We start from the raw sequence: 57671 nt of genomic DNA on the forward strand, positions 1-57671 counted from the left end.
GCCAGTACCTCGCGCAGCGCGCTGTCGTCATGCTCGGCCAGCGGATCGGGATAGGCGAGCGCGCCGCGCAGCGTGCCCACCGGTAGATAAGGCCGCTGCGGCAGCACCAGCAGCCGCGCCTCCGGCGCCACCGCCACCGTGCCGGAGCCATAGGGCCAGATGCCGGCGATGGCCCGCAGCAGCGTCGACTTGCCCGATCCCGAGGGACCGGTCAGCAGCACGCTCTCGCCACGCCGGATGGCGACATCCGCGACGGTGAGCAGGGCCCGTCCGTCGGGCAGCCGCAGTTCCAGATCGTCGACGGTAAGCATGGCGCCGCCGGTGGCCGGCTGGCGCACATAGGCGTCGGCGGCCGCCTCGGCGCGGGCCTGGGCGATGTGGTCCTCGAAGCCGATCAGACGATCGACCACCGCCTTCCATTCGGCCAGCGTCGAATAGGCGTTGATGAAGAAGGAGAACGAGCCCTGCACCTGCCCGAAGGCGGAGGCGGTCTGCATCAGCTGGCCGAGCTGGATGCCGCCGGCGAAATAGGCCGGCGCCACCACGATGAACGGGAACACGTTCGACAGCTGGCCGTAGCCGGCGGTGAACCATGTCAGCCGCTTCTGGGCGATCATCAGGCCCCAGTAATTGTGCACCACATGCGAGAAGCGCTCCAGCAGCCGGGCTCGCTCCACCTTCTCGCCTTCCATCAGCGCGATCTGCTCGCCATTCTCGCGCACCCGCACCAGGTCGACGCGGTAGTCGGCCTCGAAGCGCTGCTGGTTGAAGTTCAGCAGCACCAGCACCCGGCCGATGAGATGCGTCAGCCAGGTGCCGACCGCGGCATAGGCGAAGGCCGCCCAGACGAGGTAGCCGGGAATGTCCAGCTCATAGCCGAACAGCGGCAGATGGAAGTCGCCGGACAGGCCCCACAGGATCACCGCGAAGGAGGCGAGCGTCATCACCGCATTGAGGATGCCGATGAACAGGCCGATGGTGGTGGCGATATAGGCGCGGATATCCTCGGCGATGCGCTGGTCGGGGTTGTCGGCGGCATCCCCCTTTAGCCGCAGCCGGTAATGGGTCTGGTGGTCGAGCCAACCCGAGAGATATTTCTCGGTCATCCAGGTCCGCCAGCGGATCTCCAGCCATTGCCGCAGATAGACCTGGTAGACGGCGATGACGATCAGCACCGCGGCATAGAGGCCGAACAGCCAGAACTGGTGCACGAAGGCGGGATAATCCTTCTCCTGTATGGCGTTGTAGAAGGCGTTGTTCCACTGGTTCAGGAGCACCGTGCCGTAGACCCAGCCGATCTCCAGCGCGACGACCGCCGCGAGCAGGGCCCCGCCCCGCCATTTGTCCTCACCGCGAAAATAGGGGGTCGACAGCCGCCAGACATCGGCGAGAAGACGGAACATGGCACGCACGGGGGCTTCTCCGGCCGGAGGGAACAGGCAAGGCAGGGGACGCACGCGCGAAAGCCGGCGCGGACATACCCGCTGCAAGACTAGCGGAAGCAATCCCGGCGGGAGGATGGCGAAGAAATTAAACTTTGTTCAGGCCGCATGCCCCAGGGTCATGAACAGAAGGCCTTGCAGGCGGCCCAATACGAGAGAAGCGGCACCCTTGCCGGATGCCGCTCCCGATCGTCTCTGCATCTGCTTCGGCGAAAGCGCCGCAAGCGTCACTGCGCCGGCTTGGCCGCTTTCGGCGCCGGCCGGGACGGCTTGGACTGCTGCGTCGTGCCCTCGGGGGACTTGGTGACCTGATGGTAGGTGTCCCACCAGGACTTGCGCTCGTCCTTGCTGCGGCCGGCGGCGGAAGCGGCGGTCACGCCGGCGATGCCGAGGCTGGCGATCAGGGCGGTGACGACGAAAATCCGGTTCATTGGGGTCTTCTCCTATGTGCGACGTGTCGCGCGAACGACAATGGCGTGCTTTCGGAGAAGATTTATGTCGCTTGCGATCAGGTCGTAAGGGAAGTTCACGGAAGTCTGATCGTGCGAATGCGTAACGCGGCCGCCGGTTGGCCGGCGGCTGGAAAATGCGTGTCAGATGAAGCGCTTGCGGATGTTCTGGCTGATCATGTCGAGCACCGACACGGTGACGATCACGATGATCAGGATCGCCGAAGCCTGCGAATAGAGGAAGCCGCGCATGGTCTCGTTGAACACCATGCCGATGCCGCCGCCGCCGACGATGCCGAGCACGGTCGCCGAGCGCACATTGGATTCGAAGCGGTAGAGCGCGTAGGAGATCCACAGCGGCAGCACCTGCGGCAGCACGCCATAGACCACTTCCTGCAGCCAGGTGCCGCCGGTGCCGCGAATGCCCTCGACGGGCGCGGGGTCGATCGCCTCCACCGCCTCGGAGAACAGCTTGGCGACCACGCCGGTGGTGTGCACGAACAAGGCGAGCACGCCGGCGAAGGGCCCGAGGCCGACGGCGGCGATGAAGATCAGCGCGAAGACGAGCTCGTTGATGGCGCGGCAGCAATCCATCAGCCGGCGCACGGAAAAGGCGACCCAGCGCGGCACCACGTTGTCGGCGCAGAGAATGCCGAAGGGAATGCCGACCACCACCGCCAGCAGCGTGCCCCAGATGGCGATGGCGAGCGTTTCCAGCATCGAGTTGAAATAGACGTCCCAGTCGGTGAAGTCCGGCCGCACGAATTCGGCGCCGAGCGTCGCCATGTTGCCGGCGTCCTGCACCAGCTGGGCCGGGTTCATTTCCGCCTCGTACCAGCAGAACACCAGCACCACCACCGTCAGCGCGGCGATGAGCAGGCGGCTGAGCCGGGTGGCGAGCGGCGTCACCGGGGGCGCCGGCAGCCCGGCGACGACGGAACGATGGGCGGTCTCGGCGGCAGACATGGGGCGTCCCTCTCGATCGAACGCCGCCCCCGGGTGGCCGGGGACGGCGGCGAGCCTTGCACGGAGGCCGGGCGAGCCGGCCTCCGGCGACATCACATGGCCGGCAGCTTCTTCTGCTGGGCGTCGAGATCGGCGAGCTGGGCGTCGATCTTCTTCACCTCGGCGGCCTTCTCGTCAGCCGAGAGCTTGTCGTTGTTCTGGGCCTTCACCTTGGCCTTGAACAACTCGAGCTGGCGGATCGGGATCAGCTGCGCGTCGGAGGAGGCGAGGAACGGGCCCCAGCCGTCGGAGGTCTTGGCCAGCACCGCGCGGGCGCGCTCGATCTCTTCCGGGGTGCCGTTGCGGCCATAGGTCATGAAGAAGGTGTAGATCTTGGCCTTGAGGTCGGCCGGCAGGTCCTTGCGCCACACGATCGGGTCGCCGGCGATCATCGGCGAGCGCCACACTTCCTTGATCTTCGCCGCTTCCGCCGGGCGGGTCTGCTGCAGGCGGGTCATGTTCTCGGTGTTGTTGGTGGCGAAGTCGACCTGCTTGTTGGCGACCGCGAGCAGGTTGCCCTCATGGTTGCCGGTCACGACGCGCTTGTAGCACTTCTGCGGGTCGACATTGTTCAGCGCGAACACGTAATAGCCCGGCACCAGGAAGCCCGAGGTGGAGTTCGGGTCGCCATTGCCGAAATTATAGCCCTTGGAGCAGTCGAGCACGTCCTTCAGGGTGTTGATGTCGCTGCGGTCGGCATTGGTGACGATCAGCGAGTAGTAGCCCGAGGAGCCGTCCGGCTTGGCGGTCTTCACGAAGACTTCGCCATTGGCGCGGTCCACCGCTTCCATGGCCGACTTGTTGCCGTACCACGCCACGTCGACCTTCTTGAAGCGCATGCCCTCGATCACGCCGGCATAGTCGCCGACGAAGAAGGGCTTCACCGGCACGCCGATCGCCTTCTCCATGTCCTTCAGGAGCGGCTCGAAGCTCTTGGCGAGGTTGGCGGAGGATTCGGTGGAGATGAAGCCGAAGTTCAGCTCCTTGACGTCCTGCGCCGCCAGCGGGGCGGTGAGGCCGGCCAGCACGAGGCCGGCGGCAAGAATGCGCTTCATGATAGTCGCTCCTGTCAGGATACGGGTTCTGAAGAGGTGGGCGCGAGCGTCTCGGCGGCCGGCACCGCGAACTGGCTCGGCAGGATCAGCTCCTCGGCGCTGGCGCCGTAGAGCTCGGTAAGGAAGGCCGCGGTGATGCGCGAGGACGGCCCGTCGAACACGACGCGGCCGGCATTCATGGCGATCACCCGGTCGAAATAGGCGGTGGCGTAGTCCACCTGGTGCAGCGAGACGACGAGGGCGATGCCATGGTCGCGGCTCATCGTCACCAGCGTGTCCATGACGCGCTTCGCCGATTTCGGATCGAGCGAGGCGATCGGCTCGTCGGCGAGCACCAGCCGGGCGCCCTGCACCAGCGCGCGGGCGATGGCGACGCGCTGCTGCTGGCCGCCGGAAAGCTCGCGCGCCTTCTTGGCGGCGTGCTGGGCGATGCCGACCTCGGCGAGGGCGGCGAGCGCGGTGCGCTTCTCGTCGTCGTTGAACAGGCCGAACGTGCCGCGCAGCCGTCCCATGCGGCCGAGCGCGCCGACCAGCACGTTGGTCATCACCGAGAGGCGGCCCACCAGGGCGAATTGCTGGAAGACGAGGCCGATCTGCCGGCGGGCGCGGCGCACCTCGGAGGAAAGCCTGCCCTTGTCCTGCACGCCGACGCCGAAGGAACGCACGCCGCCGCTGGCGGCATCGGCCAAAGCGAGGCCGGAGGCGATGCGGATCAGGGTCGACTTGCCGGAGCCGGACGCGCCGATCAGCGCCACCCGCTCGCCCGGCTCGATCCGCAGCGAGACATTGTCCACGGCCCGCATCGAGCCCCACGTCTTGCTCACGCGGTCGATTTCAAGCGCTGCCGCCATGGATGGTCCTCGTCGGCTGTCAGGGTCGACGAGGGGGTAGCGATGGCGGGTGACGTCGGGATGAACCTGACGTTACACTTCCGTGACATTCACGATGATGTGCCGTTGCGTCATCTCATTCGCCGAGCCCTGCCCGATGATCTATTTCGCCACGCTTCTGCTCACGATGGTCATCCTGCCCATCGTCTCCATCGCCTCGGAACTCGCCGGCAACGGCACGCTGATCGGCTTCTTCGCCATCGCCTCGAAATGGTTCGTGTTCTGGGCGGTGGGCGTGCGGCTTTTGCTGGCGGGCCTGATGCAGCTGATCAAGCCGGGCTACACCGCCTCCGCCATCCTCGGGGTGGACGACGTGCGCGCGCATGTGCTGGTGCAGGAGCTCGGCTGCGCCAACCTCGCCATGGGCGCGGCGGGGCTGCTGTCGCTGCTGATTTCCAGCTGGGTGTTCCCGGTGGCCTTCGTCGGCGCCGCCTTTCTCGGCCTCGCCGGGCTCAACCACATGCGCCGGCCGGAGCGGAACCTCCGCGAGAACATGGCGATGGCGAGCGACCTCGTCGCCGCCTTCATCCTGTTCGCGGCCTTCCTCATCGCGCAGTTCTGAGCGGCGTGCGTCCTTCGAGGCTCCGCTGCGCGGAGCACCTCAGGATGAGGCTACTCGCTCTTTTGGCAGGCGGATCAACATGCTGAAGTGCCGGCCGCAAAAAGTGAGAGCCTTGTTCAGGCAGACGGCTCCTCATCCTGAGGTGCGAGCGTCAGCGAGCCTCGAAGGACGCACCCGCTCCCCGCGTCGCGCTACCGCCGCCGGAACCCGACATACCCCCCATCGGCGTCGTAGAGCACGTCATAGCCGTTGAGCAGGTGGAAGCCGGTATTGACGAACACCCGCTCCGGCGACACGCGCAGATGGATCGCCTCAGGCGCCAGCGGCGAGTCCCCGCCCACCGTGAAACGGTAGAGCTCGAAGCCGTCCTGCGCCGTGCCGGCGCGGATCGCCACCTCGGTTCCCGCCGGCAACGTGCCCTCGGCGCCCGCCGCCTGCGCCGGCGGCACGGTCATGAACATCGCCGGGACGCCGGTATCGACCAGCATCGTGCCGCAGGCCGCCGGCGCGGCGCCGTTCAGCGCGAGGCAGGCCGGCGTCGCTTTCCAGTCCGCGCCGTCGTCCCGGCGGTCGAGCTTGAGCGCCCGGAAATCGCCGCGCGTATTGCCGGCGGTCAGCCCGACATGCACGCCTTCGGGCGACAGGATGTAGCCGCGCCGCCGGGGTCCTTCCCCGCCGGCCACCCGCAGCAGCGGGTTCCTGTCCGGCGTGCCCTGGCTCTGCCGGTCGGCCTCGCGGGCGAAGCCTACCCCGACCATGGCGATGTGCTCGGGCATCTGCCGGGGCGTGCAGTCGCGGGCATGATCGAGGCAGCGCAGCTCAGTCACCGCCAGCACCGGCATCGGCTCGGTGGTGACGGAGGCTCCCTCCTTGCCGGACAGCGTCACCGGCACCACCACCCATTGGCCGATCATCTGCCGGCCGGAGGAGGTGTAGGTCAGCTGCCCCGGCCCCTGGCTCGGCAGCCGGTCGAAACCGGGAAGATAGGCCGCGGCCACCACGATGCCGGTGGAGCCGGAATCGAGATCGGCCGACAGCCGCCGCTCGCTGCCGGGGAAGGACAGCCCGATGCGCGGCACCCGGTCGATGCCGCCGCCCGGCTCGGCGTCGAGATAGCGCAGGAACCGGCCTTCGCGGAACGGCGCATAGTCCGGCAGTCCGGCCGCCCAAGCGACCGTCGTCGCCCCCGGCATCGCTGCCGGTATCGATAGCGCCAGCGTCGCGGCCAACGCCCGCAGCACCACCGTCGCGCTTGCGCGCATGCCAGGCTCCTCACATGTTGGGATAGTTCGGCCCGCCGCCGCCTTCCGGCGTCACCCAGGTGATGTTGCGATTGGGATCCTTGATGTCGCAGGTCTTGCAGTGCACGCAGTTCTGCGCGTTGATCACGAAGACCTCCTCGCCGTCCTTCTCCACCCACTCATAGACCCCGGCCGGGCAGTAGCGGTTGGACGGGCCGGCATAGACATCATGCTCGGAGCGCTTCTGCAGCGCCATGTCCTTCACCTTGAGGTGCACCGGCTGGTCCTCCTCGTGGTTGGTGTTGGACAGGAACACCGAGGACAGCCGGTCGAAGGAGACCACGCCGTCCGGCTTGGGATAGGCGATCTTCCGCGAATCCTTCGCCGGCTTCAGCGTGTCCGAGTCCGGCTTGCCGTGCCTGAGCGTGCCGAAGGGCGACCACTTCAGCAGCGTGTTCGCCCACATGTCGAGCCCGCCCAGCGCGATGCCGACATAGGTGCCGAATTTCGACCACAGCGGCTTGACGTTGCGCACCTTCCACAGATCGGCGCCGATTTCCCCCGCCCGCCAGCCGGTCTCGTAGCCTTCCAGCTCGTCCTGCGCCCGCCCCTGCGCCAGCGCGGCGGCGGCCTCCTCGGCGGCGAGCATGCCGGAGAGCACGGCATTGTGGCTGCCCTTGATGCGCGGCACGTTGACGAAGCCGGCGGCGCAGCCGATCAGCGCCCCGCCGGGGAACACGGTGCGCGGCACCGACTGGTAGCCGCCCTCGGTGATCGCCCGCGCGCCATAGGAGAGCCGTTTGCCGCCCTCCAGCTGCTCGCGGATCAGCGGATGCGTCTTGAAGCGCTGGAACTCCTCGAAGGGCGAGAGATACGGGTTCGAATAGTTCAGGTGGACCACGAAGCCCACCACCGCCTGCCCGTCCTCCAGGTGATAGAGGAAGGAGCCGCCGCCGGTGTCGGAGGAGAGCGGCCAGCCGAAGGAGTGCTGCACCAGCCCCGGCTTGTGCCTCGCGGGGTCGAGCTGCCACAGCTCCTTGATGCCGAGGCCGAATTTCGGCGGCTCGCGGCCCTCGTCGAGCTTGTAGCGGGCGATCAGCTGCTTGCTCAGCGATCCGCGCGCGCCCTCGGCGAACAGCGTGTACTTGCCGCGCAGTTCCATGCCGCGGGCGAAATTCGGGCCGGGCTCGCCGTCGCGGCCGATGCCCATGTCGCCGGTGGCGACGCCGGTGACGGCGCCGTTCCCGTCGAACAGCAGTTCGGCGGCGGCGAAGCCGGGATAGATCTCGACGCCCAGCGCCTCGGCCTTGCCGGCCAGCCAGCGGCAGACATTGCCGAGCGAGCCGACATAATTGCCGTGATTGTTCATCAAGGGCGGCATCACCGCATTGGGCAGCCGCAACGAGCCGGCCGGCCCGAGCAGGTAGAAGCGGTCTTCCGTGACCGCCGTCTTCAGCGGCGCGTCGGCGTCCTCGCGCCAATCGGGGAACAGCCGGTCGAGGCCGATCGGATCGATCACCGCACCGGACAGGATATGCGCGCCGACTTCCGAGCCCTTCTCCACCACCACCACGGAGAGGTTCTCGTCGAGCTGCTTCAGCCGGATCGCCGCCGCGAGGCCCGCCGGCCCGGCGCCGACCACCACCACGTCGTAATCCATGCCCTCGCGTTCGGGCAGTTCGGCCGCGTCCATGTCACTCTCCGGCACGTAATCTGTTGTCTGGACTTCTTCCACGCTTGCGCCGGCCTGACAATCACCGCCGCGACGCGATAGAATGCGATATGGACCTTTCCCAAGATCCGCGTGAGATCGATCCGCGCGACGCCCTTGCCGATCTGCTGACCTTCTATGCGGAAGCCGGGGTCGATGCCGCCATCGGCGACGCCCCCGTCGACCGATTCGCCGAGAGCGCCGCCGAGCGCAGCGCCGTCCGCGCCGCGGTTCGCCCGGCGCCGGCTTCCGCACCCGACCGCCCCGTGGCGTCGGCACGCGACGCAGCGCGTCCGGCGGCGCGCCCGGCGGTTCTGCCTCCTCCCGGCACCCTCGCGCCGCCGCCGCCGGATCAGGCCGCCGCCGATGCCCGCGAGGCCGCCGCCTCGGCACCGGATCTGGAGGCGCTGCGCGCGTTGCTGGAGCGCTTCGACGGCTGCCCGCTGAAAGTCACCGCCACCCGCCTCGTCTTCGCCGACGGCAACCCGCAGGCCAAGCTGATGCTGGTCGGCGAGGCGCCGGGCCGCGACGAGGACATCGAGGGCAAGCCCTTCGTCGGCCGTTCCGGCAAGCTGCTCGACCGCATGCTCGCCGCCATCGGCATCGACCGGACCAAGGCCTATATCGCCAATGTCGTGCCCTGGCGCCCGCCGGGCAACCGCACGCCGACGCCGCAGGAAACCGCCATCTGCCTGCCCTTCATCCGCCGGCAGATCGAGCTCGCCGACCCGGACATCCTCGTCTGCCTCGGCGGTCCTTCGGCACAGACGCTGCTCGGCATCAAGGACGGCATCACCAAGGCGCGCGGCCGCTGGATGGACTACGACACCGGCACGCGGCGCATACAGGCGCTCGCCACCTTCCACCCGGCCTATCTGCTGCGTACGCCGCTCGGCAAGCGCATGGTCTGGCGCGACATGCTGGCCATAGAGCGCAAGCTCGCCGAGACAAGGCCGGAAGCCGGCTGAGGGAGCTGTCAGGGTCTTTCCGGCCGTCGCGGCCCCGTACGTCTCATCCCGCAACCTGGCCAACAAGGGGAAGCCCCCTCCTCCCGTCAGGGGGAGAAAGGGGCGATGTGTCCTCACGCCCGGCAGGCGTACCTCGAAACCGACCGGGGACAGCGCCCCGCGCCCCCCGTCGCCGAATCTCCTGTCGCCCAATCTTCCGTCGCCCAGGCATCGCAGGCACCCGACCGATGGTGAGAGGCACGGTACAGCCCCCTCTCCCCGTCGGGGAGAGGGTTGGGTGAGGGGTCTTCAACGCTCCTTATCGCGCGCCCTCTCACCGACCCTCCTGCGGGCCACCTCCGCCGAAGCCGGATGCTTCGGCTTCAGCGTAACCGGCATCGAATCCGGCAGCAGCCGGAGGCCGGCGGGAGAGGATTTCATCCGCCGGACCTTCAGGACGATGGCCCACGGAAGCCGGATCGTGCCCCCGACCAAAGTCGGCGCGCGGCATCGCAATACGCGGCGGCTTGACCCGCGTCATCGCCGGGTCGGCAAACTATAGTTCAGACCTGTTCCATTCTGCACGGTCACCGCGTAGAGTTTCCCTTGCGGTGCCTGTCGCCGCATCGGACAGGGGCATGCCGATGGAATTCGATCCCGTTCTTCTGGCTCGCATTCAATTCGCCTTCACCGTCTCCTTCCACATCATCTTTCCCAGCTTCACCATCGGCCTCGCGGCCTATATCGCCACGCTGGAAGTGTTGTGGATCACCACCGGCCGCGAGCACTTCCATCGCATCGCCCGCTTCTTCACCAAGATCTTCGCCGTGTCCTTCGGCATGGGCGTGGTCTCGGGCATCGTGCTGTCCTACCAGTTCGGCACCAATTGGAGCCGCTTCTCGCATGTGGTGGGCAACGTCGTCGGGCCGCTGATCGGCTATGAGGTGCTGACCGCCTTCTTCCTGGAAGCCACCTTCCTCGGCATCATGCTGTTCGGCTGGAACCGGGTGCCGAAGGGGCTGCATGTCTTCGCCTCCATCGCGGTGGCGGTGGGCACCAGCTTCTCGGCGTTCTGGATCCTGTCCGCCAACAGCTGGATGCAGACGCCGGCCGGGCACGAGGTCATCGACGGCATCGCCTATCCGGTGGACTGGCTGGCGATCATCTTCAATCCCAGCTTCCCCTATCGCTTCATGCACATGGTGACGGCCTGCTACCTCACCACCGCGCTGGTGGTGCTGGCGATCGGCGCCCGCTACGTGTATGCGGGGAAATACCCGCAGGACGGGCGCACCATGATGCGCATGGCCATCGGGCTCATCGCCATCCTCGCCCCGATCCAGGCCTATATCGGCGACGCACACGGCCTCAACACGCTGCAGCACCAGCCGGCCAAGATCGCCGCGGTGGAGGCGAACTGGGGCGGCCATCCGCCGGGAGCCGGCGTGCCGCTGGTGCTGTTCGCGATCCCGAACGAGGAGACGGAAAGCAACGATTACGAGATCGCCATCCCGCATCTCGGCAGCCTGATCCTCACCCATAGCTGGACGGACGGCTTCGCCAGCCTCAAGGACTTCCCCCGCGAGGACCGGCCGCCGCTGCTGGTGCCGTTCTTCGCCTTCCGCATCATGGTCGGGCTCGGTGTGCTGATGATCGTGATCGGCTGGGCCGGCGCCTTCCTGCTCTGGCGGCGCCGGCTGTTCGAGACCGACTGGTATGTCTGGCCCGCGCAATTCGTCTGGCCGGTCGGCTTCGTCACCATCCTCTCCGGCTGGTTCGTCACCGAGGTCGGGCGCCAGCCCTGGATCGCCACCGGCATCTTGCGCACCGCCGATGCCGTCTCCCCGGTCGAGGGCTGGGCGGTGCTCACCACGCTGGTGCTGTTCGTCATCGTCTACGGCATCGTGTTCTCCGGCGGCCTCTACTACATCAACCGGCTGATCGTGCGCGGGCCCACCGGCTCCGCCATCGAGCCGCCGGACCAGGGCCTGCCCAGCCAGCCGATCTCCGGTGCCCGCGAGGCCGCGCGCGCCGCCATCCAGCATCCCGGGGAGTGAGCGCCATGGTCAGCCTCGGCATGGAATACTACCTGCCCGTGATCTGGGCCCTGCTGCTCGCCGTCGCCATCGCCCTTTACGTGGTGCTGGACGGCTTCGACCTCGGCATCGGCATCCTGTTCCCCTTCGCCCGCAGCGAGGTGGAAAAGGACCAGATGATGAACTCCGTCGCCCCGTTCTGGGACGGCAACGAAACCTGGCTGATCCTGGGCGGCGGCGGCCTGCTCGTCGCCTTCCCGCTCGCCTATTCCATCCTGATGCCGGCGCTGTATCTGCCGGTGATCTTCATGCTGCTCGCCCTGGTGTTCCGCGGCGTCGCCTTCGAGTTCCGCCACGTCGCCGATACCAGCCGCTTCCTGTGGAACATCGCCTTCGCCGGCGGCTCGACGCTCGCGGCCTTCTTCCAGGGCGTTCTGCTCGGCGGCTTCGTGCAGGGCATGAAGGTGGAGAACAACGCCTTCGCCGGCGGCCCGCTCGACTGGGCCACGCCCTTCGCGCTGCTGTGCGGGCTCGGCGTCACGGCCGGCTACGCGCTGATCGGGGCGGTCTGGCTGATCCTGAAGACCGACGGCGCCGCCCAGGCCCGCGCCCGCCAGCACGCCCGGCTGCTGCTGCCGGTGGTGCTCGTCTTCATGGGCCTCGTCAGCCTGTGGACGCCGCTCGCCTTCCCGCGCATCGCCGAGCGCTGGTTCTCGCTGCCCAACTTCTATTATCTCGCGCCGATCCCGGTGGTGACGCTGCTGCTGGCCGGCTTCGTCTGGCGCTGGCTGGAGCGCGGCCACGAGCACCTGCCCTTCCTCGGGGTGATCGGGCTGTTCCTGCTCGGCTATCTCGGCATCGGCGTGTCGATCTTCCCGCACCTCGTGCCGCCCACGCTCACCGTGTGGGAGACGGCGGCGGCGCCGGCGAGCCAGGTGTTCATGCTCATCGGCACGGTGTTCATGCTGCCGCTGATCCTCGGCTATGTCGCCTTCGTCTACTGGACATTCCGCGGCAAGGTGCGCGCCGGCGAAGGCTATCACTGAGCCGGCGACGCCTACTCCGCCGCTTCGGCACCGCGCGCGAGGCGCAGGCGGATCGGCGCGAAGGAGGTGCGGTGGTGGCGGCAGACGCCGAGCCGCTCCAGCGCCGCGCCATGCTCGGGCGTGCCATAGCCCATGTGCCGCTCGAAGCCGTAGCCGGGGTTGAGCCGCCCGAGCTCGCCCATCAGCCGGTCGCGCGTCACCTTGGCGACGATCGAGGCGGCGGCGATGGAGGCCACCAGCCCGTCGCCGCCGATGATCGCCCGCGCGGCGCAGCCGACCGCCGGCAGGTCGTTGCCGTCGACCAGCAGCAGCCGCGGCGCCCGCGGCAGGCCGGCGGCCGCCCGCGCGAGCGCCCACAGCGTCGCCTGGCGGATATTGGTGGCGTCGATGCGTGCCGGCGGCGCGAAGGCGACCGACACCTCCGCCGTCTCGCAGATGATCTCGTAGAGCGCCTCGCGCCGGGCGGCGGTCAGCTTCTTGGAATCGTCGAGCCCGTCCGGCACCCGTTCGGGATCGAGGATCACCGCCGCCGCCACCACCGGCCCGGCCCAGGGCCCGCGGCCCACCTCGTCGGCACCGGCGACCGGCACCTCGCCGGCCATCCAGGCGGCCTGCTCATGGGCGAAATCGGGACCGGAACGGACGATCGGGCGTGGCGGCATTTTTACGAGCGATTCGACGCGGGTGGATTGTGCCGGCCGACCATGCGTCTCTATGCTGCCGGACGCAACGCCCGCAGCGCGCCCTCGTGTCGCCACTGGCGCAGCATGTGGATAGCGGGCCGGGTCGCGGGACGCCTTCTTCCCCTTGGGAAGCAGGGTCTTCGTGACGGCCTCACGCGAGCGATGCGATGAACTGGTCGTCACACCTGCAGGAATTCGTCACCTTCTGGGTCGTCATCGATCCGCTCGGCACCCTGCCGGTGTTCCTGGCGGTCACCACCGGCCTCGAGGCGGCCGCCCGCCGCAAGGTGGCGGTGCTGTCGATCGCCATCTCCTTCGCGGTGCTGGTGTTCTTCGCCCTTGCCGGCCACTGGCTGCTCGACGCGATGGATGTCTCCATCGCCTCGTTCCAGATCGCCGGCGGCATCGTGCTGTTCCTGTTCGCGCTCAGCATGATCCATGGCGGCCACGCCAACAGCGCGCATCCCGAGATCGATGCCAATCCGATGGACATCGCCATCTACCCGCTGGCGATCCCGTCCATCGCCAGTCCCGGCGCCATGCTGGCGGCGGTGGTGCTGTCCGACGATTCACGCCACGATCTGGCGGACCGCATGCTCACCCTCGTCACCATGAGCGTGGTGCTGCTGCTGTCCCTCGCCATCCTGCTCTGCGCCGGCTTCCTGGCGCGGGTGATCGGCCGGGGCGGCGGCTCCATCATTTCGCGGGTGATGGGCATGATCCTGGCGGCGATGGCGATCGACCTCATCCTCAGCGCCGCCGCCAACTGGCTGCATCTGCCGCCGATCTGACCTCTCGCCGCCCTGCCCCCTCGCAGATCTCGCCCGCCGCCGCTCAGGTCTCCACCGGCGGCGGCGCGCCGAGATGCTTGGCGAGGAAGGCGCCGGTGCGGCTCCAGGCCAGCGCGGCGGCCTGCGGGTCGTAGCGGGTCGGGCCGGTGTCGTTGTTGAAGGCGTGGTTGGCGCCCTCATAGACATAGATCGTGTAGTCCTTGCCCGCCTTCTTGAGCGCGTCCTCATAGGCGGGGATGCCCTCGTTGATGCGGGCGTCGAGGCCGGCATATTGCAGCAGCAGCGCCGCCTTGATGTCCGGCACCTTGTCCAGCGGCGGCTGCGCTCCGTAATAGGCGACGCCGGCCTTCAGCTCCGGGCTCGCCTCGGCGAGCAGGTTGACCATGCCGCCGCCCCAGCAGAAGCCGACCGCGCCCACCGATCCGGTCGAGGCTTCGTGGCGGGCGAGGAAAGCCACCGCGTCGACGGCGCGCGCCAGCGTGGCCGGGCGGTCGAGCGCGGCGATCATCTCGCGTGCCTTGTCCTCGTCGGCCGGGGTGCCGCCATCGACGGAGAGCAGGTCGACGCCGAAGGCGAGATAGCCTTCGAGCGCGAGCCGGCGGGTAATGTCCTTGATATGCGGGTTGAGGCCGCGATTCTCGTGGATCACCAGCACCGCCGGCCGCTTGGTGTCAACGCGCTTGGCCCGTACCAGCAGGCCGCTGACATTCTTGCCGCCGGACAGATAGCTCGCGGTCGAAATGTCGAGCCGCGGATCGTCCTCGGCCACCACGGCGGCGCGGGCATAGTCGTTGGAGAGCAGCGGCAGCAGGGCGCTCGCCGCCGCGACCGAGCCGGCAAGCGCGGCGAGCCGCTCCATGAAATCCCGCCGGCCGATCTGGCCATGGGTGAAGCGGTCATAGAGGTCGATGATGCGCTGGTCCATTGGCGTTCCTCCCGGGAAGCCCGCAGGGTGGACCGGTTTCGAGGGCCGTGCACATCAGAAATCGGGGAGGTGGAATTTGCCTGTCCGGGCGGGCTCACCGCGCAGATACCGGGACGAGGCGAGGCGAAGGCGCTCATTCCCGCTCCCGGACGAGCCTCCTTCGAGGCTCGCTTACGCTCGCACCTCAGGATGAGGTGGTATTGGCCGGGAACGGCAGATCGACGCACGTCGTGTACGACGGAGGATGTAGCCGGCCTCCACCCATTCCAGCCCATACCACCTCATCCTGAGGCGCGAGCGTAAGCGAGCCTCGAAGGATGCTCATCGTGCGCGCCCCTCCCGCGCAAACGGAAAGGGCGCGGCTCTCGCCGCGCCCTTTCTTTCGATCAACGGCCGGCAGACGCCGGAAATCCATGCCGCCACCGAGCCGGGCTTGCCCGGCTTCGGCACGTAAGACCGCGTGGGCGGTTTGGATTTCGTCAGAAATCCATGCCGCCCATGCCGCCGCCCGGCATGGCCGGGGCGGCCGCGGCCGGCTTCGGCAGGTCGGCGACCATCGCCTCGGTGGTGATCAGCAGGCCGGCCACCGACGCGGCGTCCTGCAGCGCGGTGCGCACCACCTTGGCCGGATCGACGATGCCGGCCTCGATCATGTCGACGAACTGCTCGGTCTGGGCGTTGAAGCCGAAGTTCTGGTCCTTCGATTCCTGCACCTTGCCGACCACGATGGAGCCTTCCACGCCGGCATTCTCGGCGATCTGGCGGATCGGGGCCTCGAGCGACTTCACCACGATCTTGATGCCGGCCTGGATGTCGGCATTGTCGGAGGTCAGCTTCTCGATCGCCTTCTTGGCGCGCAGCAGCGCGATGCCGCCGCCGGGCACGATGCCTTCCTGCACCGCGGCGCGGGTGGCGTTCAGCGCGTCGTCGATGCGGTCCTTCTTTTCCTTCACCTCGATCTCGGTGGCGCCGCCGACGCGGATCACCGCGACGCCGCCCGCGAGCTTGGCGAGGCGCTCCTGCAGCTTCTCACGGTCGTAGTCCGAGGTGGTCTCCTCGATCTGCGCCTTGATCTGCGCCACGCGGCCCTCGATGTCCTTCTTCTTGCCGGCGCCGTCGACGACGGTGGTCTTCTCCTTCTCGATCAGCACCTTCTTGGCGCGGCCGAGCATGTTGAGCGCGACGCTCTCCAGCTTGATGCCGAGCTCTTCGGAGATGACCTGGCCGGCGGTGAGGATGGCGATGTCCTCGAGCATGGCCTTGCGGCGGTCGCCGAAGCCCGGCGCCTTCACGGCCGCGACCTTCAGGCCGCCGCGCAGCTTGTTGACGACGAGGGTCGCCAGGGCTTCACCCTCGACGTCCTCGGCGATGATCAGCAGCGGCTTGCCGGACTGCACCACCGCTTCCAGCACCGGCAGCAGCGGCTGCAGCGTGGAGAGCTTCTTCTCGTGGATGAGGATGTAGGGATCCTCGAGATCGACGACCATCTTCTCGGCATTGGTGACGAAATAGGGCGAGAGATAGCCGCGGTCGAACTGCATGCCCTCGACGACGTCGAGCTCGGTCTCGGCGGTCTTGGCTTCCTCGACGGTGATGACACCCTCGTTGCCGACCTTCTGCATCGCGCCGGCGATCATCTCGCCGATCGCGGTGTCGCCATTGGCGGAGATGGTGCCGACCTGGGCGACTTCGCCGGAAGACTTCACCTTCTTGGCGCGCTTCTCGATGTCCTTGATCGCCTCGGCGGCGGCGAGGTCGATGCCGCGCTTCAGGTCCATCGGGTTCATGCCGGCGGCAACCGCCTTGGCGCCTTCACGGACGATCGCCTGGGCGAGCACGGTGGCGGTGGTGGTGCCGTCGCCGGCGAGGTCGTTGGTCTTCGAGGCCACTTCGCGCACCATCTGGGCGCCCATGTTCTCGAACTTGTCCTCGAGCTCGATCTCCTTGGCGACGGTGACGCCGTCCTTGGTGATGCGCGGGGCGCCGAAGCTCTTGTCGATCACGACGTTGCGGCCCTTGGGACCCAGCGTCACCTTCACGGCGTTGGCGAGGATGTCGACGCCGCGCAGCATCTTGTCGCGGGCTTCGACGGAGAATTTCACGTCCTTGGCAGCCATGGGGCTCACTCCTGAATAGATGTCGGGGCCGGCCTTCCCCGCGCCTCAGCGGGCGCGGGCCGGGCCGGTCGGGGCGTGGGCGGCCGGTATCAGCCGACGATGCCCATGACGTCGGATTCCTTCATGATGAGGTAGTCGACGCCGTCGAGCTTCACCTCGGTGCCGGACCACTTGCCGAACAGCACCTTGTCGCCGGCCTTCACGTCGAGGGGAACGAGCTTGCCGCTCTCGTCGCGGGCGCCGGGGCCCACCGAGACGACCTCGCCCTGGGAGGGCTTTTCCTTGGCGCTGTCGGGGATGATGATCCCGCCGGCGGTCTTCTCTTCAGCGTCGATGCGCTTCACCACGATGCGGTCGTGCAGGGGACGGAACTTGAGCTTGGCCATCGGTGATCCTCGGCTATTTCTCTCTGGCGCCGGCATGCGCCGGCATGGCACCCGCGGGGGCAGACCGGCTGGCACTCAGCGCAAGCGAGTGCCAAAGCCGCTGCCGAGATAGGCAGGCCCCGAGGCAGAGTCAAGGCGAGGGCGAGGGCGGCCGGCGAATTCCCGCCGGGAGGCGGACCCGAAACGCAAAAGCCCGGCCGCGCGAGGCGGGCCGGGCTTTCGGAAGCCGTAACGGCAGCAAGGCGTCAGGACGCCTTCTTGATGGTCTTCTCGACCGAGGCCTTGATCGGCTCGGCGGTCTCGTTGGCGACCTTCTGGGCCAGCACGGAGAGGTCCTTGGCCTGAGCCGAGAGCACGTCGAACTGCTTGCGCAGGTGGCCGGTGGAGAGCTCCACCGCCTCGGACAGGCTCTTGGTGCCGAGCAGGGCGCCGAAATAGTCGAAGGTGGCGTTCACATTGGTGCGCAGGGCCTCGAGCGCCAGCGTGTTGTATTCGGCGACGCCCTTGGAAGCGGTCGAATAGGTGTCCTCGAGGAGGTCGGTGGTCTCCTCCGCGTGCGACTTCAGCTTCTCATAGGTCTCGCGGGCGTTCTGCACGCTCTTCTCCGCCAGCTCGCGCACGACGGCGGGCACTTCGAGGTTCGGCACGTCGAGCTTCGGCAGCGACGCCGCAAACGCCGCGCTGGCGGCCTTCGCGGTCTTCTTCGGGGTGGAGGTCGGGGTCTCAGCGGCCTCGGTCATGGGTTTGTCCTCGCGTTCACGGGTGCTCAATGAAGTTGCCCGTCCCGGCCCTCGGCACGGAGTGGGCGCGGCGCTCGGAAAACGCGAGCGGGGATGTTCTTCCCGCCCTTTCCGACTTCGCATCGTTTATTTGTGCAATGCAATATCATATTGCAATGCACAATCAACCCGCTTCTGCGAATTTTTTCGTCGCGAAGGCCGAAAAATGATCAGAACCGGTACCGAGGAACCCGTGAGGCAGCCTCAGCTGGCCGAATCCGGCTTCTCCGGGGTCGCCGCAACCGGCGCGACGGCATCGGGCGGCGTCCCGGCGGCCGGCGCGGCAGCCACGGCCTGCGCCGCCGGCTTGCCCGTTGCCGGCTTGCTCGGTGCCGGCTTGGCGGATGCCGGCTTGGCCGAGCGGCGCGGTGCCGGCGCCTTGCCATCCGCCGGCTTGGCGACCTCGGCTGCCGCAAGCGTCGTCGCGGCCTTGGCAGGCGAGGTTTTGGCAGGCGAGGCCTTGGCGGCGGGCCGCGTCGCCGGTGCCCTGGCGGGTGACGCCGCCTTGGCGGCGGGCGGCGCGGCGGCAGTTCCCCCGGCAGATCGCCTTCCGGCCGCCGGCGCCTTGGCCACGGACGGGGTCGCCGGCGTCTTGGTTGCCGGCGTCTTGAGTGCTGACGCCTTGGCCGCTGACGTCTTGGCACCGGACTTCCGGCCCACAGGCGTCTCGGCGCTCGACGTCTTGGTCACGGCCGGCGCGGCGACGGCCGGCGTGGCCACCGCCGAGCGTCCTGTCGCCGCGGATCGGGCGGCGTTCGCCCGCTTGGCCGTCGCGGCCTTGCGACCGGAAGCCGGTGCGGCGGAGCTTGCGGCGACCTCGGCGGCAGGGGCGATCGCGACCGCCGGTGCCGCGGCGGCGGGGCCGGGCTTGGCCGCGGCGGGCCTCGCCGCAGCAGGCCTCGTCGCAGCAGGCTTCGCGGCAACAGGCTTGGCCGCGACCGGCTTGGCCGCGGCGGATTTCGCCGGCGGCCGGGCAGCGGGGCGAGCGGCGGCCGGCTTCGGCGTCGGCGCCACTGGCGGCCGCGCGGGCTCACCGGCGGCCTTGGCATCGCCCTGCGCCCCGGGGAAACCGGCCGCCGGGAAACCGCTCGCCGGGAAGCCGCTCTTGGAAAGGGCGCGCGCCTGTTCCCCCAGTCGCTTGGCCTGCTCGGTCACGAAGGCGGCGTTCAGCCGGTTCCATTCCTCCAGCGAGGTGGCCCGCGCCAGACGTCCGACGAATTCGAAGACCGCCGCGATGTTCGCCTCGGCGAGGTCCACCGTGGTGCGCCCGAGATCGCGGACGTTCTGATGCGCCACATCCACCTGGCGCTCGACATCGCTCAGCGCCTTGTGTGCGGCGCCGAACAGGTTGTCGATGGCGGAGCGCGCCTTGTCCACGCCCTGTTCGGCGAAGTTGCGCAGGTGGTTCGGAATGTCGAGCTTGGGATTCTGAGCCATCGACCTTCTCCCGAAAGACATGCCGAGAAAGACATGCCAAGCATGATGGCGGGCATGATACCGCAGCGCACGCCCGCGTCCACTCGCCGAGCGGCATACGACTAAAGTATCGCCCGCCCTGCGAAAGGCAACCGGAATCGGGGCGGCGTTCTGGTCGTAACCGGTTAACCGCGAAAGGCGAAGCTGCCCTCGGGGGCGCGCCTCGGCATGGCGTGGGGAGGCCCCGCGCCTTATGATCAGGGGTGACGGGGCGGCACGGCGCCGCCTCGCGGGTCCGTCGCGGCCCGGTGCGGAGCGTAGTGTTCGGGTTCATGACGACACCGACCGACGGATATGAGGCGGCAGGCGCCGGCATGAAGACGGCACAGGCGCTGCTGGCCGAGCCGCGTATCGCCGCAGCCCTGGCGGCACCGGCGCCGGCCCTGCTCATCGATACGGATGGCCGCCTGCTTGCCGGCAATCCCGCCGGCCGCGCCCTCCTCGGCCCTGCCCTGTCCGATCGCGCCTCGATGCCGCTCGCCCGCGATCTCGCCGGCCTCGCCGCCCGCAGCGCCGCGACCCGCGGCAAGGCCGGGCAGCGGCTGGAAAAGCTGCGCCTGCCGGCGCGGCTGATACCGGTCACGGTCGCCTGCACGCTCATTGCCGCCGCCGGCACGCGCGCCGTGCTGCTGATCGCGCTCGATGCCTCGGGACCGGCCCTCGCGCCCCGGCCGGCCCCCCCTGCCTCCGTTCCGGCCGACACGCCCCCTTCTCTCGCCGCCGAAGCGGCCCCGCCGGCCGAGGCCGCCGCGCCGGTGCCGGCGCCGACACCGCCGGAGCTGCGGCGCTTCACCTGGCGCACGCAGGGCGATGGCCGGCTTGCCCCGGCGGATGCCGGGCTCGCCGCCCTGCTCGGGCGCCCGGCGCAGGAGATCGCCGGCCGCAGCTGGGCCGATCTCGGCGCGCCGCAGGCCCATGAGGCGGTCATGGCCGGCAGGAGCTTCGCGCATCTGCCGGTGGACCTTCCCGGCCCCGCCGGCAGCCGGCGGATCGAACTCGGCGGCGCGCCGCTGCGCGACGGCGGCATGCGCGGCTTCGGGGTGGTGAAGGACCGCCTCGCGCTTCCCCCCGCCGTTCCGCCGGTCGTCGACGCCGCGTGGCCGGTGCCGCCCGCACATGAGCCGCCGGAAGAGCCCTTCGTGCCGACGCCGGCGGCTCCGGCCTCCCCGACGCCCACCGAAGCTGAGGACGCCGCCCCGCCGGCCGCCGGGCCGTCCCCGGGCGAGCCGGCCGGCGCGCCGGAAACGCCGCGCCCCACGCTCAGCCTGGTGCCGCCGGTGCCGAATGTCGTGCCGCTGCGCGCCGGCGAGAACGGCCGCGCCGATCCCGCCCGCGGCGACGCGGCCCGCGCCTCCTGGGAAGGCCTGTCGACCGGCGAGCGCAACGCGTTCCGCGAGATCGCCCGCGCGCTCGGCGCCCGCATCGAGGGCATGGATGTCGAGTCCGCCGACCTGCCGCCCGCCGATCTGCCGCTTGCCGACACGCCCCCCGCCGCTATCGGGCTGCCGGACGCCGAGCCGCCCTCCCCCGCCGCGATCGCCGAACCGCCGGCCGACGCGCCCGCTCCCGAGCTTCCCCCCGTCCCGGCACCGCCCGCCCCCGAGCCCCTCCTCCGCGCGGGCGGACGCGGCGAGGGCGGGCGCGGCGAGGGGCTGCGCCGCAGCTTCGCCGAACCCGAGCGGCCGGTGCTCGACCGCCTGCCGGTCGGCGTCGTCGCCTGGCGCGACGACCGGCTCCTCTACGCCAACCGTGCCCTGCTCGACTGGACCGGCTATGCCGACGCCGCGGCAATCCAGGCCGCCGGCGGCCTCGCCGCGCTGTTCGGCGGCACGGTCGCCGCCGGCGGGGAGGACGGGGCGTCGCTGTCGATCCTGTCGCGCTCCGGCGCGCCGGTCGCGGTCGAGGCGCGGCTGATGTCCGCCCCCTGGGACGGCGCCCCGGCCATGCTCTATCTGCTGCGCCGCCTCGGCGAGCCGACGGACGAGCGCCAGCGCCAGGCCGAGCTCGCCCTGCGCCAGTCCGAATCCACCGCCCGCGAGCTGCGCTCCATCCTCGACACCGCCACCGACGGCGTGGTGCTCATCGATGCCAGCGGCCTCATCCTGTCGATGAACCGCCCGGCCGAGGCGCTGTTCGGCTTCGATTCCGCCGAGGTGCAGGGCGAGAACTTCACCCTGCTCTTCGCCCCCGAGAGCCAGCGCGCCGCCGTCGACTATCTCGACGGCCTCGCCTCCAACGGCGTCGCCAGCGTGCTCAATGACGGGCGCGAGGTCATCGGCCGGGTACGCGAGGGCGGGCTGATCCCGCTGTTCATGACCGTCGGCCGCGTCGGCGAGAACTCCACGAAGTTCTGTGCCGTGCTGCGCGACATCACCCAGTGGAAGCGCGCCGAGGAAGAGCTCACCGAGGCCAAGCGGCTCGCCGAGCGCGCCAACATGGCGAAGTCCGACTTCCTCGCCAAGATCAGCCACGAGATCCGCACCCCGCTCAACGCCATCATCGGCTTTTCCGAGGTCATGATGGAGGAGCGCTTCGGGCCGATCGAGAACCAGCGCTACCGCGACTATCTGCGCGACATCCACGCTTCCGGCGGCCATCTCATCTCGCTGATCAACGACCTGCTCGACCTGTCGAAGATCGAGGCCGGCAAGCTCGACCTGTCCTTCACCAGCGTGGCGCTCAACGAAATCGTGCAGCAGGGCATGGCGATCATGCAGCCGCAGGCGAACCGCGAGCGCATCATCATCCGCTCCTCGCTCGCCGCCGATCTGCCGCCGGTGGTGGCGGATGCGCGCTCGATCCGCCAGATCATCCTCAACCTCGTCTCGAACTCGGTGAAGTTCACCCGGCCGGGCGGCCAGGTGATCCTGTCGACCGCGCTGACGGCGCAGGGCGAGGTGGTGCTCAGGGTGCGCGACACCGGCATCGGCATGTCGGAGGCCGACATCGCCATCGCCATGGAGCCGTTCCGCCAGATCGCCACCTCCGGGCAGATCGGCTCGGGCGGCACCGGGCTCGGCCTGCCGCTGACCAAGGCGCTGGCGGAAGCCAACCGCGCCTCCTTCTCCATCCGCTCGGCGGTGGATTCCGGCACGCTGGTGGAGATCACCTTCCCCTCGACCCGGGTGCTGGCGGAGTAGGGCCGCCGGCGCACGCCGCGGGCAGGCTCAGGGCGAGACTCAGGGCGTCGGCCCCAGGATCCCCGTCGCCTCCATGCGCGGGCCGAACAGCGGCCGCGCGGCGCCGGAGCGGCGGATCAGCGATTGCGGGTCGGGCAGCAGCAGCGGGTCGTCCCAGTCGCCGCGCACCACGAAGGGCAGCTCGAACGGGCTCGCCGTTCCGCTCGCATCCTTCAGCATGGCGGTGCCGGCGAGATCGAGTTCCTGCGCCAGGATCGAGGCGGTGCCGTTCATGCGCACCGCAAGGCGCGTGCTGTCGACGGCGAGGGTGGTGAGGTCGGCGATGCCGGAACTGATCGTCGCCTCCGCCGCCAGGCTGTCGAAGGGCGTGCGGCCGCCGCGCAGATTGCCGATGCCCGAAAGCGGGCGCTCGGCCAGCCGCGTCAGGATGCGCGTGGCGTCGATCCCCACCAGCGCGCCATTGGCGCCCTCCAGCCGGAAGCTGCCGTCGAGGCTGCCGACGATGCCGGCGATGTCGCGGCCGGTGCCGGTGGCGGCGAGGCGGAACGAGCCGGTCCCCTCCACCCTCTGGGTGCGGAAGATGTCGCCGAGCGCCTGGGCCAGCGCGACATCCTCGCAGGCGAGCTCGACCCGCACCTCGGTGCCCGCCGCCACCGGCGCCACCTGGGCGGAGGCGCGGAAGATGCCCTGCCAGCCCTCGGCCTCGCCGATGGCGAGCGACAGCTTGCCGCCCCTCACCACCGCGCTGGCGGCGAAGCGTTCCAGCTTGGCGCCGCCGGCACGCACCTCGCCGGCCGAGAGGCGCAGGTCGAGGTCGAAGCGCTGCAGCCGCTGCGTCTCGAGGGGATCGCGGTTCCAATGGTTGCCGTCCGGTCCGGCGAGCGCCAGCTGGCCATAGGGCGCCAGGTCGAGCGTGCCGGCGGCGAGCGTGCCCTGGATCTGCGGGCGGCCCTCGTCGAGGCGCAGATTGAAGCCGCCCTCGCTGACATTGCCGTCGAGCTCGAGCCGGACCCGGCTGAGCGCCGCCGACTTGCCGGAATAGAGCATGTCGGCCTTCAGCGCGAAGGGCCCGAAACCGCCCTCGGTCGGCGTGTCGAGGCCGAGCCAGTCCAGCGCCGCCCGCACGGAGCGCGCCGCGGCATAGACGGAGCCCTCGCCGGAAAGCCCGCTGGCGAAGCCGAAGCTGCCTTCGTAGGAGAGTTCGCCCAGCGGCCCGGAGGCGGCGGCGCGCAGCCGGGCGCTGCGCCCGCCGGCCAGCTCGCCGAGCTGCGAGAAGGCGACGTCGATCTCCATCGGCTGGTCGTGCCAGATGAACCCGCCATCGAGCTTCAGCGCGCTGCCGCCGCGCCAGTCGATGGTGGCGTTCATGCGGGCGGTGGTGGTGGTGGCGCCGTCCTCGTCGACGAGCCGCACCAGCCCGTCGAGCACCCTTATCTCGCCGGACAGCGTGCCCCCGCCGATGCGGCGCAGCAGCTCGGCGAGCATGGCGGTGTTGGAGACGCGGTCGGGAACGGTCAGCACCGGATCCGCCAGCGCGATATGGTCGGCGCGGGCGCTGCCGGTGACCAGCGGCAGCAGGTCGAGCACGATCCGCAGATGCGGCACCGTCAGGCTCGGGCCGCCCTCCTGCCCGATGCGGACGCCGCGCGCCTCCAGCGCCGGCCAGGGAAAGGCGGAAAAGCGCACGTCACCGTCGATCGCGGCATCCATGCCGGTGGCGGTGCGCATCATGCCGAGCGCCTCGGCGCGCAGCCGCGCCTGCGAGGCCAGCTTGGGAGCGAGGGCGGCGCCGACGACCACGAGCAGGAGTGGCAGCAGCAGGATCGCCAGCAGTTTTCTCATCGCGTGTCGCCACAACCCCGTCGGCATTCCGCATGCTGCGCCTGCCTCGCGTCTCGGCCCGACGAACCACCCCTCCCGTCGACCGGCCGCGAACTGGCATAAAACCAATCGCCGCCATCCTGCAACATCCTGCTTGTCTGTGTCTGTTTCATGGCCTGACAAGTTGTGGACCGGACGCTATGAATTCGCCGGGCAGGCTGCAAACCCGACAAAATGGCCGCCCGACGCTCACCGATGAATCGTCGCTGCCGGAGCCTGGGAGGGCCAGCCTTGATGAGTGCGGAAAACGATCAGCCGCTTTGGACGCCGAGCGAGGCGCGTGTTGCGCGCAGCGCCGTCTTCGCCTTCATCCGTACCGTCAATGAACGCCACGGCACCCGGCTTGCCGATTATCGCGACCTGCATGCCTGGTCGATCGCCGAGCCCGCCGCCTTCTGGGAGGCGGTGTGGGACCTCGGCGAGGTGATCGGCGAGCGCGCCGGCCCCGCCCTCCGCGACGGCGAGCGCATGCCCGGCGCGGAGTTCTTCCCGCAGGCGCGGCTCAACTATGCCGAGAACCTGCTGCGCCCGCGCGATCCCGATAGCCTCGCCCTGGTGTTCCGCGGCGAGGACAAGGTGGAGCGTCGCGTCGGCTTCGGCGAGCTCACGGCGCTGGTCTCGCGCCTGCAGCAGGCGATGAAGGCGGCCGGCATCGGCATTGGCGACCGGGTGGCGGCCACCATGCCCAACATGCCGGAGACCATCGCCATAATGCTGGCGGCGACCTCGCTCGGCGCGATCTTCTCCTCCTGCTCGCCGGATTTCGGCGAGCGCGGCATTCTCGACCGCTTCAGCCAGATCGCGCCGAAGCTGTATTTCGCCGTCGACGGCTATTGGTATTCCGGCAAGCGGGTCGCCATCGGCGACAAGCTGGCCGCGGTGGTGCCGCATCTCGACAGCACGGTGAAGACCGTGATCGTCCCCTATCTCGGCGAGGCGGAGGAGGTGGCGGCGCGCCTGCCGAACGGCGCCTCGCTCGACGCCTTCATCGCGCCCTTCGCGCCGGCGCCGCTGACCTTCGAGCGAGTGCCGTTCAACCACCCGGTGTTCATCCTGTTCTCCTCCGGCACCACCGGCGTGCCGAAATGCATCGTGCATGGCGGCGGCGGCACGCTCCTGCAGCACATCAAGGAGCACCGGCTGCATTGCGACCTGCACCCGGGCGACCGGCTGTTCTACTTCACCACCTGCGGCTGGATGATGTGGAACTGGCTGGTGTCCGGCCTCGCCAGCAAGCTGGCGCTCTGCCTGTTCGACGGCTCGCCCTTCGCGCCCGGCCCTTCCGTGCTGTTCGACTATGCCGAGAAAGAAGGCTTCGCGCTGTTCGGCACCTCGGCGAAGTACATCGATTCGCTGCGCAAGGAGGGGCTGCGCCCGGTCGACACCCACGACCTGTCGAAGCTCAAGGCGATCACCTCCACCGGCTCGCCGCTGGCGCCGGCCGACTTCGCCTATGTCTATGAGGCGATCAAGCCCGATCTGCACCTCGCCTCGATCTCGGGCGGCACCGACATCGTCTCCTGCTTCGTGCTCGGCGATCCCACCGCGCCGGTCTATCGCGGCGAGATCCAGGCGCCCGGCCTCGGCATGGCGGTGGAGGTGTGGTCGGACGACGGCAAGCCGGTCGTCGGCGAGCGCGGCGAGCTGGTCTGTACCCGGCCCTTCCCCTGCATGCCGGTGATGTTCTGGAACGACAAGGACGGCGCCAAGTATCACGCCGCCTATTTCGAGCGTTTCGCCAATGTCTGGTGCCATGGCGACTTCGCGGAATGGACGTCTCACGGCGGCATCATCATCCACGGCCGCTCGGATGCGACGCTGAACCCGCAGGGCGTGCGCATCGGCACCGCCGAGATCTACGCCCAGGCCGAGCAGGTGCCGGAGATCCTGGAGGCCATCGCCATCGGCCAGGAGTGGGACAATGACGTGCGCGTGGTGCTGTTCGTGCGGCTGAAGGCCGGCGTCGCGCTGGACGCCGATCTCGACAAGCGCATCAAGACGCAGATCCGCGTCGGCGCCTCGCCGCGGCATGTGCCGGCGAAGATCGTCGCGGTGGCGGACATCCCGCGCACCCGTTCGGGCAAGATCACCGAGCTCGCGGTGCGCGAGGTGGTGCATGGCCGCCCGGTGAAGAACACCGAGGCATTGGCAAACCCGGAATCGCTCGACCTCTACCGCAACCTGCCGGAGCTGGCGAACTGAGCGCCCCGGGACCGGTTCCGTCATCACCCCGGCCGCGGCGAAGCGGAGAACCGGGGCGAACCAGAGCCGGGGCCGGCTCCATCCTCATCCCGGCCGCAGCGAAGCGGAGAACCGGGATCGCGCTTCGGTGTTTGCGCGATCCCGGATGGCCTTCCGGCCGTCCGGGATGACGTCCTCTTTCCAATGCAGCGCCCTCATCCTGAAGCTGGTGGAACGCGCTTATCCTGAGGCCAACGGAGCGCCCTCATCCTGAGGTGCGAGCGCAGCGAGCCTCGAAGGATGCTCGCCGAAGCGCGCCCGAAGGCCCCTCCTCCGAGGCCCGGCTGTCTCCGGGCGCCTCATCCTGAGATGGTTCGGGAGGAAGCGGGAAGCCGCGGGCCCGGCGCGACCGGCTCCCTCACCCCACATCGACCTCGGCTATTGCCGAGCTCGTTCTCTCTGAAAGTCAAACTCGGCAATAGCCGAGTTTGACGGAGAGGGGTGGGGTGAGGGGTCTACTTTACTTCCCCCTGCCGTCGCCACTCACCGACCCACTGCGCGGGCCGCCTCTCCGTCGCAACCGGAGGCGTCCGGTTTCGACCTTGCCGGAACCGAACTCGGCAACAGCCGAATTCCGGCGGGGAGAGGCAATCAACGAGGCAGGCGAGGTCGGCGAAATCGGAACCAGCCACTTTCGCAGGCGGAGGAGGTCGAACCCAGAGCCCCCAACACCCGCGCGTCCCCAACCCGCCGTCAGAAGCTGTCGAGGTGCTGGCGCGGCCGGCTCAGCCGTGCCAGCAGGATCACCGGGATCAGCCCCACCAGCACGATCAGCAGCGCCGCCAGGGCGCCGTCCTCATAGGAGCCGCGCGCGGCCTCGCCATAGACCTGGCTCGCCAGCGTCTCGAAGTTCAGCGGGCGCAGCATCAGCGTCGCCGGCAATTCCTTCATGCAGTCGACGAACACCAGCAGCGCCGCGGTGCCGAGCGCCGGGCGCAGCAGCGGCAGGTGGATGCGCCGCACCACCCCGCCCGGGGCCTCGCCGAGCCCCCGCGCCGCCATGTCGAGGCTCATGCCGACCTTCTCGTAGCCGGTCTCCAGCGCCCCGACGGGAATGGCGAGGAAGCGGATGACATAGGCGACGATCAGCGCCGCCCCCGAGCCGGAGACGATCAGCCCCGTCGCCGGCCCGCCGAGGGATTGCACCGTCGCCGAGACCAGGTTGTCGAAGCCGGCGAGCGGCACCAGCAGCCCCACCGCCAGCACCGTGCCGGGCACCGCATAGCCGAGCGCCGCGAAGCGCAGCAGCCGCGGGGAGCGCACCGTGCCGGTGCGGGCGGCGATCGCCAGCAGCAGGCCGCAGCCCAGCGCCAGCGCCGTGCCGATGCCGGCGAAGAGCGCGGTGTTCAGGGCTTCCGGCAGCAGCGTCTCCGGCAGGCCGCGGAACATGAAACGACCATAGGCGGCGTGGACGAGATGGCCGGCCGGCATCAGGAAGCCCAGTGTCACCGGGACGAGGCAGGCGAGGAAGGCGAGCGTGGCGCTGCCGGCCGAGAGTTGGCGGCGCATCGGCGGGCGGGCGCGGTTGCCGACATTGGCATGGCTGATATGCCGCCGCCCCCAGCGTTCCAGCATGACCAGCCCGATCATGATCACCAGCATGAACAGCGCGATCTGCGCCGCGCCGGGCAGGCTGGAGCGGTTCAGCCAGGTGGAATAGATCGACAGCGTCAGCGTCTGCACGCCGAGGAATTCCGAGGCGCCGATATCGTTCACCGTCTCCATCAGGGCGAGCGTCACGCCCACCGCAATGGCGGGACGGGCGAGCGGCAGCGCGATGCGGAAGAAGGTGGCGGTCGCCCCGTGGCCGAGCGTGCGCGCCGCGTCGAGCGCCGAGGCGGTCTGCACCAGGAAGGCCGCCCGCGCCGGCAGGTAGACGTAAGGGTACAGCACGAAGCCCAGCAGCACGATGCAGCCCGGCAGGCTCCGCACTTCCGGCAGCGGCAGGTCGCGCGGGCTGGTCATGCCGAGCGCGGCGCGGATCGCGGTGGGGATCGGCCCCAGCGGATGCACCGCGTCGACATAGACGAAGGCCTGGATGTAGGTGGGGATCGCCAGCGGCAGCAGCAGCGCCCATTCGAAGAAGCCGCGGCCGGGGAAGCGGCACACCGCCACCAGCCAGGCGGTGCCGGTGCCGAGCGTGCCGGCGATGATCCCCACCCCCAGCACCAGCAGCGCGGTGTCGGTGATCGCCACCGGCAGCACGTTGCGCACGATGTGCGGCCACAGGTCGCCGGTGCCGTGGGCGGCGGTGGCGATCAGCGCGGCGAGCGGCAGCAGCACCAGCCCGACGATGGCGAGCGCGCCGAGGCGCATGAGCCCGCCGGCCGCGCCGGCGATGCCGGAGACGCTGGAAGGCCGGTCGTTCGCCGGGGAACTCATCGCCAAGACGGCGTCACCACGCGCATCGTCCTCGAAACGGGAACGCGCCCGTCACCGGGACGGGCGCGCATATCTCGCGGCGCGACGCGCCGGAAGACGGGATCAGTTGTCGAAGCCGACCTTGTCGACGAGATCGGCCGCCTGCTTGCGATACTGGCCGATCTTGGCGATGTCCAGATTGTCGATCTTCAGCGGGCCGAAGGCGGCGATGATCGGGTCGACCGGCGAGCCGGCCACCACCGGATATTCGAAGTTCGCCCGGGCATAGACGTCCTGCGCCTCGTGCGAGACTAGGAATTCCATCAGCTTGAGCGCGTTTTCCTTGTTCGGCGCGTTCTTGGCGACCGAGGCGCCGGAGACGTTCACATTGGTGCCGCCGCCCTCGAAGGTCGGCAGGACGACGTTGATCGCCTCCGCCCACTTCTCCTGCTCGGGCCCGCCCTTGCCGGAGCGCATCAGCCCGACATAGTAGGAATTGGCGACGCCGAGGTCGCAGATGCCGGCGAGGATGTCGCGGGCATTCTCGCGGTCGCCGCCGGCCGGCTTGCGGGCGAGGTTGGCCTTGATGCCCTTCAGCCATTCCTCGGCCTTGGCCTCGCCGTGATGGGCGATGTAGGCGGCGATCAGCGCGGTGTTGTAGGGGTGCTTGCCGGAGCGGATGCAGATCTTGCCCTTCCATTCCGGCTTGGCGAGGTCCTCATAGGTGATGGCGTCGAGCTTCACCCGGTCCTTGGAGGCATAGACGACGCGCCCGCGCATCGACACCGCGAACCACTCGCCGTTCGCACCGCGCAGATTGGCCGGGATCGCCTTCTCCAGCACCTCGGACTTGACGTTCTGCGTCACGCCCTGCTCGACGAGGTCGAGCAGGTTGCCGATGTCGACGGTCATCATCACGTCGGCCGGCGAGGCGGCGCCCTCGGCCTTCACGCGCTCGGCGAGGCCGTCCTTGACGAAGACGGTGTTGACCTTCACGCCGGTCTTCTCGGTGAAGGCGTCGAACACCGGCTTGGCGAGCGCCGGCTCGCGGGTGGTGTAGACATTCACCACCTCTTCCGCGCTCGCGCCGAACGGCGCCAGTGCCGCCGCGGCGGCGACCAGCCCGCCCAGAATGGTACGCCGCGCCACGGTGCCGGCCAGCTTGGTCCTCATGCGTCGTCCTCCTCCTGGCGCGTCCGCCGGCTGCCGCCACGGCTGGAGCGGTAAGCGCCTGCCCAATGCGGCTGCGTTAGAAGAGGCCTGACGATGGGTCAATCAAAAGGTAAGTGATCGCAATAGTTTAGAAACACTCCAAATCTCTTGGGCCACGGAGCCGCGCCACGAAAAAGGCCGGTCTGACGACCGGCCTCGATTCGTCGAAGGCGACAGGCGCGATGCGCTCAGTCCAGCTCGCCGATGTGGTGCTGGGCGTAGAGCTGCACGCCGAGCCGGGCGATGAGGTCCAGCTGGGTCTCGAGGAAGTCGATGTGCCCCTCCTCGTCCGCCATCAGCTCCTTGAACAGGTCGCGGCTGGGATAGTCCTTCACCTCGTCGCAATAGGAGGCGGCTTCCTGATAGAGCGCGCGCGCCTCGATCTCGGCAGCGAGATCGCTCTCGATCACTTCCTTGATGTCCTGGCCGATGCGCAGCGGGTCGAGGACCTGCAGATTGGGGAAGCCCTCGAGGAAGAGGATGCGGTCGACGAACTTGTCGGCATGCTGCATCTCCTCGATGGATTCGGCGCGCCACTTGGCGGCGAGCTTCTTGAATCCCCAATTGTCGAGCATGCGGTAATGCAGCCAATATTGGTTGATCGCCGTCAGCTCCGAGCGCAGGCCGCGGTTGAGATATTCGATGACCTTGGTATCGCCCTTCATGGCCTTGCCTCTTGATTGGTACGCAATGGGTAAGCGCCATCTTTTTAGAATTATTCCAATCAAATGACAAGACGCGAATAAGCGCCCGCGCGACGGTTATCCCCGTGCGGTGGAACGGCCGCGACAGGGCGGAAAGGCTCGGCCGCACCGTCCCTGGCGAGACGGCGGCGATCCATGCGGGAACAGGAATTTGCGAAGGACGCGGCTATTCGGCCGGCAGCAGATTGGCCGGGACGAGGTCGGCGAGATCGCCGGCGTGCGGGTGGACATGCGCATGTTCATGCTCATGGGCGTGAACATGGTCCTTCACGGCGCAGTCCAGCGGGCAGGCGCCGCAGGCCGGGGCGGCGTTGATGTCGTCGATCAGCTTGCGGATGGTGCGGGCGCAGCGGCCGCATTGCGGGCTGCAGCCCAGGCAACGATACACCTGCCCCGCCGTACGCACGCTCGCCGCGGGATCGGAGATCGCGGCGCGGACCTGCGTATCGGACAGCACGTTACACGAACACACAATCATCGTGCGGCGGAACCAAGTGACGAGCTATTTAGAATAATTCTAAATTTCTGCCTGTACTTCTCTTCTCGCGTCAATCGGCGCCGGCGTCAATCGGGAAAACCCGATCGTGCGATCACAGGAACGAATATTCTGCTTTGTCCGGCCAAAGTTTTTAGAACTTCTAGTCTGTGAGCCCATCTCTTTATATGGATTCCAGACTGAAGACCCGCCGAACACTACCGGCATACATCGTCCTGCTGGCAGGCACCTACCGGGCCGGCGCGCCGGCATCCGCCGGCGCCGCCTGCATGCGGCACGACCGGATCCCCAAGAGCCCGGGGTACCCCTGCCACGCCGGGTGAAGGCCGCGGACCGGCCTCAGCCCTCTCCGACCTCGTCGGCATCGTGCACCAGCGTCGGACGGGCCGGGCCGGGAGCCGGCGCCACCGGGTCGCTGGAAAGCCGCGCGAACAGGAGGTGGTCCTGCCACACGCCGTTGATGCAGAGATATTCCCGGCCATAGCCCTCGCGGCGGAAGCCGACCTTCTGCAGCAGCCGGATCGAGGGCTGGTTGCTCGGCAGGCAGGCGGCCTCGATCCGCCGCAGCCCCAGCGTGCCATGCGCATAGGGCAGCAGCGCGCGCACCGCCGCGCCCATATAGCCCTTGCCGGCGAAGGGCGCGCCCATCCAGTAGCCGAGGCTCGCGGTCTGCGTCACGCCGCGCCGCACATTGGACAGCGACAGCCCGCCGAGCAGCACCCGGTCGGCGGCACGCAGCACGAGGAAGGGATAGGCATTGTCTTCCTTGAGGTCGCGGGCATAGCGGCGGATGCGACGGCGGAAGGCGCCGCGCGTCAGGTCGTGCGCCGGCCACAGCGGCTCCCAGGGCGCGAGGAAGCTGCGGCTTTCCTCGCGCAGGCTCGCCCAGGCGGCGAAATCCGACATTTGCGGCACGCGCAGCACAACCCCCTCGCCTTCGATCAGCGAGGGTGGATCCGGCCAGGAGACGCTGCGGAACAGGGCCATGGAGGTCGACGGAACGGTTAGCCAGACCCCAGACGTTCGGCGAAGCGGGCCGCGGATTCAAGAGGCTTTTGCGGCCCCAGCGCCGCGAAGGTCGGGCGCCCCCCGGCGATCAGCCGGCGGCCGGCCGCGCGGGCGTCCTCCAGCGTCACCGCCTCCACCTTGGCGACGATCTCCTCCAGCGGGATCGGCCGGCCGAAGGCCAGCATCTGCCGGGCGAGTTGGTCGGCCCGCGCACCGGAGCTCTCCAGCGCCGCTAGCAGCCCCACCTTGGCCTGCGCCTTGGCGCGGGCGAGCTCGGCCTCGGTGAGGGTTTCCACCGTCCCGGCGACCTCGTCGATGACGACATTGACCAGTTCGCCGAGGTCGCCGGCATCGGTGCCGGCATAGACGCCGAACAGGCCGGTATCGCCATAGCTCCAGTGGAAGGCATAGACGGCGTAGCAGAGGCCGCGCTTCTCGCGCACCTCCTGGAACAGCCGCGACGACATGCCGCCGCCGAGAATGTTGGTGAACACCTGCAGCGCATGGATGCCGGGATCGCGATAGGACAGGCCCTCGAGCCCGACCAGCACATGCGCCTGCTCGAGGTCGCGCCCGCCGCCGATCTCGACGCCGCCCTTGTACTCGGCCGCCACCGGTGCCGGCTTGTCGCCCCTGGGCAGGCCGGCGAGCCGTCGGCCGGCCTCCTCGACCAGTTGGTCGTGCTCGATCGCGCCGGCGCCGGCGACGATCGTCCGGCCGGTGCGGTAGTTGCGGTCGAGATAGGCGCGCAGGTCGTCCGGCCCGAAGGATTTCACGCTCGCCGGCGTGCCGAGGATGGAGCGGCCCACCGGCTGGCCGGGAAAGGCCCGCTCCTGGAACAGGTCGAACACCAGGTCGTCCGGCGTGTCGAGCGCGGCGCCGATCTCCTGGATGATGACATTGTGCTCGCGCACCAGCTCTTCGGGATCGAAGGCCGGCTCGGTGAGGATGTCGGCCAGCACGTCCACCGCCAGCGGCATGTCCTCGCCCAGCACCCGCGCATTGTAGGAGGTGTGCTCGACGCTGGTGGCGGCGTTGATGTCGCCGCCCACCGCCTCGATCTCCTCGGCGATGGCGCGGGCGGAGCGCCGGCGCGTGCCCTTGAACGCCATGTGCTCCAGCAAATGCGAGATGCCGTGCTCGCTCGGCACCTCGTCGCGCGAGCCCGCCCCCGCCCAGATGCCGAGCGAGGTGGTGGCGAGATGGCCCATCGTGTCGGTGATGACGGTGACGCCGTTCTCCAGCGTGGTGATGCGCGGCGCGTTCACGGGGGCGCCGCTCATGCCGCATCCGCCGCGATGCGGGCATGCGCCTCGATATAGGCGCGGATCGCCGCGATGTCGTTGGGCAGCGTCGGCGTGCGCTCGGGCCGCTCCATGAGGTCGGCGAGGTGCGGCGGCAGCGCCGGCCGCTCGCCGCAGGCCTTCTCCACCGCGTCGGGGAACTTGGCGGGATGCGCGGTCGACAGCACCACCTGCGGCACCTTGGGGTCGTGCTTCAGCTTCTCGGCGACCGCCACCGCGACGGCGGTGTGCGGATCGAGCAGATAGCCGGTCTCGGCCCGCACCCGGGCGATGGTGGCGGCGGTCTCGGCCTCGTCGGCACGGCCGGCGTCGAATTCGGCGCGGATCGCCGCCAGCGCCTCGTTGCGCGGCGAGAAGGAGCCGGACTGCGCCAGCGAGGCCATCAGGCCGCGCACCGCCCCGGCATCGCGGTCATGGGCGTCGAACAGCAGCCGCTCGAAATTCGACGACACCTCGATGTCCATCGAGGGCGAGGAGGACGGCTTCACCCCCGTCACCTCGTAGCGGCCGGTGGCCAGCGTGCGGGCGAGGATGTCGTTCACATTGGTGGCGATGGCGAGCCGGGCGACGGGCAGCCCCATCTGCTTGGCGACATAGCCGGCGAGGATGTCGCCGAAATTGCCGGTCGGCACCACGAAGGACACCGGCCGGTGCGGCGCGCCGAGCGCCACGCCGGCATAGAAATAGTACACCACCTGCGCGACGATGCGCGCCCAGTTGATGGAGTTCACCCCGGCCAGCGCCAGCCGGTCGCGGAAGCCGTGGTCGTTGAACAGCGTCTTCACATGAGCCTGGCAGTCGTCGAAGGTGCCCTCGACGGCGATGGCATGCACATTGGCGTCATCAACCGTGGTCATCTGCCGGCGCTGCACCTCGGAGACGCGCCCCGCCGGGTAGAGGATGAACACATCCGTCCGCGCCCGGCCGCGAAACGCCTCGATCGCCGCCGAGCCAGTGTCGCCGGAGGTGGCGCCGACGATGGTCGCGCGGGCATCCCGCTCGGTCAGCACATGATCCATCATGCGGCCGAGCAGCTGCATGGCGACGTCCTTGAAGGCGAGCGTCGGGCCGTGGAACAGCTCCAGCACGAAGCGGTTGGGCGCGATCTGCACCAGCGGCGTCGTGGCGACATGGCGGAAGGTGGCGTAGGCCTCCTCCAGCATCGGCGCCAGCACGGCGGGGGCGAAGGCGCCGTCCACGAAGGGGGCGATTACCCGGCCGGCGACCTCGGCATAGGAATGGCCGGCGAGGCGGGCGATGTCGGCGGGAGCGAGCGCCGGATAGGCCTCCGGCACATAGAGCCCGCCGTCGCGGGCGAGCCCGGCCAGCAACGCGTCGGAAAAGGCGAGCGTCGGCGCTTCGCCGCGTGTCGAGATATAGCGCAACCTCGCGCCTCCACTGGAAACGGTCGGGCGGCCCTGGGCCGCCGGAAAGCGCCGCAACCTAGTGGCGGCACGCCCGAGTGGCAAGCATCTCGGTTACCGCACCGCAAACGCCCCGCCGCGGCCCCAGGCCGAGGTCGCGCACTCATGAAAATTGTCGGTCTCCGGGGCGGGCTGCCGCGCGCAAGCAGGGTGTCGATTGGAGGCTTGTCCCCGAGACGGCGTGGACAGGGGTCTCCCGGAACTGCGGCAGGCTATGGCCACCGCCGATCGAGCGATTCCACTGGGCGCCGCGTCCTGACTGGGGCCCGGACTGGGGCTCTGCCGCGAGCGCACCCGACCGAACGGCTTCCCTACCCCCTCCGCCGACGCCACAGCACCGCCGCCCCCACGCCCGCCAGCGAGGCGGCGAGGCCGAACCAGGTCAGCGCATATTCCAGGTGCCGGTTCGGGAAGGCGATCCGCGTCATCCCGCCCTGCGGCCAGCCGCCGGGATTGCCCGCGCCATCGGCATCGATGAGGAAGGGCGCCACCCGCAGCAGGCCCTTGGCCTCGCCGATGGCGAAGGGATCGCGCACGAACCAGGCATCCTTGCCCGGGTCGTTCTGCGGGGTGAACAGCCCGCCCTCCTCCGGCATGCGGATCAGCCCGGTCACGTTCACCACGCCCTCGACCTGGCCTTCCGCGCGGCTGGCCGGCGGCTTCAGCCGCATCGGCACGAAGCCGCGATTGACGAGGATCGCCGCGCCCTCGGCGGTGACAAGCGGGGTGATCACCCAGTAGCCCGGCCCGCCGCCGCCGTCCGGCGTCTGGTCGGCCAGCGTGTAGACCTGCACCTCGAGGTCGTGGCGGAAGCGGCCGGCGACGCTTACCCGGCGATATTCGTCATCGTCGAAATCGACCGTGCCCCAGTCCTGCTCCTCGGGCGCCGGCACCGCCGCCTCGTGGATGCGGGCCTCCACCTTGGCGATGAGGCTCTCTTTCCAGGCCAGCCGCTCCAGCTGCCAGACGCCGAGCGACACCAGCACCGCAAAGGCGAGGCCGCTGGCGATCAGCCCGATAACCCGGCCGCGCTTCATCGGGCGGCGGGCCGGGGAGGCAGGCTCGCTCACGGTTCACCCTTGTCGAGCCGGCCCTGCTCCGCCTTCTTGGCATATTGCAGGGCGATCAGCGTCGCCTTCAGCGGGCGCAGCAGGCCGAGCGTCGAGATCAGCACCAGCGGCGTCCAGAGGATGGCGTGCACCCAGAGCGGCGGCGCGAAGCTGATCTCGACCCACAAAGCGAGGCCGACCACCAGCGAGCCGGCCGCGAGGATGATGAACACCACCGGCCCGTCGCCGGAATCGTCGAAGCTGTAGTCGAGCCCGCATTGGGTGCAGGCCGGGGCCACGGAAAGGAAACCGGCGAACAGCTTGCCGCGGCCGCAGCGCGGGCAACGGCAGGCAAGGCCCGCGGCATAGGGCGAGACGCCGGTATGGAAGGGTTGCAGGTCCATTCTCGTCTCTCCGTCGTCTTGCCGGCGCAGGCGGGCCGGCCTCCGTTCCTGCCGCACGGGCGGGTGTCGCCCGGGCATCGCGCCGGGTCCCGGCGGCCGGCAGGGTCGTCCCCATCAGCGTCCCGTCCCGCCGGGGCGGCACGCGCGCCCGGACGGCGCGAGGCATTTCGGGCGGCCGGGGCCGGGCCCGGACATCACGCCCGCCGCCGCGCGGGGCAGGCTCTCTGGCGGGCACCGGCGGCGTGGAAGGCCGGCGGGGCGAAAACGCGAACGGGGCGGCCCCAGCCGCCCCGCCGAAATCTGTCGGATGCGCCGCTCAATGCGCCGCGACGGTACCCGCACCCCACACATAGATGAAGGTGAAGAGGAACAGCCAGACCACGTCGACGAAGTGCCAGTACCAGGCCGCCGCCTCGAAGCCGAAATGCGCGGTCGGGGTGAAGTGGCCGGCATAGATGCGCCCGAGGCACACGGCGAGGAAGATGGTGCCGACGATGACGTGGAAGCCGTGGAAGCCGGTCGCCATGAAGAAGGTGGCGCCGTAGATGTTGCCCGAGAAGGCGAAGGTGGCGTGGCTGTACTCGTAGGCCTGCAGCGAGGAGAACAGCACGCCCAGCGCCACCGTGCACCACAGGCCCCACTTCGCCTGCTGGCGGTCGCCATGCACCAGCGCGTGGTGCGCCCAGGTGAGCGTGGTGCCGGAAGTGAGCAGGATCAGCGTGTTCAGCAGCGGCAGGTGCCAGGGATCGAAGGTCTCGATGCCCTGCGGCGGCCAGTGCCCGCCGGTAAATTCGGCGCGGGTGTAGTTGATGGCTTCGCCGGCGAACAGCGAGGCGTCGAAGAAGGCCCAGAACCAGGCGACGAAGAACATCACCTCGGAGGCGATGAACAGGATCATGCCGTAGCGCAGATGCAGCTGCACCACCCGCGTGTGGTAGTGCTGCTGGCCCTCGCGGATCACGTCCCGCCACCACACGATCATGGTGTAGACCACGCCCAGCATGCCGGCGATCATCACCAGCACGGTGAGCTGACCATGCATCCAGAACACCGCGCCCACCGCCATGACGAAGGCGAAGACGGAAATCACGAACGGCCACGGGCTCGGATCGACGAGGTGGTAGTCGTGTTGCTTGGCGTGGGCCTCGGCCATGGGTCGCGCTCTCCGTTCCGTCTTATTCCTAGCGGTCCGACTTTGCGGCCGCAATGTGTCGTTCTGCCTCTAGGTCACGGCCCAGCTGCGGCGTATCCGCCCGCCGGGCCGGGTCCCGCAAGCCCTCGCCCTCCCGCAATGCCGGATGGCAGCTGCGGAGAGGCTCCGGCGGGTCGGGCCCTCTTCCATCGGCCGGAGGCTGCCCGGGCGATGGAGGAAGGTCCTGGGTTCCGGCCGCGCCGGCCGCGAACCGGCGCCGGCATGGCCGGGGCGTCCCGCCGCGGCGCTTGCCCATCGACCGGACGCCGCCCGGTCGATGGGCAAGCGCCTAGAGCGGGGACTTCTCCGCCGCGTCCGGCTGCCGCCGCGCCGCCGCATCCGGCATCGCGACATGGGCCTTGGCGAAGAAGGTGTAGGACAGGGTGATGGTCTTCACGCCGGTGGCGTCGGGGTCGGCGGCCAGCGCCGGGTCGACGAAGAACACCACCGGCATGTCCAGCGTCTCGCCCGGCTGCAGGGTCTGGTCGGTGAAGCAGAAGCACTGCATCTTGGCGAAGTGGTAGCCCGCCTGGCCGGGGGTGACGTTGTAGCTCGCGGTCGCCGTCACCGGCTTGGGGCCGATATTCTCCACCTTGTAGAAGATGAGCCTGGTCTCGCCGAGCTTCACGGTCACCGAGCGCTGCTCGGGGGCGAAGCGCCAGGGCAGGCCGGGCGCGACATTGGCGTCGAAGCGCACCTCGATCTCGCGGTCGGAGGTGGCGGCGGGCGCGCTGGCCGCGACCTGGGTGGTGCCGCCGAAGCCGGTCACCTGGCAGAACAGCTGGTAGAGCGGCACGGCGGCATAGGCGGCGCCCACCATCAGCGCCACGAAGGCCACGCAGCCCGCCGCCACCCATCCGTGCCGGCGCGCATTCGCGCCGCCCGCGGGGACGGGCGCGCGTTCCGGGTGGGGCGCGGGGCTGTCGCTCATCCTCGCCTCACAGCGGCCGGATCAGCACGGCCGGGCCGAGCTTCACGATGGTGACGATATAGAACAGCACGCACAGCGCGCCGAGCACCACGGCGATGGCGACGGAACGCGAGCGCCGGCGGCGGCGCTGCTCCTCGGTCAGCACCACGCCGTCGGCCGGCGCCTGCCCGTCCGGCCGGCCCTTCGCGTCCGGCGACGCCTTGCGCGGGTGGGAATCCTGTCGGTGGGGATCCTGTCGGTGCGTATCCCGCGGCGTGCTGTCTTGCTCGGCCATGGAGAGGCTTCCTTGCGCCATCGGCTCAGATCCCGAGCCCGGAGAGCCAGGACGGCACATGCAGCGCCTCGACCAGCAGCACCGCGAACAGCGTGAAGAGGTAGAGGATCGAGAAGCCGAACAGCTGCTTGCAGGCCTTGATGGCGGGTGCCCCCTCGCGCAGGCGGTACACCTTCACGGCAAGCGCCAGCATCATCGCCCCGGTGACGCCGGAGACGACGCCATAGGCGAGGCCGGCCATGCCGAGGAACCAGGGCGACATGGCGAGCGGCACCAAGAGCAGCGTGTAGAGCAGGATCTGCCGGCGCGTCTCGTCCGGGCCGGACACCACCGGCAGCATCGGCACGCCGGCGCGGGCATAGTCGTCGGCCTTGTAGAGCGACAGCGCCCAGAAATGCGGCGGCGTCCAGAAGAAGATGATCAGGAACAGGATCACGCTTTCGAGGCCGATGCCGCCCGAGGCGGCGGCCCAGCCCACCATGGGCGGGAAGGCGCCGGCGGCGCCGCCGATCACGATGTTCTGCGGCGTCGAGCGCTTCAGCCACATCGTGTAGATGACGGCATAGAAGAAGATGGTGAAGGCCAGCAGCGCCGCCGACAGCACGTTGACCAGCAGGCCGAGCACCAGCACCGAGCCGACCGACAGCGTCATGCCGAAGGCGAGCGCCTCGCCGGGGGTGACGCGGCCGGCGGGCACCGGCCGGCGCTTGGTGCGGCTCATCACCGCGTCGATGTCGGCGTCCCACCACATGTTGAGCGCGCCGGAGGCGCCGGCGCCGATGGCGATGCACAACAGCGCGGTGAAGGCGATCACCGGATGCACCTCGCCCGGCGCGCGCAAGATGCCCACCAGCGCGGTGAACACGACGAGCGACATCACCCGCGGCTTGAGCAGCGCGACATAGTCGGACACCGAGGCATAGGACGGCCCGTCGAGCGGGCGCTCCTCGGCGGCGGTGAGGTCGTAATCGCGCGATGCGACGTCGGTCATGTCGTCACTCCAGCGCCGCGCGCGGCGGCGCCTGCGGCTTCATCGCGCCGCGCAGGGCGGCGCCTTCGTCTTCTACCGGACGGGCCGCGAAAGGCGAACCCGTCCGGGCATTCCGGTACTCACTTGATGCGCGGCAGCACGTCGAAGTGATGGTAGGGCGGCGGCGAGGGCAGCGTCCATTCCAGCGTCGTCGCGCCTTCGCCCCACGGATTGGCGCCGGCCGGTACCTTGGCGGCGAACATGCGGTAGATGCCGAACAGGAACACCAGCACCGCGAAGCCCGAGATGTAGGAGCCGATCGAGGAGACGAAGTTCCAGCCGGCGAAGGCGTCGGGATAATCGGCATAGCGGCGCGGCATGCCGGCGAGGCCGAGGAAGTGCTGCGGGAAGAACACCAGGTTCACGCCGACGAAGGTCAGCCAGAAATGCAGCTTGCCGATGGTCTCGGAGTACATGTAGCCGAACATCTTCGGCGCCCAGTAGTACCAGCCGGCGAAGATGGCGAACACCGCGCCCAGCGACAGCACGTAGTGGAAGTGGGCCACCACGTAATAGGTGTCGTGCAGCGAGCGGTCGATGCCGGCGTTGGACAGCACCACGCCGGTGACGCCGCCCACCGTGAACAGGAAGATGAAGCCGAACGCCCACAGCATCGGGGTGCGGAACGAGAGCGAGCCGCCCCACATGGTGGCGATCCAGGAGAAGATCTTCACGCCCGTCGGCACGGCGATGATCATGGTCGCGGCGACGAAATAGGCCTGGGTGCCGGAGGACAGGCCCACCGTGTACATGTGGTGCGCCCACACCACGAAGCCGACCACGCCGATCGCCACCATGGCATAGGCCATGCCGAGATAGCCGAACACCGGCTTCTTCGAGAAGGTGGCCACGATGTGCGAGATGATGCCGAAGCCCGGCAGGATCAGGATGTACACTTCGGGGTGGCCGAAGAACCAGAACAGGTGCTGGAACAGGATCGGGTCGCCGCCGCCGGCCGGGTCGAAGAAGGTGGTGCCGAAATTGCGGTCGGTGAGCAGCATGGTGATGGCGCCCGCCAGCACCGGCAGCGACAAGAGCAGCAGGAAGGCGGTGACCAGCTGCGACCAGGCGAAGAGCGGCATCTTGTGCAGCGTCATGCCCGGGGCGCGCATGTTCAGGATGGTGGTGATCAGGTTGATGGCGCCGAGGATCGAGGAGGCGCCGGCGATGTGCAGCGAGAGGATCAGGAGGTCCATGGCCGGGCCGGGATGGCCGAGCTTGGAGGAGAGCGGCGGGTAGATGGTCCAGCCGCCGCCGAAGCCGTTGGAGCCGGCGGCGCCCTCGACGAACAGGGAGAGGATGGCGAGCGCGAAGGCCGGCGGCAGCAGCCAGAAGGCGACGTTGTTGATGCGCGGGAAGGCGGTGTCCGGCGCGCCGATCATCAGCGGCACGAAATAGTTGCCGTAGCCGCCGATCATCGCCGGCATCACCATGAAGAAGATCATGATGAGGCCGTGGCCGGTGGTGAACACGTTGAAGGTCTGCGGATCGGAGAAGATCTGCATCCCCGGCTCCTGCAGCTCCATGCGGATGCCGATGGAGAGCGCGCCGCCGACGATCCCCGCCACGATGGCGAAGATCAGGTACATCAGGCCGATGTCCTTGTTGTTGGTCGAATAGACCCAGCGCTTCCAACCCGTCGGGTCGCCACCGTGCGCATGACCGGCTGCATGTGTCGCCATAGATCCGTCCCTCACTCGCGCGCTTGCACGCGCTTCTTAAATCCCAGAGCCTGACGTCCGCCGTCCCGTCAGCGGGCCGCCGGCAGCTGCGCGTTCTCGTTGGCGGCGACGCGGGCCGGCGCCTCGGCCGCCGCGAACTTCTTCTTGGCGTCCTCGACCCAGGCGGTGAAGTCCGCCTCGCTCACCACCCGGATGGCGAGCGGCATGAAGGCGTGGTCCTTGCCGCACAGCTCGGAGCACTGGCCATAATACACCCCCTCCTTGGTCGCCTGGAACCAGCTCTCGTTCAGGCGGCCCGGCAGGGCATCGATCTTCACGCCGAAGGAGGGCACCGCGAAGGAATGGATCACGTCGGCGGAGGTCACCTGGATGCGCACGGTCTTGTTCACCGGCACCACCACCTCGTTGTCGACGGCGAGCAGGCGCGGCTGGCCGGGTTGCAGGTCGGCTTCCGCCACCATCAGGCTGTCGAAGCCGAACGGCCCGTTGTCGGGATATTCATAGGACCAGTACCACTGGTGCCCGGTCACCTTCAGCGTCAGGTCCGCCTTGGGCAGGTCGAGCTGCAGGAACAGCAGGCGGAAGGAGGGAATGGCGATCGCCACCAGGATCAGCACCGGCACCACCGTCCACAGCACCTCGATGAGGGTGTTGTGGGTGGTGCGCGAGGGCACCGGGTTGGCCTTCTCGTTGAACTTGAACGCCACCACCGCCATCAGCACCGCCACCAGCACCACCACCGCGACGATGATGGCGAGCAGGAAGTGGTGGAAGGAGTGGATGTTCTCCATCACCGGGCTGGCCGCGCCCTGGAAGTTCACCTGCCAGGGCGAGGGCTGGCCGGTGCCGGCGAAAGCCGCGCCGGCGAGGCCCAGCAGGCCGGCGGCCGCGCCCGCGACGCCCGCCCCGGCGCGCAGGGCGGGGCTGATCCAGTTACGGCTGGTCCGATTAGCGCTCGTCCGCCCGTTCATTGCGATCGTCACTCCCCTCGACGCCCAGTCTTCCCGGCGGCCGCGTTGAGGCAGGCCAGCCGGTCACATTTGATCTTCATCAAACACAAAATGACCCACCGGGCAACGAAACAACCACCTCTACCTCTGCGACAAGACGTCGGGTGGCTGGAACCGTTCCATCTCCGGCGCCGGCCGGCGACAGGGGCTTGAAAGCAACGTGAAGGCAGGAAAATCGGCAAGCCGCCGCCGCATTCTTGACATCGCGCGGAAGCCTAGTAACCCCCTTGCCCGAGCGGGGGACCCGATCGGGTCCGGGAGGGTCGCCATCGCCGTCGCGGCGATTCGCCCTTTCTTCACCCCTCGTTATTATCGTCGTCCCGGGTTTCGCCCGAATGACCAATCCTGATTGGGAGACAAGGCCCATGCGCGGCTTCCCGGCCCTCCACCCTGCCATATTGGCGCTGCTCCTCCTCGTCGGCGTTGCCGGCGGCTCGGCGCATGCCCAGGGCGTCGTGCGCTCGGTGCACGGCGAATGGCAGATCCGCTGCGACACGCCGCCCGGCGCCCAGTCCGAGCAGTGCGTGCTGCTGCAGAGCGTGCAGGCCGACGACCGGCCGAATGTCGGCCTCACCGTCATCGTGCTGAAGACCGCCGACGGCCAGAGCCGCCTCCTGCGCGTGCTCGCCCCGCTCGGCGTGCTGCTGCCCTCCGGCCTCGGGCTGAAGATCGACAACACCGATGTCGGCCGCGCCGGCTTCGTGCGCTGCGTGCCCAATGGCTGCGTCGCCGAGGTGGTGCTGGACGACAAGCTCACCCAGCAGCTGCGCAACGGCCAGAACGCCACCTTCATCGTGTTCCAGACCCCGGAAGAGGGAATCGGCATCCCGCTCAGCCTCAAGGGGTTCGGCGAGGGATACGACGCCCTGCCGTGACGGGCGAGGCGATGGCTCCCGGCACGCCCGCCCCTCCGGGCCGGCCGCCCGTGCGGCTCGTCATCTTCGACATGGACGACGTGCTGCTGCATTACGACGTGGCCGCGCGCCAGCAGGCGATCGCCGAGCTGGCCGGCCTCAGCCTGGCGGATGTCGCGCGGCTCATCTGGGAGGACGGCATCGAGGATGCGGCCGATGCCGGGAAGCTCGATGCCGACGCCTATCTCGCCGCCCTCTCGGCCGCGCTGCGCGTGCCGTTCGGCCGGCCGGAATGGGCGCGCACGCGCGGCCTCGCCATGACGCTGTTCCCGCAGGTGGTGGATCTGGCGCTGCGCGTGGCCCGGCGCACCCCGATCGCGCTGCTCACCAATAACGGGCACATCATGAAGGAGCATTTCGACCTTCTGGTGCCCGGCCTGCGCGAGGTGTTCGGCCCGGCCATGCATGTCGCCGCCGAGTTCAACACCAAGAAGCCGGATCCCGACATCTATCGCCGCCTCGCCGCGCTCTACGGCGCCGCGCCGCAGGAAGCGGTGATGATCGACGACAAGCAGGTGAACATCGACGGCGCCCGCGCCGCCGGCCTCCACGCCCACCGCTTCACCGACGCCGCCGGGCTGGAGAGGTTTCTCGCCGGACTCTCTCTTATATAGAGTGCGTCCCCCCGAGGGACGTCACTCCCGGAGCCGCCGATGCCCGAACTGCCCGAAGTCGAAACCGTCCGCCGCGGCCTCGCCCCGGTGATGGAGGGCATGCGGCTAGTCGAGGCGGTGGCCCGGCGCCCGGACCTGCGCTGGCCGCTGCCGGAGCGCTTCGCCGAGCGGCTCGCCGGCCGGCGCGTCGCCGGGCTGGGGCGGCGGGCGAAATATCTGGTCGCCGACCTCGAGGCGGCAGGGCCGCACCCCGCCGAGGCGCTCGTCATGCATCTCGGCATGTCCGGCTCCTTCCGCATCGAGCTGCCGGAGACGGAGGCGCAGTTGCCCGGCGGCTTCGCCCTCCCCCGCTCCAAGGCGGCGGCGCATGATCATGTCGAGTTCGGCTTCGAGAGTGGCGCCCGCATCGTCTACAACGACCCGCGCCGCTTCGGGGCCATGCTGCTGGTGCCGCGCAACGAGCTGGAACAGCATCCGCTGTTCCGCGACCTCGGGCCGGAACCGCTCGGCAATGCCTTCGACGCCGCGACGCTGGCGGCGGCCTGTGCCGGGCGCCGCTCGCCGATCAAGGCGGTGCTGCTCGACCAGACCGTCGTCGCCGGGCTCGGCAACATCTATGTCTGCGAGGCGCTGCACCGGGCGGGAATCGCCCCGGACCGGCCGGCGGCCAGCCTCGTCGGCCCCATCGGACCGCCGGACGAGGAAATCGTTCCCACGCGACACCCCACCGGACCGGTCGAACGGCTCGTCGCGACGATCCGCGAGGTGCTGGAGGAGGCGATCCGCGCCGGCGGCTCGACCCTGCGCGACCATGCGCAGGTCGACGGCACGCTCGGCTATTTCCAGCACACCTTCCGCGCCTATGGCCGCGCCGGAGAGCCTTGCCTCACGCCGGGCTGCGGCGGCGCGATCGAGCGGTTGGTCCAGGCCGGGCGCTCCACCTTCCATTGCAGGGAATGCCAGAAATAGGGACGACGAGCCAATGGGTTACGAGAACATCCTGGTCGAGACCAACGGGCGCGTCGGCGTCATCACCCTCCATCGCCCCAAGGCGCTGAACGCGCTCAATTCGGCATTGATCGCCGAGCTGAACCGGGCGCTGGACGGTTTCGAGACCGATGCCGGCATCAGCACGGTCATTCTCACCGGCTCGGAACGCGCCTTCGCCGCCGGCGCGGATATCAAGGAAATGCAAGGACTTGGCTTTCCCGGCACCTATTCCGACGATTTCATCACCTCCTGGGAACGACTGTCGCGCTTCCGCAAGCCGGCGATTGCCGCGGTAGCGGGATACGCTTTGGGCGGCGGCTGCGAGCTCGCCATGATGTGCGACATCCTGCTCGCCGCCGACAATGCCCGCTTCGGCCAGCCGGAGATCCAGCTCGGCATCATCCCCGGCGCCGGCGGCTCGCAGCGCCTCACCCGCGCGGTCGGCAAGGCGAAGGCGATGGAAATGTGCCTGACAGGACGGACACTTACCGCCAGCGAAGCCGATATGTACGGCCTCGTCTCGCGGGTGGTCCCGCTGGCGGACCTGCCGGCCGAGGCGATGAAGGTCGCCGAGACCATCGCCAATCTTTCCCTGCCCTCGGTGATGATGGCGAAGGAGAGTGTCAACCGGGCCTTCGAGACGACGCTCAGCGAGGGCATCCGATTCGAGCGCCGGCTGTTCCAGGCCCTGTTCGCCACGCTCGACCAGAAGGAAGGCATGGGCGCCTTCGCCGAGAAGCGCAGCCCGAACTTTAACAACCGGTGAAGAGCCCCCGCCGCTATTGACGCCGCGGCGCCCCCCGACTATAAGCCCGCCACTCACGCGGGCCCTCCCATGGAGCGCCCGCTTCCCTTTTGTCACACGACATTCCTGCCGGCACGGCTTGCGCTGAACCGGCGAGATCGAAGAGGACGGCCGATGGCCAATACGCCCTCCGCCAAGAAGGCGGCTCGCAAGATTGCGCGTCGTACCGAGGTCAATGCGAGCCGTCGCTCGCGCATGCGCACCTTCGTCCGCAAGGTCGAGGAAGCTCTGGCGGCCGGCGACGGCGCCGCTGCCGCGGTGGCCCTGAAGGCCGCCGAGCCGGAGATCATGCGCGCGGCGCAGAAGGGTGTCCTCCACAAGAGCACCGCTTCGCGCAAGGTGTCGCGCCTGACCCTGCGTCTGGCCAAGCTCAGCGCCTGATCGCACCGATACGCGCCTATCCGCACAAGAACAGAAAGCCCGGCTCCGTGCCGGGCTTTCTGCGTTGGCGCGACCGCCGGCCCGCCCGCCTCGGCGCGGCAGGCGATCCGTCACATCAACGACACAGATGGAAACGGAGCGCGACCGCGCCACATTCCAGCCTTGACTCCGATCCCGGCCTAACGCAGCGCAAGCTCTGTCGCAAGCGCCGGAAACCGTTAACGGGCGCACAAATATTCGGGTGATAAATCAACAGCTTGAATGCCACGCTCCGCACACCGCCGAGAATCGCCTCCGCCGGGCCGGCTCCATCGGGCGCGATCAAAAAAAACCTGCTCCGGCCCGATTCGCGCCGCCTTCCTGAATCTTCCAGAGGAGTCAGAGATTTGCCGACTAGCAGTCGGACGCGGTCGGTGCCGGCGAACCGAATCGACCACCCGCGACGGCATCGGGACGGCCAAGAGCGTTGCGCGAGAGAGCCCCCCTGTGTATGGTCTCTTCATCCGGCGAGGCTGGATATCTCAGCGAAAAGTTGAGTTTTTGAACTACTCATTGCACGTGAGGAGGAGGATGATATGTCACCCATAATATCCACCTGCTTCACGTATATAGAGTACGCCGGAACCGACGGAGGCTATTGTCGCATGACTTCGACCTTCCGTCGGAATTCTAGTAGCGTTGGTATATAGCGTCACCTGAAACAAATAAACGTCAACAGGGACGGCAATGCACTTGCCGCGAAGGGGCTCTTATGTTCACGCGAATGGGCGCGTTTGATATGACGCGCACAGGATCTGCCGGCCGCGCCAGTCGGCCTCGGGGAATGTCCAACGGCCACGATCTGCCGAACGACCCTCTGGCATCCTGTTCATTCGCCCTGCCCCCCTGTTCCGGGCCGCCGGCCTGATCCGGTGACGCCGCCGCCCTGACGGCCGCGTATCATCCGACCTGTCATCGTCACCGTCGCGCTCGTCGCGCGTCCGCGCATCGTCTTGATGCAGGCGGGACGCGCCGCCGGCCGGTGCCTCCAATAACCCGCCAAAAAGCAGCGGAGCCTTCATGTTCAAAGCCAGCATCGCCGAGACGACGATTTCCGATTCCCTCTCCGCCCGCCGGGGTGACGAAGCGGAGGCCGACGGCTTCGATGGAGACCCCCGCAGCCTGTGGGACCGGGTCCGCCGCCGCCTGCGCGCGGAGATCGGGGAAGAGGTCTATCTCAGCTGGTTCGCGCGTGTGGAGCTCGACGGCATTTTCAGCGAGACCGTGCGGCTTTCGGTGCCGACGCGCTTCCTGAAGAACTGGATCCAGCAGCACTATATCGATCGCCTCACCAGCCTGTGGCGTGAGGAGATTTCCGGCTCGCGCGTCGAGCTGTCGGTGCGCACCGCCGTCCTGCGCGGCCCCGGCCAGACCCCGATGATCGTCCGCAGCGAGCCTTCCGTCTCGCCGCGCCAGCCCGCCGAGGCCAAGCCGGCGGCGACCGTGACGCTCGCCGCTCCGGTCTCGACGCCCGACCTCGGCACCGGCTCGCCGCTCGATGCCCGGCTGACCTTCGGCACCTATCGGCTCGGCAGCTCGAACCGGCTCGCCCACGCCGCCGCGCTGAAGGTCGCACAGGCCCCCGCCGGCGGGCCCGCGGTGTTCAACCCGCTTTATCTCCATGCCGCCGTCGGCCTCGGCAAGACGCATCTGCTGCAGGCCATCGTGGCCGCCGGCGCCGAGCGCGGCCGCCGGGTCGTCTATCTCACCGCGGAACGCTTCATGTACGGCTTCATCGCCGCGCTGAAGAGCCAGTCTGCTCTTGCCTTCAAGGAGCAGGTCCGCGAGATCGACACGCTGGTGATCGACGACCTGCAATTCCTGCAGGGCAAGAGCGTGCAGCAGGAATTCTGTCACACCCTCAATTCCCTGATGGATTCCGGCCGGCAGATCGTCATCGCCGCCGACCGGCCGCCGTCCGAGCTCGACGCGCTGGAGGAGCGGGTGCGCTCGCGCCTCGCCGGCGGCCTCGTGGTGGAGATCGACCCGCTCGACGAGGATCTGCGGCTGGAGATCCTGGCGTCCCGCGTCGCCGCCCTGGCCCAGCAGCATCCGGGCTTCAGCGTGCCGCAGGACGTGCTGCAGTTCATCGCCCGCAATTGCGGCCAGAACGGCCGCGATCTCGACGGCGCGCTGAACCGCCTGCTGGCGCATAACCAGCTGACCTCCCGCGCCATCACGCTGGAAATGGCGGAAGAGGCGGTGCGCGACCTCGTGCGCTCCTCCGAGCCGAAGCGGGTACGGGTCGACGACATCCTGCGCGTGGTCGCCAAGCACTACAACGTCACCCGCGCCGACATCCTCTCGCAGCGCCGCACCGCCAATGTGGTGAAGCCGCGCCAGATCGCGATGTATCTCGCCAAGATGCTGACCTTGCGCTCTCTGCCGGAGATCGGCCGGCGCTTCGGTGGGCGCGACCACACCACCGTGCTGCATGCGGTGCGCAAGATCGAAGGGCTGGTCGGCAGCGACAGCGCGCTCGCCAGCGAGGTCGAGACGCTGAAGCGGCTGGTCAGCGAATAATCGGCCGCCGGGAGCGCTCGCTTATCCCCACGAAATCGCCGCACTGCGGCATGGTGGGCTTGTATTGCCGGAGGTCTGGCGGCAATGTCGTCAGCCCGGCGGCGCGCCTGCGCCGCTCGCCGGGGCGCGATGTGAGGCAGCGCCCGCTTCATTCCGCGCCCTGGGAAGTCCCTCCCCTTTCCGAAAGCCACGGGTGTCGCGGCCATGAAGGTCACCGTCGAGCGGGCCGAGCTCCTCAAGTCTCTCGCCCATGTCCACCGGGTCGTCGAGCGGCGCAATACCATTCCGATCCTGGCGAACGTGCTGATGCGCACCGATGCGCGCGGCCTTGCCCTGCGCGCCACCGACCTCGACATCGAGGTGGTGGAGACCATTCCCGCCGAGGTCGGCCAGGAAGGCGCCACCACGGTTCCCGCCCACACCATCTACGAGATCGTGCGCAAGCTGCCCGAGGGCGCGCAGGTGCAGATCGAGACCTCCGGCGATCGCGGCACGCTCACCGTGCGGGCCGGCCGCTCGCGCTTCCAGCTGCAGACGCTGCCGGAGACCGAGTTCCCGGACCTCGCCGCCGGCGAGATGAGCCATCGCTTCACCCTGTCGGCCGGCGAGCTCAAGCGCCTCGTCGACAAGACGCAGTTCGCCATCTCGACCGAAGAGACCCGCTATTATCTGAACGGCATCTATTTCCACGTCGCCGATGCCGGCGGCACCCCGGTGCTGCGCGCGGTCGCCACCGATGGCCATCGCCTCGCCCAGGCCCAGACCGAAGCTCCGGCCGGTGCTGCGGGCATGCCCGGCATCATCGTGCCGCGCAAGGCCGTGGCCGAGATCCAGCGCCTCGCCGAGAATGGCGATGCGGAAGTCACCTTCGAGCTGTCCACCGCCAAGATCCGCGTCTCGCTCGACCGGGTGGTGCTGACCTCGAAGCTGATCGACGGTACCTTCCCGGACTATGGCCGGGTCATCCCACTCAACAACGACAAGACGCTGGTGGTCGAGAAGGCGGATTTCGCCGCCGCGGTCGACCGCGTCTCCACGGTGGCCAGCGAGCGCGGCCGGGCGGTGAAACTCTCCATCGCCGACGGCAAGCTCACCCTTTCGGTCACCAACCCGGATTCCGGCAGCGCCACCGAGGAGATCGAGGTCGAGTACGCGGCCGAAGCGATCGACATCGGCTTCAACAGCCGGTACCTCCTCGACATTACCGGCCAGATCGAAGGCACTACGGCGGAGCTGAAATTCGCCGATCCCGGCTCGCCGACGCTGGTCCAGGATCCCGAGCGGCGCGGCGCGCTTTATGTGCTGATGCCGATGCGCGTGTGAGCCCGCCCGCCACGCGCATCACCCGCCTGCGCCTGACGCGGTTCCGCAGCTATGAGGTCGCCGAGCTGCGCTCCGAGGCCGATACGCTGGTGCTGATCGGGCCGAACGGAGCCGGCAAGACCAACGTTCTGGAGGCCGTCTCGCTGCTCGCGCCCGGGCGCGGCTTGCGGCGTGCCGCGCTCGACCAGTTTGCTCACCGCGAGGACGGCGTGCCGGCGGAAGGCTGGGCGGTCTCGGCGACGCTGGACGGCCCCTATGGCGACGTCACGCTCGGCACCGGGCAGGAGCCGGACCCCAGCGGGGAGATACGGACGCGGCGCTGCCGCATCGATGGCGCCCCGGTAGGCTCGGCGACCGCCTTTGCCGATTATGTGCGGGTGATCTGGCTGACACCGGAGATGGACGGCCTGTTCACCGGACCGCCCTCCGAACGTCGCCGCTTCCTCGATCGGCTGGTGCTCAGCGTCGATGCGGAGCATGGCGCGCGGGTCAATGCGCTGGAGCGGGCGCTGCGTTCGCGCAACCGCCTGCTGGAGGAGCCGCGCACGGACGCCCGCTATCTCGACGCCGTGGAACAGGAGCTTGCGGCCCTCTCGGTGGCCGTCGCGGCGGCTCGGCTGGAAACGGTGCGCCGCCTCGATGCCGGCATTGCCGCCGGGCGCGACGAGGCCTCCGCCTTTCCCTGGGCCACGCTGCAGCTCGACGGCGAGATCGAGCGCGAGCTTGCCCACCTGTCGGCGACCCAGGTGGAGGACGGCTATCGCGGCCTCCTGCGCGACAATCGCCCCCGCGACCGCGCGGCGGGCCGGACGCTGGAAGGCGCGCACCTGTCCGACCTGATGGTCGGCCATGGCCCGAAGGCGATGCCGGCCTCGCAGGGCTCCACGGGCGAGCAGAAGGCCCTGCTGATCGGCCTCATCCTTGCCCATGCCCGGCTGGTAGCCGAGATGGCCGGCATGAGCCCGGTGATGCTGCTCGACGACGTCGTCGCCTATCTCGACCCCGGCCGCCGCGAGGCGTTGTTCGCCACGCTCAGGACACTCGGCGGCCAGGTATGGATGACCGGTGCCGACCCCGCCGCGTTCGCGGCCCTGCCGCCGGAAGCCATGCGGTTTTCGGTCAGCCCCGGCCATGTGCATCCGGCCCCGGCATGAGGCGTCCAACACGTTGAGCTGATTAAACTATTTAATCCCTTGACCTTTCGCGCGCACGCGCGCACGAAGAGCCATGGATTTATTGGGACTGTTCGTCTTCGCTGCCGCCCTTGCGCTGGCCGCTGCCTCGCCGGGCCCCAGCGTGATCGCCCTGGTGGCGCGGACATTGGCCTATGGCCGTCAGGGCGTGGCCCCTCTGGTTGTCGGCATCATTCTCGGCGACATGGTGTGGCTGGCGGCGGCGGCATTGGGCCTGGCCGCCCTGGCGGCCGCCCTCGGCTCGCTGTTCGTGCTGGTACGGCTGGCGGCGGCGCTCTACCTGCTGTTCCTCGCCTGGAAGCTGTGGACGGCGCCAGCCCATGCCATCGCCGCAACGCCCCCCAAGCCGACCGGCTCGCGCGTCGGCCTGTTCTTCACCGGGCTCGGCATGACGCTCGGCAACCCCAAGGCCATGGCCTTCTACCTGGCGCTGCTGCCGACGCTGATCGATCTCAATCGACTGACATTGCTGGCCTTTTCCGAGATGTGCGCGATCATCGCGCTGGTGCTGGCGCTGGTGTTCGGCACCTATGTCGGGCTCGCCCAGCGGGCGCGTGGCATGGTGGCGAGCCGCCGGGCGATCCAGCTGATCAACCGCGCCTGCGGCACGGCCATGGCCGGCGCCGCGGTGATGGTGGCCACGAAATAGGCGCGCGATTGCGCTACAAAGACTCCTGAGCAATTTCAACGATTCGAAGAGCTGACAGCCATGGCCGATACCGATTCCGCCCCGACTCCCGAAGAGTACGGCGCGCAGTCCATCCAGGTCCTCAAGGGACTGGACGCGGTGCGCAAGCGGCCGGGCATGTATATCGGCGACACCGACGATGGTTCGGGTCTGCACCACATGGTATACGAGGTGGTTGACAACGCCATCGACGAAGCATTGGCGGGCTATGCGACCGAAGTGACCGTCACGTTGAACGCCGATGGCTCGGTGACGGTGACGGATAACGGCCGTGGCATTCCGACGGATATTCACCCGGAAGAAGGCGTCTCGGCCGCGCAAGTCATCATGACGCAGCTTCACGCCGGCGGGAAGTTCAACCAGAACTCCTACAAGGTTTCCGGCGGCCTTCACGGCGTCGGCGTCTCCGTGGTCAACGCGCTCTCTACTTTGCTTGACCTGACGATCTGGCGCAATGGCTACGAATATACCATGCGCTTCCGCCATGGAGATGCTGAGGAAGACCTGAAGCAGGTCGGCCCAGCGCCGGAAGGCCGACGCGGCACGCGCGTCACGTTCCTCCCCTCGCCGGAAACCTTCACCCGGATCGAATTCGACTACGCGACACTGGAACACCGGCTGCGGGAACTTGCGTTCCTGAATTCCGGCGTGAAGATCATCCTGACCGACGCCCGCCACGCGGAAATCAAGCGCGAGGAGATGATGTACGAGGGCGGCGTCGAAGCCTTCGTTCAGTATCTCGACCGTTCCAAGCAGGCCCTGCTGCCGAAGCCGGTGGTGATTCGCGCCGAGAAGGACGGCATTACCGTCGAATGCGCGCTGTCCTGGAACGACAGCTACCATGAAAACGTGCTGTGCTTCACCAACAACATCCCGCAGCGTGACCGCGGCACGCATTTTACCGGCTTCGCGGCAGCCCTGACCCGGCAGATCATCGGCTATTCCGAGCGATCGGGTATCGCCAAGAAGGAAAAGGTCGACCCGACCGGCGAGGATTGCCGCGAAGGGCTCACCGCCGTGCTGTCGGTGAAGGTGCCCGATCCGAAATTCTCCTCGCAGACCAAGGACAAGCTGGTGTCCTCCGAGGTGCGTCCCGTGGTGGAGACGCTGGTCAACGACGCGCTGAACAACTGGCTGGAAGAAAACCCCGCCGAGGCGAAATCGGTGGTCGGCAAGGTGGTGGAGGCCGCCGCGGCCCGCGAGGCGGCGCGCAAGGCGCGCGAACTCACCCGCCGCAAGAACCCGCTCGATGTCGCCTCCCTGCCGGGCAAGCTCGCCGATTGCCAGGAAAGAGACCCGGCAAAATCCGAGCTGTTCATCGTCGAGGGCGACTCGGCAGGCGGCTCGGCCAAGATGGGCCGCAACCGGGCCTTCCAGGCTATTCTTCCCCTGCGAGGCAAGATCCTCAATGTCGAGCGGGCGCGCTTCGACAAGATGCTGTCTTCCGACCAGGTTGGCACGTTGATCACGGCGCTGGGCACCGGAATCGGCCGCGACGACTTCAATGTCGAGAAGCTGCGCTATCACAAGATTATCATCATGACCGACGCGGATGTCGACGGCTCGCACATCCGCACCCTGCTGCTGACCTTCTTCTTCCGCCAGATGCCGGAATTGCTGGAGCGCGGGCATATCTACATCGCCCAGCCGCCGCTCTACAAAGTGACCCGCGGCAAGTCCGAGCAATATCTCAAGGACGAGCGGTCGCTGGAAGACTACCTGATTTCGCAGGGACTTGAGGAGGCCAGCCTCGTCATGGCCAATGGCGAGGTCCGCGCCGGTGCCGACCTGCTCTCGGTCGTGGAGAGCGCCCGCGCCTTCCGCGCCACGCTGCAGGGATTGCATCCGCGCTACAACCGCGCCGTGGTGGAACAGGCGGCACTGGCCGACGCCCTGGCACCCGGCCTGCTTTCCGACGAGGTGCGGGCGGCGAAGGTGGCCGCCGAAGTGGCGCAACGCCTCGACAACATTGCCGAAGATATCGAGCGCGGCTGGAGCGGCGAGGCGGATCCTTCCGGCTTCCACTTCCAGCGCACCGTGCGCGGGGTGAAGGAGGTCGTGCATCTCGACGCCACCTTTGTCGGCTCGGCCGAGGCGCGGCGGCTCGACCAGCTCGTCCGCAACCTCCACGAGGTGCATATGCAGGCGGCGACGCTGCGGCGGCGCAGCACCGAGACGGTGGTGCACGGCCCGATGGACCTGTTCGACGCCATCACCGATGCCGGCCGGAAAGGCGTGTCGCTGCAACGCTATAAAGGTCTCGGCGAGATGAATGCCGAGCAGCTGTGGGAAACCACGCTCGACGTCAATGCCCGCTCGCTGCTGCAGGTGAAGGTGAAGGAGGTCGCCGATGCCGACGACCTGTTCAACCGGCTGATGGGCGACGTGGTGGAGCCGCGCCGCGAATTCATCCAGGACAATGCGCTGCGCGCCAGCGTAGACGTCTAGTCTTCATGCGGGGACCGCAAGTCCTCGCAGGCCTCTCCCGGCTCGCCGTCCGTCGTCTCGGCCCGAAATCCGTGCCCGGGAAAATGTTCGGCTACATCCTGCAAGATGAGCCCCGTCCGGTGCCACAGGCGCCGGGCGTCCGGTGAGGTGTAGCATGCGGCCGGTTTCCGGCCGTTCGGGCCGGAAAGACCGATGCTGCCGCTTCCGCCCTCGCGTAGGATGGGATGAAGGATGCGGCCGATCGCGGGCCGGTCGGTACGAAAGCGCGACGCCCGCTTCCCCGCCGCGTCGTGTCCGGTGAGGTGTATGGTGCGGCCGATGCCGTCGGTCAGGCCGATCCGCCCCTCCCCTCGGCCGAGCGACGGCCGGAGGCCCGCTGGCGCGATTGTGAGAGAAGGGGCGGTCGCCTTCCCTGCCATTCGCGACTTACCCTTGCGTCAGGCTTGTTTGCGACAGGAGGCCTCCATGCTCCGTTCGGCTCCCGCTCTCATCGTCACCTGCGCGCTCGCGCTGGGCGCTGCCGCTCCCGCCCTCGCCCATCACGGCTGGTCCTGGGCGGAGGGCGAGAAGATGACGCTCACCGGCACCATCCGCTCCATTTCCATGGCGCCGCCGCATCCGACCCTGCAGGTCGCCGCCCAGGACGGCACCGTGTGGCGGGTCGACCTCGGCAATCCCCGGCAGACGGAGGCGTCCGGCTTCCGTGCCGACACCGCCAAGCCGGGCGACGCCGTCACCGTGCTCGGCAACCGCTCGCGCGACCATGCCCAGGCGCATATGAAGGCGGTGCGCCTCACCATCGCCGGCAAGAACTACGACATGTATCCCGAGCGGATCGGCGACGGCTGACGCCGCGGCGCGCCATGGACCTTGTCGCGGTGCTGGCGAGCTGGCCGGGAGCGCGGTGGCTGCACGGATCGGGCACCGCCTATCTCTTCGTCAATGCCGCGCACATCCTCGGCATCGGGCTGCTGCTCGGCGCGGTGCTGCCGCTCGATGCCCGGCTGCTCGGCCTGACGCGCGCCATCCCGGCGGCGCTGCTGGTGCCCTTCCTCTCCCGCGCCGCCATGCTGGGGGTGGGGCTCGCGCTGGCGACCGGGCTCTGGCTGTTCACGGTGCGGCCGGCCGAATATCTCGGCAACGCCGCCTTCCTCGCAAAGATGGGCCTGCTGGCACTGGCGCTCGCCAATATTGGCTGGCAGCACGCCAGCGGCGGCTATCGCCGGCTCCTCGCCGGCGCGGAGCCGACGCCGGGCGTGAAGCTGCGCGCCCTCGCCTCGATGGGGCTGTGGCTCGGCGTGCTGCTGGCCGGGCGGTGGATCGGCTTTCTCTAGCCGCGCGCAAAGAGTGGAGCGTCGCCCGCGCCCAGTTCACCGCCGCGCGCTCCCGCGATAGGCTGCGCCCGCCCCTCCCGTCGCGAGTGCCCGCTCCATGCCCGACATCGCTTCCACCCCGCCCGCCCGCTCCGGCGCCCGCCTGCTCGTCGACGCGCTCGTCGCCCACGGCGTCACCCGCGCCTTCGGCGTGCCGGGCGAGAGCTATCTCGACGTGCTCGACGCCATGTCGGACACCGAGATCGACTTCGTCGTGTGCCGGCAGGAGGGTGGCGCGGCGATGATGGCGGAAGCCGCGGGCAAGCTAACCGGCCGGCCGGGCATCTGCTTCGTCACCCGCGGGCCGGGCGCCACCAACGCCTCCGCCGGCGTGCATGTCGCGCAGCAGGATTCGACGCCGATGCTGCTGTTCGTCGGCCAGATCGGCCGGGCGATGCGCGGACGCGAGGCGTTCCAGGAGGTCGATTACCGCGCGGTGTTCGGCACGCTCGCCAAATGGGCGGTGGAGATCGACGAGGCCGCGCGCATCCCGGAGATCATCGCCCGCGCCTTCCGCATGGCGACGCAGGGCCGGCCCGGGCCGGTGGTGATCGCGCTGCCCGAGGACATGCTGGCCGACACGGTCGAGGTGCCGGACGCGCCGGCCTTCGAGCCGGCCGAGACCTGGCCGGGCCTCACCGACATGATGCGGCTGCAGAAGCTGCTGTGGAACGCCGAGCGGCCGATCCTCATGCTCGGCGGCAGCCGCTGGAGCGAGAAGGCCATCGCCAGCGTGAAGCGCTTCGCCGCGCGCTTCGACCTGCCGGTCTGCGTCAGCTTCCGCCGGCAGATGCTGTTTCCCGCCGACCATGCCTGCTATGCCGGCGATGTCGGGCTCGGCATCAACCCCAAGCTGGTGGCGCGCTTGAGGGCGGCCGACCTCGTCATCCTCGCCGGCGGGCGGCTGGGCGAGGTGCCCTCGCAGGGCTATTCGCTGTTCCCCATTCCCGATCCCGGCGTCGACATCGTGCATGTGCATGCCGATGCCGACGAGCTCGGCCGGGTGTTCCAGCCCGCGCTCGCCATCAACGCCTCGCCGCAGGCCTTCGCCGCGGCGCTGGAAGGCGTGCAGCCGCCGCAGGCGATCCGCTGGAGCGGCTGGCGGGAGGAGGCGCGGGCCGACTTCCGCGCCTGGAGCGACCAGCCGCCGGCCAATCCCGGCGCGGTGCAGATGGCGACGCTGGTGCATTGGCTGCGGGCGCTGCCGGCGGACACCGCGATCTGCAACGGCGCGGGGAACTTCGCCACCTGGGTGCATCGCTTCCACCATTTCCGCGCCCATGGCAGCCAGCTGGCCCCGACCTCGGGCTCGATGGGCTACGGCTTCCCGGCGGCGATCGCCGCCCGGCGGACCCATCCCGAACGGCTCGCCGTGGCGGTGTGCGGCGACGGCGACTTCCTGATGACCGGGCAGGAACTCGCCACCGCCGTGCAGCACGAGATCCCGGTGCTGGCGGTGGTGATCGACAACGGCATGTACGGCACCATCCGCATGC

At 68.9% G+C, this 57671-nt stretch carries 49 protein-coding genes (2 of these 49 only partly in view); 20 read left to right on the forward strand and 29 right to left on the reverse strand.

Annotated features, from left to right (window positions below; all coding sequences use genetic code 11):
• The 5 genes from KHC19_RS02930 to phnC form a co-directional block, all read right to left on the reverse strand.
• Positions 1-1403 carry the 5' portion of an ABC transporter ATP-binding protein/permease gene (locus KHC19_RS02930; RefSeq protein ID WP_213351019.1) on the reverse strand. Its footprint begins 337 nt before the window's first position, so only the first 1403 of its 1740 coding nucleotides appear in the window; its start codon is at positions 1401-1403; its stop codon lies beyond the left edge, outside the window.
• A 266-nt stretch (positions 1404-1669) separates the two neighbouring features.
• A complete protein-coding gene (locus KHC19_RS02935; protein WP_213350511.1) occupies positions 1670-1873 on the reverse strand; it encodes a hypothetical protein in 204 nt (67 codons plus the stop codon).
• Positions 1874-2035: 162 nt separating this feature from the next.
• Positions 2036-2857: a phosphonate ABC transporter, permease protein PhnE gene (gene phnE, locus KHC19_RS02940; RefSeq protein ID WP_213350512.1), complete on the reverse strand. Its 822-nt coding sequence runs from the start codon at positions 2855-2857 to the stop codon at positions 2036-2038.
• Positions 2858-2949: 92 nt separating this feature from the next.
• Positions 2950-3951 carry a phosphonate ABC transporter substrate-binding protein gene (gene phnD / locus KHC19_RS02945; RefSeq protein WP_213350513.1) on the reverse strand — a complete coding sequence of 334 codons (1002 nt, stop codon included), beginning with the start codon at positions 3949-3951 and terminating at the stop codon, positions 2950-2952.
• Between the two features lie 14 nt (positions 3952-3965).
• Positions 3966-4802 carry a phosphonate ABC transporter ATP-binding protein gene (gene phnC, locus KHC19_RS02950; RefSeq protein ID WP_213350514.1) on the reverse strand — a complete coding sequence of 279 codons (837 nt, stop codon included), beginning with the start codon at positions 4800-4802 and terminating at the stop codon, positions 3966-3968.
• 136 nt (positions 4803-4938) lie between these two features.
• On the opposite strand from phnC, the gene KHC19_RS02955 reads away from it, so the two are divergent.
• Positions 4939-5403, forward strand: coding sequence for a DUF6790 family protein (locus KHC19_RS02955; protein ID WP_246548118.1), 465 nt, complete (start codon positions 4939-4941; stop codon positions 5401-5403).
• A 191-nt stretch (positions 5404-5594) separates the two neighbouring features.
• Here the strand turns inward: KHC19_RS02955 and KHC19_RS25745 are convergent, their stop codons facing one another.
• The gene (locus KHC19_RS25745) at positions 5595-6665 is read right to left on the reverse strand and encodes a hypothetical protein (RefSeq protein WP_246548119.1); all 1071 of its coding nucleotides are present in this window, start codon (positions 6663-6665) and stop codon (positions 5595-5597) included.
• A 10-nt stretch (positions 6666-6675) separates the two neighbouring features.
• The gene (locus KHC19_RS02965; protein WP_213350515.1) at positions 6676-8337 is read right to left on the reverse strand and encodes an electron transfer flavoprotein-ubiquinone oxidoreductase; all 1662 of its coding nucleotides are present in this window, start codon (positions 8335-8337) and stop codon (positions 6676-6678) included.
• An 89-nt stretch (positions 8338-8426) separates the two neighbouring features.
• Here KHC19_RS02965 and KHC19_RS02970 point away from each other — a divergent pair, with 89 nt between their 5' ends.
• From KHC19_RS02970 to cydB, 3 genes are all read left to right on the forward strand, one after another.
• Positions 8427-9323: a uracil-DNA glycosylase gene (locus KHC19_RS02970; protein WP_213350516.1), complete on the forward strand. Its 897-nt coding sequence runs from the start codon at positions 8427-8429 to the stop codon at positions 9321-9323.
• Between the two features lie 623 nt (positions 9324-9946).
• Positions 9947-11359, forward strand: a complete 1413-nt coding sequence (locus KHC19_RS02975) for a cytochrome ubiquinol oxidase subunit I (protein ID WP_213350517.1) — start codon at positions 9947-9949, stop codon at positions 11357-11359.
• 5 nt (positions 11360-11364) lie between these two features.
• Positions 11365-12384, forward strand: a complete 1020-nt coding sequence (cydB, locus tag KHC19_RS02980; RefSeq protein ID WP_281418523.1) for a cytochrome d ubiquinol oxidase subunit II — start codon at positions 11365-11367, stop codon at positions 12382-12384.
• An 11-nt stretch (positions 12385-12395) separates the two neighbouring features.
• On the opposite strand, the gene KHC19_RS02985 is transcribed toward cydB, so the two are convergent.
• Positions 12396-13046 (reverse strand): ribonuclease HII, encoded by a 651-nt coding sequence (locus KHC19_RS02985; RefSeq protein WP_213350518.1) that lies wholly within the window; start codon positions 13044-13046, stop codon positions 12396-12398.
• Positions 13047-13234: 188 nt separating this feature from the next.
• Between KHC19_RS02985 and KHC19_RS02990 the strand changes: the two genes are divergently transcribed.
• Positions 13235-13858: a MarC family protein gene (locus KHC19_RS02990; RefSeq protein ID WP_213350519.1), complete on the forward strand. Its 624-nt coding sequence runs from the start codon at positions 13235-13237 to the stop codon at positions 13856-13858.
• A gap of 43 nt (positions 13859-13901) precedes the next feature.
• Here the strand turns inward: KHC19_RS02990 and KHC19_RS02995 are convergent, their stop codons facing one another.
• The 5 genes from KHC19_RS02995 to KHC19_RS26145 all read right to left on the reverse strand — a co-directional run bounded on the left by KHC19_RS02995 (position 13902) and on the right by KHC19_RS26145 (position 19523).
• A complete protein-coding gene (locus tag KHC19_RS02995) occupies positions 13902-14783 on the reverse strand; it encodes a dienelactone hydrolase family protein (RefSeq protein WP_213350520.1) in 882 nt (293 codons plus the stop codon).
• Between the two features lie 479 nt (positions 14784-15262).
• A complete protein-coding gene (gene groL, locus KHC19_RS03000; protein ID WP_213350521.1) occupies positions 15263-16900 on the reverse strand; it encodes a chaperonin GroEL in 1638 nt (545 codons plus the stop codon).
• Between the two features lie 89 nt (positions 16901-16989).
• Entirely contained in the window at positions 16990-17286 is a 297-nt protein-coding gene (gene groES, locus KHC19_RS03005; RefSeq protein WP_213350522.1) for a co-chaperone GroES, read from the reverse strand.
• 245 nt (positions 17287-17531) lie between these two features.
• A complete protein-coding gene (locus tag KHC19_RS03010; RefSeq protein ID WP_213350523.1) occupies positions 17532-18026 on the reverse strand; it encodes a phasin in 495 nt (164 codons plus the stop codon).
• Positions 18027-18269: 243 nt separating this feature from the next.
• Positions 18270-19523, reverse strand: coding sequence for a phasin family protein (locus KHC19_RS26145; protein ID WP_281418524.1), 1254 nt, complete (start codon positions 19521-19523; stop codon positions 18270-18272).
• 290 nt (positions 19524-19813) lie between these two features.
• Here KHC19_RS26145 and KHC19_RS03020 point away from each other — a divergent pair, with 290 nt between their 5' ends.
• Complete coding sequence (locus KHC19_RS03020; RefSeq protein ID WP_213350524.1) at positions 19814-22681, forward strand: ATP-binding protein; 2868 nt, start codon at positions 19814-19816, stop codon at positions 22679-22681.
• A gap of 39 nt (positions 22682-22720) precedes the next feature.
• On the opposite strand, the gene KHC19_RS03025 is transcribed toward KHC19_RS03020, so the two are convergent.
• Positions 22721-24523, reverse strand: coding sequence for an AsmA family protein (locus tag KHC19_RS03025; RefSeq protein ID WP_213350525.1), 1803 nt, complete (start codon positions 24521-24523; stop codon positions 22721-22723).
• Positions 24524-24796: 273 nt separating this feature from the next.
• Between KHC19_RS03025 and KHC19_RS03030 the strand changes: the two genes are divergently transcribed.
• Positions 24797-26764: an acetoacetate--CoA ligase gene (locus KHC19_RS03030; RefSeq protein ID WP_213350526.1), complete on the forward strand. Its 1968-nt coding sequence runs from the start codon at positions 24797-24799 to the stop codon at positions 26762-26764.
• A 732-nt stretch (positions 26765-27496) separates the two neighbouring features.
• Here the strand turns inward: KHC19_RS03030 and KHC19_RS03035 are convergent.
• From KHC19_RS03035 to coxB, 15 genes are all read right to left on the reverse strand, one after another.
• Positions 27497-29185: an ABC transporter permease gene (locus tag KHC19_RS03035; RefSeq protein ID WP_213351023.1), complete on the reverse strand. Its 1689-nt coding sequence runs from the start codon at positions 29183-29185 to the stop codon at positions 27497-27499.
• 102 nt (positions 29186-29287) lie between these two features.
• Positions 29288-30337, reverse strand: a complete 1050-nt coding sequence (locus KHC19_RS03040) for a Fe(3+) ABC transporter substrate-binding protein (protein ID WP_213350527.1) — start codon at positions 30335-30337, stop codon at positions 29288-29290.
• Between the two features lie 227 nt (positions 30338-30564).
• Complete coding sequence (gene bfr / locus KHC19_RS03045; protein ID WP_213350528.1) at positions 30565-31041, reverse strand: bacterioferritin; 477 nt, start codon at positions 31039-31041, stop codon at positions 30565-30567.
• Positions 31042-31246: 205 nt separating this feature from the next.
• Positions 31247-31558 carry a (2Fe-2S)-binding protein gene (locus KHC19_RS03050; RefSeq protein ID WP_213350529.1) on the reverse strand — a complete coding sequence of 104 codons (312 nt, stop codon included), beginning with the start codon at positions 31556-31558 and terminating at the stop codon, positions 31247-31249.
• A gap of 357 nt (positions 31559-31915) precedes the next feature.
• Complete coding sequence (locus tag KHC19_RS03055; RefSeq protein WP_213350530.1) at positions 31916-32563, reverse strand: GNAT family N-acetyltransferase; 648 nt, start codon at positions 32561-32563, stop codon at positions 31916-31918.
• Between the two features lie 17 nt (positions 32564-32580).
• A complete protein-coding gene (locus tag KHC19_RS03060) occupies positions 32581-33867 on the reverse strand; it encodes a M16 family metallopeptidase (protein ID WP_213350531.1) in 1287 nt (428 codons plus the stop codon).
• Positions 33864-35273, reverse strand: coding sequence for a threonine synthase (thrC, locus tag KHC19_RS03065; protein WP_213350532.1), 1410 nt, complete (start codon positions 35271-35273; stop codon positions 33864-33866). The genes KHC19_RS03060 and thrC overlap by 4 nt, the downstream gene beginning before the upstream one ends.
• Positions 35274-35623: 350 nt before the next feature.
• Positions 35624-36382: an SURF1 family protein gene (locus tag KHC19_RS03070; RefSeq protein ID WP_343207636.1), complete on the reverse strand. Its 759-nt coding sequence runs from the start codon at positions 36380-36382 to the stop codon at positions 35624-35626.
• On the reverse strand, positions 36379-36765 hold the full coding sequence (locus KHC19_RS03075; protein WP_213350533.1) for a DUF983 domain-containing protein: 387 nt from the start codon (positions 36763-36765) through the stop codon (positions 36379-36381). Before KHC19_RS03075 ends, KHC19_RS03070 begins: the two co-directional genes overlap by 4 nt.
• A gap of 316 nt (positions 36766-37081) precedes the next feature.
• Positions 37082-37918 (reverse strand): cytochrome c oxidase subunit 3, encoded by an 837-nt coding sequence (locus KHC19_RS03080; RefSeq protein ID WP_213350534.1) that lies wholly within the window; start codon positions 37916-37918, stop codon positions 37082-37084.
• 328 nt (positions 37919-38246) lie between these two features.
• Complete coding sequence (locus KHC19_RS03085; protein ID WP_213350535.1) at positions 38247-38888, reverse strand: cytochrome c oxidase assembly protein; 642 nt, start codon at positions 38886-38888, stop codon at positions 38247-38249.
• 7 nt (positions 38889-38895) lie between these two features.
• The gene (locus tag KHC19_RS03090; protein ID WP_213351064.1) at positions 38896-39162 is read right to left on the reverse strand and encodes a hypothetical protein; all 267 of its coding nucleotides are present in this window, start codon (positions 39160-39162) and stop codon (positions 38896-38898) included.
• A 25-nt stretch (positions 39163-39187) separates the two neighbouring features.
• Positions 39188-40153: a heme o synthase gene (locus tag KHC19_RS03095; RefSeq protein ID WP_213350536.1), complete on the reverse strand. Its 966-nt coding sequence runs from the start codon at positions 40151-40153 to the stop codon at positions 39188-39190.
• A 119-nt stretch (positions 40154-40272) separates the two neighbouring features.
• Entirely contained in the window at positions 40273-41874 is a 1602-nt protein-coding gene (gene ctaD, locus KHC19_RS03100) for a cytochrome c oxidase subunit I (RefSeq protein WP_213350537.1), read from the reverse strand.
• 68 nt (positions 41875-41942) lie between these two features.
• Positions 41943-42845: a cytochrome c oxidase subunit II gene (gene coxB / locus KHC19_RS03105; RefSeq protein ID WP_213350538.1), complete on the reverse strand. Its 903-nt coding sequence runs from the start codon at positions 42843-42845 to the stop codon at positions 41943-41945.
• A 404-nt stretch (positions 42846-43249) separates the two neighbouring features.
• Between coxB and KHC19_RS03110 the strand changes: the two genes are divergently transcribed.
• The 13 genes from KHC19_RS03110 to KHC19_RS03170 all read left to right on the forward strand — a co-directional run.
• Positions 43250-43759: an invasion associated locus B family protein gene (locus KHC19_RS03110; protein ID WP_213350539.1), complete on the forward strand. Its 510-nt coding sequence runs from the start codon at positions 43250-43252 to the stop codon at positions 43757-43759.
• A gap of 50 nt (positions 43760-43809) precedes the next feature.
• Positions 43810-44412, forward strand: coding sequence for an HAD-IA family hydrolase (locus tag KHC19_RS03115; RefSeq protein ID WP_343207637.1), 603 nt, complete (start codon positions 43810-43812; stop codon positions 44410-44412).
• A 39-nt stretch (positions 44413-44451) separates the two neighbouring features.
• Positions 44452-45381, forward strand: coding sequence for a bifunctional DNA-formamidopyrimidine glycosylase/DNA-(apurinic or apyrimidinic site) lyase (gene mutM / locus KHC19_RS03120; RefSeq protein WP_213350540.1), 930 nt, complete (start codon positions 44452-44454; stop codon positions 45379-45381).
• A 13-nt stretch (positions 45382-45394) separates the two neighbouring features.
• Positions 45395-46168 carry an enoyl-CoA hydratase gene (locus KHC19_RS03125; RefSeq protein ID WP_213350541.1) on the forward strand — a complete coding sequence of 258 codons (774 nt, stop codon included), beginning with the start codon at positions 45395-45397 and terminating at the stop codon, positions 46166-46168.
• 153 nt (positions 46169-46321) lie between these two features.
• Positions 46322-46588 carry a 30S ribosomal protein S20 gene (gene rpsT / locus KHC19_RS03130; RefSeq protein ID WP_213350542.1) on the forward strand — a complete coding sequence of 89 codons (267 nt, stop codon included), beginning with the start codon at positions 46322-46324 and terminating at the stop codon, positions 46586-46588.
• 1059 nt (positions 46589-47647) lie between these two features.
• Positions 47648-49150 carry a chromosomal replication initiator protein DnaA gene (gene dnaA / locus KHC19_RS03135; protein WP_213350543.1) on the forward strand — a complete coding sequence of 501 codons (1503 nt, stop codon included), beginning with the start codon at positions 47648-47650 and terminating at the stop codon, positions 49148-49150.
• Between the two features lie 204 nt (positions 49151-49354).
• On the forward strand, positions 49355-50473 hold the full coding sequence (dnaN, locus tag KHC19_RS03140; RefSeq protein ID WP_213350544.1) for a DNA polymerase III subunit beta: 1119 nt from the start codon (positions 49355-49357) through the stop codon (positions 50471-50473).
• Positions 50470-51627, forward strand: coding sequence for a DNA replication/repair protein RecF (gene recF, locus KHC19_RS03145; RefSeq protein WP_213350545.1), 1158 nt, complete (start codon positions 50470-50472; stop codon positions 51625-51627). The genes dnaN and recF overlap by 4 nt, the downstream gene beginning before the upstream one ends.
• 73 nt (positions 51628-51700) lie before the next feature.
• On the forward strand, positions 51701-52315 hold the full coding sequence (locus KHC19_RS03150) for a LysE family translocator (protein ID WP_213350546.1): 615 nt from the start codon (positions 51701-51703) through the stop codon (positions 52313-52315).
• Between the two features lie 60 nt (positions 52316-52375).
• Positions 52376-54802, forward strand: coding sequence for a DNA topoisomerase (ATP-hydrolyzing) subunit B (gene gyrB, locus KHC19_RS03155; protein WP_213350547.1), 2427 nt, complete (start codon positions 52376-52378; stop codon positions 54800-54802).
• Positions 54803-55267: 465 nt separating this feature from the next.
• On the forward strand, positions 55268-55651 hold the full coding sequence (locus tag KHC19_RS03160) for a DUF6152 family protein (protein ID WP_213350548.1): 384 nt from the start codon (positions 55268-55270) through the stop codon (positions 55649-55651).
• A 14-nt stretch (positions 55652-55665) separates the two neighbouring features.
• Positions 55666-56136, forward strand: coding sequence for a DUF6644 family protein (locus KHC19_RS03165; RefSeq protein WP_213350549.1), 471 nt, complete (start codon positions 55666-55668; stop codon positions 56134-56136).
• Positions 56137-56233: 97 nt separating this feature from the next.
• Positions 56234-57671, forward strand: partial view of a thiamine pyrophosphate-binding protein gene (locus tag KHC19_RS03170; protein ID WP_213350550.1) — the 5' portion only. 257 nt of this gene lie beyond the right edge of the window; 1438 of the gene's 1695 nt are visible here — the first part of the coding sequence; its start codon is at positions 56234-56236; the stop codon falls past the right edge of the window.

The sequence above is a fragment of the Ancylobacter oerskovii genome (genome assembly GCF_018390555.1).
Classification (GTDB): domain Bacteria; phylum Pseudomonadota; class Alphaproteobacteria; order Rhizobiales; family Xanthobacteraceae; genus Ancylobacter; species Ancylobacter oerskovii.

What these genes read in the sequence shown, in the direction of transcription:
- KHC19_RS02935 (WP_213350511.1), bottom strand. Translation starts at nt 1,873, where the DNA reads ATGAACCGGATTTTCGTCGTCACCGCCCTGATCGCCAGCCTCGGCATC.
- phnE (WP_213350512.1), bottom strand. Translation starts at nt 2,857, where the DNA reads ATGTCTGCCGCCGAGACCGCCCATCGTTCCGTCGTCGCCGGGCTGCCG.
- phnD (WP_213350513.1), bottom strand. Translation starts at nt 3,951, where the DNA reads ATGAAGCGCATTCTTGCCGCCGGCCTCGTGCTGGCCGGCCTCACCGCC.
- phnC (WP_213350514.1), bottom strand. Translation starts at nt 4,802, where the DNA reads ATGGCGGCAGCGCTTGAAATCGACCGCGTGAGCAAGACGTGGGGCTCG.
- KHC19_RS02955 (WP_246548118.1), top strand. Translation starts at nt 4,939, where the DNA reads ATGATCTATTTCGCCACGCTTCTGCTCACGATGGTCATCCTGCCCATC.
- KHC19_RS25745 (WP_246548119.1), bottom strand. Translation starts at nt 6,665, where the DNA reads ATGCGCGCAAGCGCGACGGTGGTGCTGCGGGCGTTGGCCGCGACGCTG.
- KHC19_RS02965 (WP_213350515.1), bottom strand. Translation starts at nt 8,337, where the DNA reads ATGGACGCGGCCGAACTGCCCGAACGCGAGGGCATGGATTACGACGTG.
- KHC19_RS02970 (WP_213350516.1), top strand. Translation starts at nt 8,427, where the DNA reads ATGGACCTTTCCCAAGATCCGCGTGAGATCGATCCGCGCGACGCCCTT.
- KHC19_RS02975 (WP_213350517.1), top strand. Translation starts at nt 9,947, where the DNA reads ATGGAATTCGATCCCGTTCTTCTGGCTCGCATTCAATTCGCCTTCACC.
- cydB (WP_281418523.1), top strand. Translation starts at nt 11,365, where the DNA reads ATGGTCAGCCTCGGCATGGAATACTACCTGCCCGTGATCTGGGCCCTG.
- KHC19_RS02985 (WP_213350518.1), bottom strand. Translation starts at nt 13,046, where the DNA reads ATGCCGCCACGCCCGATCGTCCGTTCCGGTCCCGATTTCGCCCATGAG.
- KHC19_RS02990 (WP_213350519.1), top strand. Translation starts at nt 13,235, where the DNA reads ATGAACTGGTCGTCACACCTGCAGGAATTCGTCACCTTCTGGGTCGTC.
- KHC19_RS02995 (WP_213350520.1), bottom strand. Translation starts at nt 14,783, where the DNA reads ATGGACCAGCGCATCATCGACCTCTATGACCGCTTCACCCATGGCCAG.
- groL (WP_213350521.1), bottom strand. Translation starts at nt 16,900, where the DNA reads ATGGCTGCCAAGGACGTGAAATTCTCCGTCGAAGCCCGCGACAAGATG.
- groES (WP_213350522.1), bottom strand. Translation starts at nt 17,286, where the DNA reads ATGGCCAAGCTCAAGTTCCGTCCCCTGCACGACCGCATCGTGGTGAAG.
- KHC19_RS03010 (WP_213350523.1), bottom strand. Translation starts at nt 18,026, where the DNA reads ATGACCGAGGCCGCTGAGACCCCGACCTCCACCCCGAAGAAGACCGCG.
- KHC19_RS26145 (WP_281418524.1), bottom strand. Translation starts at nt 19,523, where the DNA reads ATGTCTTTCGGGAGAAGGTCGATGGCTCAGAATCCCAAGCTCGACATT.
- KHC19_RS03020 (WP_213350524.1), top strand. Translation starts at nt 19,814, where the DNA reads ATGACGACACCGACCGACGGATATGAGGCGGCAGGCGCCGGCATGAAG.
- KHC19_RS03025 (WP_213350525.1), bottom strand. Translation starts at nt 24,523, where the DNA reads ATGAGAAAACTGCTGGCGATCCTGCTGCTGCCACTCCTGCTCGTGGTC.
- KHC19_RS03030 (WP_213350526.1), top strand. Translation starts at nt 24,797, where the DNA reads ATGAGTGCGGAAAACGATCAGCCGCTTTGGACGCCGAGCGAGGCGCGT.
- KHC19_RS03035 (WP_213351023.1), bottom strand. Translation starts at nt 29,185, where the DNA reads ATGAGTTCCCCGGCGAACGACCGGCCTTCCAGCGTCTCCGGCATCGCC.
- KHC19_RS03040 (WP_213350527.1), bottom strand. Translation starts at nt 30,337, where the DNA reads ATGAGGACCAAGCTGGCCGGCACCGTGGCGCGGCGTACCATTCTGGGC.
- bfr (WP_213350528.1), bottom strand. Translation starts at nt 31,041, where the DNA reads ATGAAGGGCGATACCAAGGTCATCGAATATCTCAACCGCGGCCTGCGC.
- KHC19_RS03050 (WP_213350529.1), bottom strand. Translation starts at nt 31,558, where the DNA reads ATGATTGTGTGTTCGTGTAACGTGCTGTCCGATACGCAGGTCCGCGCC.
- KHC19_RS03055 (WP_213350530.1), bottom strand. Translation starts at nt 32,563, where the DNA reads ATGGCCCTGTTCCGCAGCGTCTCCTGGCCGGATCCACCCTCGCTGATC.
- KHC19_RS03060 (WP_213350531.1), bottom strand. Translation starts at nt 33,867, where the DNA reads ATGAGCGGCGCCCCCGTGAACGCGCCGCGCATCACCACGCTGGAGAAC.
- KHC19_RS03075 (WP_213350533.1), bottom strand. Translation starts at nt 36,765, where the DNA reads ATGGACCTGCAACCCTTCCATACCGGCGTCTCGCCCTATGCCGCGGGC.
- KHC19_RS03080 (WP_213350534.1), bottom strand. Translation starts at nt 37,918, where the DNA reads ATGGCCGAGGCCCACGCCAAGCAACACGACTACCACCTCGTCGATCCG.
- KHC19_RS03085 (WP_213350535.1), bottom strand. Translation starts at nt 38,888, where the DNA reads ATGAGCGACAGCCCCGCGCCCCACCCGGAACGCGCGCCCGTCCCCGCG.
- KHC19_RS03090 (WP_213351064.1), bottom strand. Translation starts at nt 39,162, where the DNA reads ATGGCCGAGCAAGACAGCACGCCGCGGGATACGCACCGACAGGATCCC.
- KHC19_RS03095 (WP_213350536.1), bottom strand. Translation starts at nt 40,153, where the DNA reads ATGACCGACGTCGCATCGCGCGATTACGACCTCACCGCCGCCGAGGAG.
- ctaD (WP_213350537.1), bottom strand. Translation starts at nt 41,874, where the DNA reads ATGGCGACACATGCAGCCGGTCATGCGCACGGTGGCGACCCGACGGGT.
- coxB (WP_213350538.1), bottom strand. Translation starts at nt 42,845, where the DNA reads ATGAACGGGCGGACGAGCGCTAATCGGACCAGCCGTAACTGGATCAGC.
- KHC19_RS03110 (WP_213350539.1), top strand. Translation starts at nt 43,250, where the DNA reads ATGCGCGGCTTCCCGGCCCTCCACCCTGCCATATTGGCGCTGCTCCTC.
- mutM (WP_213350540.1), top strand. Translation starts at nt 44,452, where the DNA reads ATGCCCGAACTGCCCGAAGTCGAAACCGTCCGCCGCGGCCTCGCCCCG.
- KHC19_RS03125 (WP_213350541.1), top strand. Translation starts at nt 45,395, where the DNA reads ATGGGTTACGAGAACATCCTGGTCGAGACCAACGGGCGCGTCGGCGTC.
- rpsT (WP_213350542.1), top strand. Translation starts at nt 46,322, where the DNA reads ATGGCCAATACGCCCTCCGCCAAGAAGGCGGCTCGCAAGATTGCGCGT.
- dnaA (WP_213350543.1), top strand. Translation starts at nt 47,648, where the DNA reads ATGTTCAAAGCCAGCATCGCCGAGACGACGATTTCCGATTCCCTCTCC.
- dnaN (WP_213350544.1), top strand. Translation starts at nt 49,355, where the DNA reads ATGAAGGTCACCGTCGAGCGGGCCGAGCTCCTCAAGTCTCTCGCCCAT.
- KHC19_RS03150 (WP_213350546.1), top strand. Translation starts at nt 51,701, where the DNA reads ATGGATTTATTGGGACTGTTCGTCTTCGCTGCCGCCCTTGCGCTGGCC.
- gyrB (WP_213350547.1), top strand. Translation starts at nt 52,376, where the DNA reads ATGGCCGATACCGATTCCGCCCCGACTCCCGAAGAGTACGGCGCGCAG.
- KHC19_RS03160 (WP_213350548.1), top strand. Translation starts at nt 55,268, where the DNA reads ATGCTCCGTTCGGCTCCCGCTCTCATCGTCACCTGCGCGCTCGCGCTG.
- KHC19_RS03165 (WP_213350549.1), top strand. Translation starts at nt 55,666, where the DNA reads ATGGACCTTGTCGCGGTGCTGGCGAGCTGGCCGGGAGCGCGGTGGCTG.